Annotated in this window: 53 protein-coding genes (1 of these 53 cut by a window edge); 14 read left to right on the top strand and 39 right to left on the bottom strand. The window is 73.1% G+C overall.

The window, feature by feature from the left end:
* Positions 1–2: 2 nt before the first annotated feature.
* Both RM779_RS23545 and RM779_RS23540 read left to right on the top strand, forming a co-directional pair.
* Entirely contained in the window at positions 3–1,319 is a 1,317-nt protein-coding gene (locus RM779_RS23545; RefSeq protein ID WP_311619826.1) for an SGNH/GDSL hydrolase family protein, read from the top strand.
* A 128-nt stretch (positions 1,320–1,447) separates the two neighbouring features.
* Positions 1,448–3,877 (top strand): transglycosylase domain-containing protein, encoded by a 2,430-nt coding sequence (locus RM779_RS23540; RefSeq protein ID WP_311619735.1) that lies wholly within the window; start codon positions 1,448–1,450, stop codon positions 3,875–3,877.
* Here the strand turns inward: RM779_RS23540 and RM779_RS23535 are convergent.
* The gene (locus tag RM779_RS23535; RefSeq protein WP_077063542.1) at positions 3,868–4,170 is read right to left on the bottom strand and encodes a GroES family chaperonin; all 303 of its coding nucleotides are present in this window, start codon (positions 4,168–4,170) and stop codon (positions 3,868–3,870) included. The two genes, RM779_RS23540 and RM779_RS23535, sit on opposite strands and share 10 nt — an antisense overlap.
* 82 nt (positions 4,171–4,252) lie before the next feature.
* The gene (locus RM779_RS23530) at positions 4,253–4,576 is read right to left on the bottom strand and encodes a DUF3618 domain-containing protein (RefSeq protein WP_311619734.1); all 324 of its coding nucleotides are present in this window, start codon (positions 4,574–4,576) and stop codon (positions 4,253–4,255) included.
* A gap of 133 nt (positions 4,577–4,709) precedes the next feature.
* Between RM779_RS23530 and bcp the strand changes: the two genes are divergently transcribed.
* The 4 genes from bcp to RM779_RS23510 all read left to right on the top strand — a co-directional run bounded on the left by bcp (position 4,710) and on the right by RM779_RS23510 (position 7,462).
* Positions 4,710–5,189 carry a thioredoxin-dependent thiol peroxidase gene (gene bcp, locus RM779_RS23525; RefSeq protein WP_311619733.1) on the top strand — a complete coding sequence of 160 codons (480 nt, stop codon included), beginning with the start codon at positions 4,710–4,712 and terminating at the stop codon, positions 5,187–5,189.
* 13 nt (positions 5,190–5,202) lie between these two features.
* Positions 5,203–5,982, top strand: a complete 780-nt coding sequence (locus tag RM779_RS23520; protein ID WP_077061146.1) for an HAD-IIA family hydrolase — start codon at positions 5,203–5,205, stop codon at positions 5,980–5,982.
* Between the two features lie 122 nt (positions 5,983–6,104).
* Positions 6,105–6,740, top strand: coding sequence for a hypothetical protein (locus tag RM779_RS23515; RefSeq protein ID WP_311619732.1), 636 nt, complete (start codon positions 6,105–6,107; stop codon positions 6,738–6,740).
* The gene (locus RM779_RS23510) at positions 6,740–7,462 is read left to right on the top strand and encodes a class F sortase (protein ID WP_311619731.1); all 723 of its coding nucleotides are present in this window, start codon (positions 6,740–6,742) and stop codon (positions 7,460–7,462) included. Before RM779_RS23515 ends, RM779_RS23510 begins: the two co-directional genes overlap by 1 nt.
* Here the strand turns inward: RM779_RS23510 and rdgB are convergent.
* The 12 genes from rdgB to otnK all read right to left on the bottom strand — a co-directional run bounded on the left by rdgB (position 7,446) and on the right by otnK (position 20,005).
* Entirely contained in the window at positions 7,446–8,057 is a 612-nt protein-coding gene (rdgB, locus tag RM779_RS23505; RefSeq protein ID WP_311619730.1) for an RdgB/HAM1 family non-canonical purine NTP pyrophosphatase, read from the bottom strand. The genes RM779_RS23510 and rdgB overlap by 17 nt on opposite strands.
* A gap of 7 nt (positions 8,058–8,064) precedes the next feature.
* A complete protein-coding gene (locus RM779_RS23500; RefSeq protein WP_311619729.1) occupies positions 8,065–10,158 on the bottom strand; it encodes a beta-galactosidase in 2,094 nt (697 codons plus the stop codon).
* A gap of 43 nt (positions 10,159–10,201) precedes the next feature.
* Positions 10,202–11,113: a carbohydrate ABC transporter permease gene (locus RM779_RS23495; RefSeq protein WP_311619728.1), complete on the bottom strand. Its 912-nt coding sequence runs from the start codon at positions 11,111–11,113 to the stop codon at positions 10,202–10,204.
* Positions 11,110–12,006, bottom strand: coding sequence for a carbohydrate ABC transporter permease (locus RM779_RS23490; RefSeq protein ID WP_077061141.1), 897 nt, complete (start codon positions 12,004–12,006; stop codon positions 11,110–11,112). The genes RM779_RS23495 and RM779_RS23490 overlap by 4 nt, the downstream gene beginning before the upstream one ends.
* A 10-nt stretch (positions 12,007–12,016) precedes the next feature.
* Entirely contained in the window at positions 12,017–13,381 is a 1,365-nt protein-coding gene (locus RM779_RS23485; protein WP_311619726.1) for an ABC transporter substrate-binding protein, read from the bottom strand.
* Positions 13,378–14,433: a LacI family DNA-binding transcriptional regulator gene (locus RM779_RS23480; RefSeq protein ID WP_311619725.1), complete on the bottom strand. Its 1,056-nt coding sequence runs from the start codon at positions 14,431–14,433 to the stop codon at positions 13,378–13,380. Before RM779_RS23480 ends, RM779_RS23485 begins: the two co-directional genes overlap by 4 nt.
* Before the next feature lie 146 nt (positions 14,434–14,579).
* Positions 14,580–14,957, bottom strand: coding sequence for a hypothetical protein (locus tag RM779_RS23475; protein WP_311619724.1), 378 nt, complete (start codon positions 14,955–14,957; stop codon positions 14,580–14,582).
* A gap of 31 nt (positions 14,958–14,988) precedes the next feature.
* Positions 14,989–15,717, bottom strand: a complete 729-nt coding sequence (gene rph / locus RM779_RS23470) for a ribonuclease PH (protein WP_311619723.1) — start codon at positions 15,715–15,717, stop codon at positions 14,989–14,991.
* Positions 15,718–15,800: 83 nt separating this feature from the next.
* Positions 15,801–16,556 (bottom strand): MBL fold metallo-hydrolase, encoded by a 756-nt coding sequence (locus RM779_RS23465; protein ID WP_311619722.1) that lies wholly within the window; start codon positions 16,554–16,556, stop codon positions 15,801–15,803.
* A gap of 161 nt (positions 16,557–16,717) precedes the next feature.
* Positions 16,718–17,914: a rod shape-determining protein RodA gene (gene rodA, locus RM779_RS23460; protein ID WP_311619721.1), complete on the bottom strand. Its 1,197-nt coding sequence runs from the start codon at positions 17,912–17,914 to the stop codon at positions 16,718–16,720.
* Positions 17,915–17,945: 31 nt separating this feature from the next.
* Entirely contained in the window at positions 17,946–18,599 is a 654-nt protein-coding gene (locus RM779_RS23455) for a class II aldolase/adducin family protein (RefSeq protein ID WP_311619825.1), read from the bottom strand.
* Positions 18,600–18,682: 83 nt separating this feature from the next.
* Positions 18,683–20,005, bottom strand: coding sequence for a 3-oxo-tetronate kinase (gene otnK, locus RM779_RS23450; RefSeq protein WP_311619720.1), 1,323 nt, complete (start codon positions 20,003–20,005; stop codon positions 18,683–18,685).
* 101 nt (positions 20,006–20,106) lie between these two features.
* Between otnK and RM779_RS23445 the strand changes: the two genes are divergently transcribed.
* Genes RM779_RS23445 through RM779_RS23435 form a run of 3 tightly spaced genes read left to right on the top strand, consistent with a single transcriptional unit; the run spans position 20,107 to position 23,760 of the window.
* A complete protein-coding gene (locus RM779_RS23445; RefSeq protein ID WP_311619719.1) occupies positions 20,107–21,525 on the top strand; it encodes a homoserine dehydrogenase in 1,419 nt (472 codons plus the stop codon).
* Between the two features lie 10 nt (positions 21,526–21,535).
* Positions 21,536–22,945 (top strand): GntP family permease, encoded by a 1,410-nt coding sequence (locus RM779_RS23440; protein ID WP_311619718.1) that lies wholly within the window; start codon positions 21,536–21,538, stop codon positions 22,943–22,945.
* Positions 22,945–23,760 carry a DeoR/GlpR family DNA-binding transcription regulator gene (locus RM779_RS23435; protein ID WP_311619717.1) on the top strand — a complete coding sequence of 272 codons (816 nt, stop codon included), beginning with the start codon at positions 22,945–22,947 and terminating at the stop codon, positions 23,758–23,760. Before RM779_RS23440 ends, RM779_RS23435 begins: the two co-directional genes overlap by 1 nt.
* A 22-nt stretch (positions 23,761–23,782) precedes the next feature.
* On the opposite strand, the gene RM779_RS23430 is transcribed toward RM779_RS23435, so the two are convergent.
* From RM779_RS23430 to clpS, 7 genes are all read right to left on the bottom strand, one after another.
* Complete coding sequence (locus RM779_RS23430; RefSeq protein ID WP_311619716.1) at positions 23,783–24,733, bottom strand: PLP-dependent cysteine synthase family protein; 951 nt, start codon at positions 24,731–24,733, stop codon at positions 23,783–23,785.
* Positions 24,733–25,011, bottom strand: a complete 279-nt coding sequence (locus tag RM779_RS23425) for a MoaD/ThiS family protein (RefSeq protein ID WP_077061130.1) — start codon at positions 25,009–25,011, stop codon at positions 24,733–24,735. The genes RM779_RS23430 and RM779_RS23425 overlap by 1 nt, the downstream gene beginning before the upstream one ends.
* A 53-nt stretch (positions 25,012–25,064) precedes the next feature.
* On the bottom strand, positions 25,065–25,181 hold the full coding sequence (locus RM779_RS23420; protein WP_311619824.1) for a putative leader peptide: 117 nt from the start codon (positions 25,179–25,181) through the stop codon (positions 25,065–25,067).
* 64 nt (positions 25,182–25,245) lie between these two features.
* Entirely contained in the window at positions 25,246–25,662 is a 417-nt protein-coding gene (locus RM779_RS23415; protein ID WP_311619715.1) for a M67 family metallopeptidase, read from the bottom strand.
* Positions 25,663–25,692: 30 nt separating this feature from the next.
* Entirely contained in the window at positions 25,693–27,267 is a 1,575-nt protein-coding gene (locus tag RM779_RS23410) for an alanine/glycine:cation symporter family protein (RefSeq protein ID WP_311619714.1), read from the bottom strand.
* A gap of 57 nt (positions 27,268–27,324) precedes the next feature.
* Positions 27,325–27,924 (bottom strand): DUF2017 domain-containing protein, encoded by a 600-nt coding sequence (locus RM779_RS23405; protein WP_311619713.1) that lies wholly within the window; start codon positions 27,922–27,924, stop codon positions 27,325–27,327.
* A complete protein-coding gene (gene clpS / locus RM779_RS23400) occupies positions 27,924–28,211 on the bottom strand; it encodes an ATP-dependent Clp protease adapter ClpS (protein ID WP_216356040.1) in 288 nt (95 codons plus the stop codon). The genes RM779_RS23405 and clpS overlap by 1 nt, the downstream gene beginning before the upstream one ends.
* A gap of 132 nt (positions 28,212–28,343) precedes the next feature.
* Between clpS and RM779_RS23395 the strand changes: the two genes are divergently transcribed.
* Both RM779_RS23395 and RM779_RS23390 read left to right on the top strand, forming a co-directional pair.
* Positions 28,344–29,693 (top strand): nicotinate phosphoribosyltransferase, encoded by a 1,350-nt coding sequence (locus tag RM779_RS23395; RefSeq protein WP_311619712.1) that lies wholly within the window; start codon positions 28,344–28,346, stop codon positions 29,691–29,693.
* A gap of 52 nt (positions 29,694–29,745) precedes the next feature.
* A complete protein-coding gene (locus RM779_RS23390) occupies positions 29,746–30,336 on the top strand; it encodes an isochorismatase family protein (protein ID WP_311619711.1) in 591 nt (196 codons plus the stop codon).
* A 224-nt stretch (positions 30,337–30,560) separates the two neighbouring features.
* Here the strand turns inward: RM779_RS23390 and RM779_RS23385 are convergent, their stop codons facing one another.
* Entirely contained in the window at positions 30,561–30,878 is a 318-nt protein-coding gene (locus RM779_RS23385; RefSeq protein WP_311619710.1) for a hypothetical protein, read from the bottom strand.
* 165 nt (positions 30,879–31,043) lie between these two features.
* The gene (locus tag RM779_RS23380) at positions 31,044–33,407 is read right to left on the bottom strand and encodes an immune inhibitor A domain-containing protein (RefSeq protein ID WP_449657304.1); all 2,364 of its coding nucleotides are present in this window, start codon (positions 33,405–33,407) and stop codon (positions 31,044–31,046) included.
* 290 nt (positions 33,408–33,697) lie between these two features.
* On the opposite strand from RM779_RS23380, the gene RM779_RS23375 reads away from it, so the two are divergent.
* The gene (locus RM779_RS23375; protein WP_311619708.1) at positions 33,698–33,988 is read left to right on the top strand and encodes a hypothetical protein; all 291 of its coding nucleotides are present in this window, start codon (positions 33,698–33,700) and stop codon (positions 33,986–33,988) included.
* A gap of 51 nt (positions 33,989–34,039) precedes the next feature.
* Here RM779_RS23375 and RM779_RS23370 read toward each other — a convergent pair whose 3' ends face one another.
* Both RM779_RS23370 and RM779_RS23365 read right to left on the bottom strand, forming a co-directional pair.
* Positions 34,040–34,633 carry an RDD family protein gene (locus RM779_RS23370; protein WP_311619707.1) on the bottom strand — a complete coding sequence of 198 codons (594 nt, stop codon included), beginning with the start codon at positions 34,631–34,633 and terminating at the stop codon, positions 34,040–34,042.
* 78 nt (positions 34,634–34,711) lie between these two features.
* Positions 34,712–36,397: an RDD family protein gene (locus RM779_RS23365; RefSeq protein ID WP_311619706.1), complete on the bottom strand. Its 1,686-nt coding sequence runs from the start codon at positions 36,395–36,397 to the stop codon at positions 34,712–34,714.
* 374 nt (positions 36,398–36,771) lie between these two features.
* On the opposite strand from RM779_RS23365, the gene RM779_RS23360 reads away from it, so the two are divergent.
* Positions 36,772–37,212, top strand: a complete 441-nt coding sequence (locus RM779_RS23360; RefSeq protein ID WP_311619705.1) for an SsgA family sporulation/cell division regulator — start codon at positions 36,772–36,774, stop codon at positions 37,210–37,212.
* Here RM779_RS23360 and RM779_RS23355 read toward each other — a convergent pair.
* The 10 genes from RM779_RS23355 to RM779_RS23310 all read right to left on the bottom strand — a co-directional run bounded on the left by RM779_RS23355 (position 37,175) and on the right by RM779_RS23310 (position 49,219).
* Entirely contained in the window at positions 37,175–37,750 is a 576-nt protein-coding gene (locus RM779_RS23355) for an Lrp/AsnC family transcriptional regulator (RefSeq protein ID WP_311619704.1), read from the bottom strand. The two genes, RM779_RS23360 and RM779_RS23355, sit on opposite strands and share 38 nt — an antisense overlap.
* A 395-nt stretch (positions 37,751–38,145) precedes the next feature.
* A complete protein-coding gene (locus RM779_RS23350; protein ID WP_311619703.1) occupies positions 38,146–38,976 on the bottom strand; it encodes a S16 family serine protease in 831 nt (276 codons plus the stop codon).
* A gap of 9 nt (positions 38,977–38,985) precedes the next feature.
* Positions 38,986–39,630 (bottom strand): IclR family transcriptional regulator, encoded by a 645-nt coding sequence (locus tag RM779_RS23345; RefSeq protein ID WP_311619702.1) that lies wholly within the window; start codon positions 39,628–39,630, stop codon positions 38,986–38,988.
* A 406-nt stretch (positions 39,631–40,036) separates the two neighbouring features.
* The gene (locus RM779_RS23340; protein ID WP_311619823.1) at positions 40,037–41,836 is read right to left on the bottom strand and encodes a DEAD/DEAH box helicase; all 1,800 of its coding nucleotides are present in this window, start codon (positions 41,834–41,836) and stop codon (positions 40,037–40,039) included.
* A gap of 174 nt (positions 41,837–42,010) precedes the next feature.
* Complete coding sequence (locus tag RM779_RS23335; protein WP_311619701.1) at positions 42,011–43,537, bottom strand: MFS transporter; 1,527 nt, start codon at positions 43,535–43,537, stop codon at positions 42,011–42,013.
* A gap of 83 nt (positions 43,538–43,620) precedes the next feature.
* A complete protein-coding gene (locus RM779_RS23330; protein WP_394813371.1) occupies positions 43,621–45,951 on the bottom strand; it encodes a xanthine dehydrogenase family protein molybdopterin-binding subunit in 2,331 nt (776 codons plus the stop codon).
* Complete coding sequence (locus RM779_RS23325; protein ID WP_311619700.1) at positions 45,951–47,204, bottom strand: (2Fe-2S)-binding protein; 1,254 nt, start codon at positions 47,202–47,204, stop codon at positions 45,951–45,953. Before RM779_RS23325 ends, RM779_RS23330 begins: the two co-directional genes overlap by 1 nt.
* The gene (locus RM779_RS23320) at positions 47,201–48,106 is read right to left on the bottom strand and encodes an FAD binding domain-containing protein (protein ID WP_077061111.1); all 906 of its coding nucleotides are present in this window, start codon (positions 48,104–48,106) and stop codon (positions 47,201–47,203) included. The genes RM779_RS23325 and RM779_RS23320 overlap by 4 nt, the downstream gene beginning before the upstream one ends.
* 250 nt (positions 48,107–48,356) lie before the next feature.
* Entirely contained in the window at positions 48,357–48,650 is a 294-nt protein-coding gene (locus tag RM779_RS23315) for a DUF3039 domain-containing protein (protein ID WP_077061110.1), read from the bottom strand.
* Positions 48,651–48,661: 11 nt separating this feature from the next.
* Positions 48,662–49,219 (bottom strand): YqgE/AlgH family protein, encoded by a 558-nt coding sequence (locus RM779_RS23310; protein ID WP_077061109.1) that lies wholly within the window; start codon positions 49,217–49,219, stop codon positions 48,662–48,664.
* A 128-nt stretch (positions 49,220–49,347) separates the two neighbouring features.
* Here RM779_RS23310 and murA point away from each other — a divergent pair, with 128 nt between their 5' ends.
* On the top strand, positions 49,348–50,667 hold the full coding sequence (gene murA / locus RM779_RS23305) for a UDP-N-acetylglucosamine 1-carboxyvinyltransferase (protein WP_311619699.1): 1,320 nt from the start codon (positions 49,348–49,350) through the stop codon (positions 50,665–50,667).
* 98 nt (positions 50,668–50,765) lie between these two features.
* Here the strand turns inward: murA and RM779_RS23300 are convergent, their stop codons facing one another.
* From RM779_RS23300 to RM779_RS23285, 4 genes are all read right to left on the bottom strand, one after another.
* Positions 50,766–51,047 (bottom strand): HU family DNA-binding protein, encoded by a 282-nt coding sequence (locus RM779_RS23300; RefSeq protein ID WP_077061107.1) that lies wholly within the window; start codon positions 51,045–51,047, stop codon positions 50,766–50,768.
* A gap of 434 nt (positions 51,048–51,481) precedes the next feature.
* Positions 51,482–52,882 (bottom strand): NAD-dependent malic enzyme, encoded by a 1,401-nt coding sequence (locus tag RM779_RS23295; protein ID WP_311619698.1) that lies wholly within the window; start codon positions 52,880–52,882, stop codon positions 51,482–51,484.
* A gap of 281 nt (positions 52,883–53,163) precedes the next feature.
* On the bottom strand, positions 53,164–55,509 hold the full coding sequence (locus tag RM779_RS23290; RefSeq protein WP_311619697.1) for a HelD family protein: 2,346 nt from the start codon (positions 55,507–55,509) through the stop codon (positions 53,164–53,166).
* Between the two features lie 81 nt (positions 55,510–55,590).
* Positions 55,591–55,998, bottom strand: the 3' end of a protein-coding gene (locus RM779_RS23285; RefSeq protein WP_311619696.1) for a uroporphyrinogen-III synthase. Its footprint extends 840 nt past the window's final position; 408 of the gene's 1,248 nt are visible here — the last part of the coding sequence; its start codon lies beyond the right edge, outside the window — the gene reads right to left on this strand; it ends in the stop codon at positions 55,591–55,593.

Genomic DNA, 55,998 nt, shown 5'->3' with positions numbered 1-55,998 from the left:
CGGTGAGTGGGCGGCGGGCTTTCGCCCTGCTGACGGGGTTGATGGCCGTAGTCATCGGGGTGGCGCTGGCCATCGGTACGGGACAGAACGCGCGGAGCGACGTGGCCGCGCCTCCGCAGGCGCACGGGCCCGCGCCGGCGGAAGGCGTCGTGCCCGCCGCCGAGGGCGAGTGGGTGGGCACCTGGTCCGCCGCGCCGACGGGCGCCGAGCCGGGCACGCGCGACGGCATGGCCAACCGGTCGGTGCGCAATGTGCTGCGGGCGACCGTGGGCGGCACCGGCGTGCGCGTCGAGCTGTCGAACCGCTACGGCAGCCAGCCGGTCACGTTCACCGACGTCACGGTGGCCCTGTCCGCCGCGGGCGGCCCGGCGGCCGTGCCGGACAGCATGCGGCGGCTCACGTTCGACGAGCGCGGCTCGGTGACCATCCCGTCCCGCGGCTCGGTCCTGAGCGACCCGGTGGCGCTTGAGGTGCCCCCGGCCGCCGACCTGCTGGTCACGGTGCACGCGCCAGGCCCCTCCGGGCCCGTCACGTACCACCGCATGGCGCAGCAGCCCAACTACGTGGCGCGCGGGGACCGGGCCGACGACGTCACGGGCGCGCCGTTCACGGAGGTGAGCGAGTCGTGGCGCTACGTGACCGCGGTGCAGGTGCTGGCGACGTCCGTGGAGGGCGCCGTCGTCGTGCTCGGTGACTCGCTGACGGACGGGATCTCCTCGACGCCAGGCGCGAACCGCCGCTGGACGGACGTGCTGTTCGAGCGGCTGCGCGAGGAGCCGCGGGCCCCGGCCATGTCCGTGCTGAACCAGGGCATCAGCGGCAACCGGCTGCTGCGTGACGGCGCCCCGGACCGGCTGTACAACGGGCCGAGCGGGCTGCGCCGGCTGCACACGGACGTGCTGCCGCGGGCCGGGGCGCGCACGGCGGTGATCCAGCTCGGCATCAACGACCTCATCCTCCAGCCCCGGCAGGCCGACCCGGCGGTGCTGGTGGCCGGTCTGCGGCGGGCGGCGCAGGACGCGCGCGACGCGGGCCTGCACGTGCTGGGGACGACGCTGGCGCCGTTCGGCGGGCACGGCGCGTACACGCCCGGTCTTGATCAGGTGCGGCAGCAGGTGAACGCCCAGATCAGGAACGGCGGGATCTTCGACGCCGTGATCGACTTCGACGCGGCGCTGCGCGATCCGGTGGCGCCGCACCTGCTGGCCCCCGGGTTCGACTCGGGCGACGGCCTGCACCCGAACGACGCGGGCTACCGGGCCATGGCCGAGGCCGTGGACCTCAGCACCCTGCTGCCCGGCGGCGAACGCGCGCTCTGAGCCCTGACGGGTGAGCCGCGGGGCCCGTCCGGGGGACAGCCCGCGGGCCGCGGGTGTGGCCGCGCGGCGCGGTTCGTTACGCACGGTGCGACAGTGTCTCAAACGGACAGATGGGACAACACCGCACCGTGAGCGACGAGAGCGAGCCCCCACGCGCCGCCGGCCGCTGGCCCGGGTGGCCGTCCAAGAGCGCCGGTGCGCCGCCGCGCCCGCCGCGCCGGCGGCGCACCGGCTGGCGCCGGCTGATCCCGACCTGGCGGGTGGTGCTGGCCGGGTCGCTGGTGGGGGTGCTCGCCGTGTTCGCCGCGCTGATCACCGGCTACCTGCTGGTGGACATTCCAGAGCCGAAGTCGGCCGCCGCCGCCCAGGGCAACGTCTACCTGTACGCGGACGGCTCGCAGCTGGCGCGGGTCGGCGAGGTCAACCGGGAGAACGTGCCGCTCTCCCAGGTGCCTGAGTCGGTGCGGCGGGCGGTGCTCGCGGCGGAGGACCGGGACTTCTACCACGATCCCGCGGTGGACGTGACCGCGATGGTCCGCGCCGGGTGGAACATGCTGCGCGGCGGCGGGAGGCAGTCGGGGTCGACGATCACGCAGCAGTACGTGAAGAACTATTACCTCGACCAGCGGCAGACCGTGACCAGAAAGGTCAAGGAGCTGTTCATCTCGGTCAAGCTCGGCCGTGAGGTGAGCAAGGACGAAATCCTGGAGGGGTACCTCAACACCAGCTACTTCGGCCGCAACGCGTACGGCATCCAGTCCGCGGCGCAGGCGTACTACGGCAAGGACGCGGCGGACCTGACCACCGCCGAGGGCGCCTACCTGGCCGCGCTGCTGAACGCGCCGAACTCCTACGACGTCCGCGCCAACCCGCAGAACGCCGAACGGGCCGTCGCCCGCTGGGAGTACGTGCTGGACGGCATGGTGTCGGAGGACTGGCTCGCCGAGCGGAGACGGGCGCGCATGCGCTTCCCCGAGCCGCGCGAGATCACGGGCGCCTCGGGGCTCGCGGGCGAACGCGGGTACCTCGTCGAGGCCGTCAACACCCACCTCGCCGAACGGGGCATCGCCGACGAGGAGCAGCTCGCCCAGGGGGGCTACCGCATCACCACCACGATCGAACCGGAACGCCAGCGCGCCATCACCGACGCGGTCGAGACCCAGCTGGAGAGCGCGCTCAGCGAGGACCGCGAGCAGGACGCGTGGGTCAGGGCCGGGGCCACCTCGGTCGAGGGGGACACCGGCCGGGTGGTGGCGATGTACGGCGGGCGCGACTTCACACAGCAGTACGTCAACAACGCGACCCGCCGCGACTACCAGGCGGCCTCGACGTTCAAGCCGTTCGTCTACGCCGCGGCGCTTGAGCACGACGCCGAGACGCACGACGGGGAACGGATCGGCCCCGACACCGAGTACGACGGCGACAGCGGGCGCGAGGTGGTCGGCCGGGACGGCCGCGGCACAGGCTGGTCCCCGCACAACGAAGGCCAGGAGGACTACGGCGAGATCAGCGTGACCGAGGGGATGGACAAGTCGGTGAACGCGGTGTTCGCGCAGCTGGGCGCCGATGTCGGACCCGGACGGGTGCGGGACATCGCGGTGGCGCTCGGCATCCCCGAGTCCACGCCGGGGCTCGACACGGCCGAGGGCTCGATCTCGCTCGGCACCGCGACGCCGAGCACGCTGGACCTGGCGCAGGCGTACGCGACGCTGGCCGCGCACGGGGAGCACCGGCCGGTGACGCTGGTCGACGAGGTGCGGCGGAGCGGGCAGCGGGTGCGGCTGCCGCGGGCGCGCCCGGAACGGGTGCTGTCCCGCGAGGCGGCGGACGGCACCGCCGCGGTCCTGCGCAGCGTGGTGAGCGGGGGCACGGGCACGGCGGCGCGCAGCGCGGGCCGTCCCGCGGCGGGGAAGACGGGCACGGCGGAGGAGGACAAGGCCGCGTGGTTCGCCGGGTTCACGCCGGAACTGACCACGGTCGTCGCGGTGTTCGGGCAGGACCCGGTCACCGGGGAGCAGCGCCCGCTGTACGGCGCGGCGGGTCAGGAACGCATCAGCGGCGGCGGGTTCCCGGCCAGGATCTGGGGCCAGTACACGGCGGAGGCGCTGCGGGACGAGCCGGTGCGGGACTTCGACCTGGACGGCGGGGAGCCGGTGCCCGAGGTGACGCCGGGCGGCCCGCCGGGCGAGGACGGGACGGACGTGCCGGGGCAGGGCGGGACGGCGCCGCCCGGCGGCCGGGAGGAACGCGAGGACCCGCGGGAACGCGACGGGGGCGCGGAGCCCTCGGGGCCGCCCTCCCCGGAGCCGGCCGAGCCGACGGCCTCGGCCCCTGAGCCGGTCCCGGAGCCGGAGTCGTCCGCCGCGCCCGCGGCGTCGGCGGGGCCGCCACCCGACGGCAGCGGCGGCGACCGGGCTCCAGGACTCGCGACCGCGGAGACGCCGACGGCATCAGCGCCCCAGGAAACCCAGGAGACCCAGCAGACTCAGGCGGTTCAGGAAAACCAGGAGGCTCAAGAGACCCAGGCGGTTCAGGAGACCCAGGCGGTTCAGAGGTAGAGGCCGGTGGAGTCCTCGGAGCCCTGGAGGCGTTCGGCGGCCACGGCGTGCAGGTCCCGTTCGCGCATGAGGAGGTAGGAGACGCCCCGGACCTCGACCTCGGCGCGGTCCTCGGGGTCGTAGAGCACACGGTCGCCTGGCTCGACGGTGCGCACATTCTGCCCGACGGCGACCACCTCGGCCCAGTCAAGCCGGCGGCCGACCTGGGCGGTTGCCGGGATGACGATGCCGCCGGAGGAACGGCGCTCGCCCTCGGCGGTGTCGGCCCTGACCAGCAGCCGGTCGTGCAGCATCCGGATGGGCAGCTTGTCGTGGGTGGGGTGCGAACTCACGTGATGACCGTATCTCAGGATTTCGGGTGCCGGGGCCGCGGGTTCAGCGGCGGCGGCGCCGGGTGGAGGCCACCAGCAGCCCGGCGATGGCGACCGTCAGCACGGCGGCGGGGATCACCCGGTCGAGACGCGGGGCGCCGTCGGCGGAGATCAGCTGGGCGCGGGCGGTGCTGACGCCCCGGTTCACCGCGACGAACGCGCGGCCCGCGGTCTGGTCCACGGTGGCCGCCACGCGCGCCTTGGCGTCGCCCACGAGGGTGTCGGGGTGGACGCGGACGCCGATCTCCTCAAGCGTGACCTTGAGGTCCTGGCGGCGCTTCACGATCCGCGCCTGGATCTCCGCGGGGGTCTCGGCTGCTTCCGGCACGCTCACGCCTCCATGAATCGTCGGGTTACGGCACAGTGTGTCAGCTCACCGGGCGGGCCGCCCGCCGGATGCCCCGTTTAGGCTGGGCGGCGGCACGCAGAGCCGAACGACGAGGGAACGAAGAGGAGCCGCCATGAGCGCGCGTTTGCAGCCGGGGGACCCGGCGCCGGCCTTCACCCTGCCCGACGCGGAGGGGAAGCCGGTGTCGCTGGCTGACCACGCGGGCCGCAAGGTCATCGTGTACTTCTACCCGGCCGCGCTCACCCCGGGCTGCACCAAGCAGGCGTGCGACTTCACCGACAACCTCGGCCTGCTCGCGACGGCCGGGTACGACGTGATCGGCGTCTCCCCCGACGCGCCGGAGAAGCTCGCGAAGTTCCGCGACAAGGAGGATCTGAAGGTCACGCTCGTCAGCGACCCGGAGAAGTCGGTGCTCCAGGCGTACGGCGCGTTCGGCGAGAAGACGATGTACGGCAGGACCGTCACGGGCGTGATCCGTTCCACGTTCGTCGTCGACGAGGACGGAACGGTGGCGCACGCGCTGTACAACGTCAGGGCCACCGGGCACGTGGCGAAGCTCATCAAGGACCTGAAGCTTCACGGAGCCAAGTAAGGAGCCGAGTAACGTGGCGGAGCGCAAACCCATCGAGTCATGGCTGACCGACATGGACGGCGTCCTCATTCACGAGGGGGTGCCGGTTCCTGGCGCGGAGCGTTTCCTGAAGCGGCTCCAGGAGTCGGGCCGGCCGTTCCTCGTCCTGACGAACAACTCGATCTACACGCGCCGCGATCTGAAGGCGCGGCTGTCCCGGATGGGCCTTGAGGTCCCGGTGGAGAGCATCTGGACCTCGGCCCTGGCGACCGCGCAGTTCCTCGACATCCAGCGGCCGGGCGGCACGGCGTACGTGATCGGCGAGGCGGGTCTGACCACCGCGCTGCACGACGTGGGCTACGTGCTCAGTGACGTGGCGCCGGACTACGTGGTGCTCGGCGAGACGAGGACGTACAGCTTCGAGGCGTTGACGAAGGCGATCCGGCTGATCAACGACGGGGCACGGTTCATCGCGACGAACCCGGACCACACCGGCCCCTCGACGGAGGGCGCGCTGCCCGCCACCGGCTCGGTGGCGGCGCTGATCACCAAGGCGACCGGCCGGGACCCGTACTTCGTGGGCAAGCCGAACCCGCTGATGATGCGCACCGGGCTCAATATGATCGGGGCGCACTCCGAGAGCAGCGCGATGGTGGGCGACCGCATGGACACCGACGTGCTCGCGGGTCTTGAGGCCGGGATGGAGACGTTCCTGGTGCTGACCGGTCTTACCGGTCCTGACGACGTGGACCGGTTCCCGTTCCGGCCCTCGGCGGTGGTGGACTCGATCGCCGACCTGGTGGACAAGATCTGACGCCGACCGGGCGGCGCGGCGCCCCGTCCGGACCAACCGGGCGCCGCAGCGGATGCGCCGGGGCGTGAACGGAGGGACGTTCGACGGGAGAACAGCAGGTTCCGACCCGGCGGAGGTTCCCCATGGGCATCGCCTGTTCCCCCCGTTCCCGGCTGGGGCTTTCGCTGTGCGCGGCGGCGATGTGCGCGGGCGCGGCCCTGGCGGGCCCCGCGCAGGCCGCGTCGCCCGCGGCGCCCGCTGCGCCCGCGGCGGAGGAGCGGCCGGACGGCGGCGGCGGGGTGCGGGTGACGCCGGTCAGCCCGCGCCCAGGCGACGAGGTCGAGCTGCGGGTGCACGGCTGCGCCGGCGCCTACGGAACGGCCCGTTCCGAGGCGTTCGTTGCGCAGGTGCGGCTGGCGCCCGCGCCGGGCGGCGGGCTGTTCGGCGAGGCGAAGGTGCGGTCGGGCGCCGAGCCCGGCGTGTACCCGATCGACGTGGCGTGCGAGGCGAAGCACGGCAAGGTGACCGGGCGGCTGATCATCACGGGGCGCGACGGCGGCCGGGACCCGGGACACCACGAACGGCCGGGGCCCGGCGGGCATCCCGGCGCCGGGGAGCCGACCGGTCCCGTGCGGGCGGGCGGCGGGGGGACGGCCGCGGGCGGCGGGGCGGAGACGGGTCCGGCGGCGGCCGAAACAACCGGGCTGACCCTGCTGTCCTGCGCGCTGGTCAGCGGCGCGCTGCTGGCCGTCTGGCGGCTGCACGCGCGGGAGAGTTGATGGCGGCGGGCGGGCCCCGCTCGTCGCCGTCCGGCCGGCTGGTCTCCGCCACGGCCTGGGCGCTGCTCCTGCTCGTTCTGTGGCTGTGGGGCCGCGCGTTGACCGAAGGCGGCCAGCCCGCGGCCCCCGGCTCCGCCGAGTCCGCCGCGTCCACCGAGTCCGCCGCGGCGGAGGGGCTGCCGCCGCCGGCCGCGCCGCTGCCGGGGGCCGCCGAGCCGCGGACCGTGGAGATCGACGGCATCGGCGTGCGCGCCGAGGTGGTGCCGCGCGGCGTGGACGACGGCGGCGGGGTGGCGCCGCCGCCGCTGGCACGGCCGGACCTGGTGGGCTGGTACGCGGGCGGGCCGACGCCGGGCGCGGCGGGCGCGGCGGTGCTGGTGGGGCACGTGGACACCGAACGGCGGCCCGCGGTCTTCCACGCGCTGGCCGCGGCGGAGCCCGGCAGTCCGGTGCGCGTGACGCGGGCGGACGGCCGGGTCGCGGAGTTCACGGTGAGCGGCGTGGAACTGGTGGAGCGCGGCGCGTTCGACGCGGACCGCGTGTACGGTCCGCGCCGCGGCGGGGCGGCCGAGCTGCGGCTGATCACGTGCGGCGGCACGTTCGACGCGGCCACCCGCAGCTATTCGGCGAACGTGGTCGTCTCCGCGTACCTCACCGGCTCCCGGGACCTCACCGACTCCCGTTACCTCACCGACTCCCGTTACCTCACCGACTCCCGTTGACCAGTTCGCCGACGAGGGGGGCCAGGGCGCGGAAGGCCAGGCCGCGGTGGCTGATGGCGTTCTTCTCCGCCGGGCTCAGCTCCGCGCAGGTGCGGGTCTCGCCCTCGGGCTGAAGGACGGGGTCGTAGCCGAAGCCGCCGGTGCCGGCCGGCTCGTACCTGAGGGTGCCGCGCAGCCGCCCCTCGGTGACGCGTTCCGTGCCGTCCGGCAGCGCCAGCGCGGCGGCGCACGCGAAGTGCGCGCCGCGGTGGCGTGCCGGGACGTCGGCGAGCTGGGCCAGCAGCAGCGCCAGGTTGGCCACGTCGTCGCCGTGGCGGCCCGCCCAGCGGGCGGAGAAGATGCCGGGCGCGCCGCCGAGCACGTCCACACACAGCCCTGAGTCGTCAGCGACCGCGGGCAGCCCGGTGGCGCGCGCCAGGGCATGCGCCTTGAGCAGGGCGTTCTCCGCGAACGTGACGCCGGTCTCCTTGACGTCGGGCACCTCGGGGAAGGCGTCGGCGCCGACGAGCCCGATGGTCAGCCCCGCGGCGGCGAGGATGGCGCGCAGCTCGGTGACCTTGTGGGCGTTGCGGGTGGCGAGTACGAGACGTGACATGCGGCGATTATGGCGTTTCCGCGAGGACGGCCACGTCCCAGGGTCCGAGGGCGAGCCGGGCGCCCGCGGCCAGCCGTTCGCCGGAGAGCACGTCGCGGGCCGCGGCGGGCAGGGTGAACGTGCCGGGCTCCCAGGCCCAGTTGTGGACGAACCGCAGCCGGGTGCCGTCCTGGGCGGTGGCACCGGTGACGGTCTGGCTGTCGGACTCGGGGCGCCAGCCGCCGCCGTCCGCGGGGGCGCACCAGCGCAGCACGGCGGCGGCCATGGCGGGTCCGGGGACGGTGCCGACGTAGGTGACGCGCCCGGCGTGGTGGGCGCGGCTGGTCACGGCGGGCCAGCGGCCGAAGTGCGGGTGTTCGTAGGCGGCGAGGACTTCCGCGCCGTCGGGCAGCAGCCCGTCGGCCCAGCGGGTGGCGACCGCGTCGCCGGGCAGGTCGAGGGGCGAGCCCGCGGGGGCGGTGACGGGCAGCGGCTGCCTGAGCGTGGAGAACTCGTCGTAGGTCAGGCCCGCGGCCTCCGTGAGGAACGCGGGTTTGGTTTCCAGGCGGGCCCGCAGTTCCTCGTCGCCGTAGCCGGTGCGGATGCCGAGCAGCAGGTGGCCGCCGGCGGCGGCGTAGGCGTCGAGCCAGCGCAGCTGGTCGTCGTCGGCGACGAGGAGGCCCGCGGCGACCAGCAGGGGGTGGCGTTCGGCGAAGGCGGCGGGGTCCTCGGCGAAGATCTGCGAGGGGTGCACGATGCGGCTCTGGAGCCCGGCGTCGAAGGCACCGCGGTAGAACGCGTCGAACACGGCCCGGTAGGAGCGGCGGTCGGGGCCGCCGTCGGCATCGTGCAGCATCGGGGCGCCTTCCAGGGCCCACTTGCTGTCGGCCGACCAGATCAGCGTCACGTCCGCGTCGGGGGTGAGGCCGGCGACCAGGTCCCCGGCTCGGTCGAACTCGGCGCCGAGCCTGGCGACTTCGCGGTAGACCCGGCCGGGTTCCAGGCTGTGCGGCAGGACGCCGCCCCAGTAGGTCTCCGTGCCGTAGTGCAGCGTGTGCCAGTGCCAGTACTCGATCATGGTGGCGCCGCGGGAGACGAGGGCCCAGGCCGCCTGGCGCCACTGGCCGTCGTAGGCGGGCTCGTTGACCCAGGGGCCGCCGATGGCCTGCGCGTTGGTCTCGGTGACGAGGAACGGCTCCTGGCGCGAGGAGTACATGCGGTCGGCGCTCGCGTACAGGGACCAGGTGCCGGTGGTGGTCCAGCTCTGCTGGGCGGTCTGGGTGTCGGGCAGGGCCAGGCCGTCCTGCATGCGGTAGTACGGGTTGCCCGCGGTGATGTCGAGGCGGCGGGTGAGGTCGTCGTCCTTGACGGTGGGGCGTTCGTAGGCGATGCAGGTGGTGACGAACTGGTCGTCGCGCGCGTACTCGCGGACGAGGTCGGCCTGCCAGCCGATGAAGTCGGTGGTGAGCCCGGCCTGGAAGCGGCGCCAGGCCAGGTCGTACTGGGGCTGGCCGTTGGCGTCGGGCGTCCACAGGTCGGCCCAGGTGGACAGGCGGTGCGACCAGTAGGTGAGGCCCCAGCGTTCGTTGATCTCCTCGACGGAGCCGTAGGTGCGGCGCAGGTGGTCGGCGAAGCGCTGGAAGACGCCGCGGTTGAAGAAGATCTCGTTGCCGGGCTCGTTGTCGACCTGGTAGCCGATCACGGCGGGGTGGTCGGCGTAGCGGGCGACGATCTTGCGGATGACGCGTTCGGCGTGGAAGAGGAACGCGGGGTGGGTGTAGTCGATCTCCTGCCGGATGCCCCAGCCCATGGGGCGGCCGGTGCCGCGTTCGGCGTTGATCTCGGGGTGCAGGCGGGCGAGCCACGGCGGCACGGCGTAGGTGGGGGTGCCGAGCACGACGCCGATGCCGCGCCGGTGGGCGCCGTCGAGGACGGGCTGAAGCCAGTCGAGGTCGAAGACGCCGTCCTCGGGTTCCCACGTGGACCAGACGGATTCGCCGACGCGGATGACGCTGAAGCCGGCCTCGGCCATCAGGTCGAGGTCCTGCTCAAGCCGGGGAACGGGCTGGTATTCGTGGTAGTAGGCCGCACCGAAGAGGACCCGGCCGGGGAGCTTGGGCATGAATGCGCTCTTTCTGTTCCTTCTGTTCCTTGCGGACGGCCGGTCAGCCCTTGACGGCGCCGGCGGAAAGCCCTTCGAGGAGCTGCTTGCGCAGCAGCAGGAAGACGAGGATGGTCGGGACCGAGGCGAGCACAGCACCGGGCAGCACCAGGTCGAACGAACGGTTCTCTGCCTTGAAAAGGATGTTGAGGCCGAGGGGGATCGTGTAGCGGTCGGTATCGGAGATGAGGACGAGCGGCCACAGGAAGCTGTTGTAGCTCTGGAGGAACTGCCAGACTGCGAGGGCGCCGAGCGGGGGCCGCAGCAGCGGGAGCACGACGCGCCAGAAGATGCCGAATTCGGAGGCGCCGTCAATTCTGGCGGCCTCAAGGATCTCGTCGGGTATCGACTGGATGATGTACTGCTGCATCATGAAGATACCGAACGCGGGCGCCACCCACGGCACGATGAGCGCGAACCATGGATTCGACAGACCGGATTTGACGATCAGCACGAACAGCGGGACGAGAATCACGGCGAACGGCACGGACAGCGAGCTGAACATGACGGAGAACAGCAGCCGCTTTCCGGCGAACCGGTATTTGGCGAACGCGAATCCGGCGAGCGCGCAGACGAAGACGGCGATGGCGGTGGCGAGCAGCGCGGTGACCACGCTGATGGCGAACCAGTTCCAGAACGGCTGCCCCGACAGCAGGTTGCGGAAGTTCTCGAGAGTGGCGGGGCTGGGGATGAGGCTCGGGGGGTATTCGAAGATGTCGCCGCGCGGTTTGAAGGAGCCGCTGACGGCCCACACCATCGGGGCGACGAAGACCAGCAGCAGCGCGGTCAGCGTGACGTACAGCGCCACGCGGCCGGTGCGGCTGCCGCGCCGCCTGGGGCGGTTCTCCACGGGGGCGGGGGTGCGGGGCGCTTGCCCCGGCCGCGCGGCGGCGGGGGTCGGGGTCGCGGCGCTCATGAGGTCCTCCCGATGGAGAGCAGCCGGTTGAGGATCTGGCTGATACCGAAGACGATGACGAACAGCACGAGTCCCGCGGCGGCGGCGTAGCCGAACTGCTGGCGGTCGAAGGCCGCGCGGTAGACGAACATGGCGACGGTGAGCGTTTCCTCGCCCGGTCCGCCGCCGGTGATGAGGAACGGTTCGTCGAACAGCTGCGCGGAGCCGATGAACGAGGTGACGACGACGAAAGCGGTCACCGGCCGGATGCCGGGCAGCGTCACCGCGGTGAACGTGCGCCAGGGCCCGGCGCCGTCGAGTTCGGCCGCCTCGTACCGTTCCCTGGGCACCGCCTGGAGGGCGGCGAGGAAGAAGATGGTGAGGTAGCCGACCCAGCGCCACAGCAGCACGAAGCCGACGGAGACCTTGGCGAGGGTGGGGTCGCCGAGCCAGTCGGTGGTGCCCGCGCCGAAGAGGGCCCGCAGCACGGAGTTGACCAGGCCGTAGTCGCGGTCGAGCAGCAGGCTGTAGACGAGGGCGATGACGATGGGCGACAGCACCATGGGGATGAAGAAGGTGACGCGGAACAGGTCCCTGGCCCGCAGTCCCCTGGTGTTGAGCGCCTGCGCGATGAGCAGCGAGGCGGGCACCACGATGAGGACGCTGATCAGCACGAAGATCATCGAGTTGCCGAGGGCCTTGTGGAAGCTCGTGTCCCTGGCGAGGTTGGCGAAGTTGTCGAGACCGACGAACTCGGGTGTGCCGAGGCCCACCCACTCGGTCATGGACAGGTACACGCCCGCCCCGATGGGGACGATCATGAACAGTCCGTAGAGGACGTAGAACGGGGCGATGAAGGCGTAGGGCGCGAGTTGTCGGCGCTTGCCGTCCGGCCGGGTCGAAAGGGAGGTCATCGGTGGTCCTTCACGAGCGGGACGAGCGGGTCTGGCCGTGGAAGTCCTCGGTCGCGCGGCGCAGTGCCTCGCGAGGGGACTGGTCGCCGCGGTAGGCACGGAGCAGGTGGCCGCTGAGCACGGTGTCGAGGACCGGCTTGTCGGCGCTGAGGCTGAAGACGGGCGCCTCGTCGATGATGCCGCGGTAGATCTCGAACATGCGCTGCCCGCCGCAGTACTCGTCCTCGGTGCGCAGCAGTTCCTCGTTGTCGTAGACGGAGCGACGGGTCGGCAGGTAGCCGAGGTCGAGGAAGCGGCGCACCTGCTCCTCTGGGGTGAGGTAGCCGGCCTTGATCAGCTCGACGGCGGCCAGCGTGTTCTCCTTGCCGCGGAACGCGGCGAAGCCGGTGCCGCCGGTGAACGAGGTGCGGGAGCCGCCGTCGCGGAAGGCGGGCAGCGGCCTGATCCGCCACTGGCCCGACTGCTCGGGCACGTTGGGGACCAGACCGTAGATCTTGTACCAGGTGGCCATCCACAGGCCGATGACCTGGCCGGACTTCAGGGCGGCCTGCATGGAGGGGCCCATCGGGTCGGCGACGGTGGCGATCCAGCCCTCCTGGACGCCGCGGGCCATGAAGGTCAGCGCGGCCTCGCCCTCGGCGGAGTCGATCGTCAGGTTGCCGTCCTCGTCGAAGAGGGCGCCGCCGCGCTGCATCAGCAGCATGTCGAAGCTCTGGACGACCTGGCCCAGTTCGCTGCCGACGGTCACCGCGCCGATGCACACGTCGTGCCGCCGGTGCGCCTCGGCGCCCGCCTCGGCCAGCTCCTCCCAGGTGCCGAGGTCGTCTGGCAGCCCGGCCTCGCCGAAGGAGGGCTCGCGGTAGTAGTAGACGACCAGCGGCGCGTCGGAGTCCAGCGCGTAGAGGGTGCCGTCCTTGCTGAACGGGGCGGTCCGCACCGTCAGCAGGTCGTCGCGGACGTCGGCGACCGCGTCGTTCAGCGGCTGGAGCAGCTCGGTGGCGAGGTCGCCGCGCAGCATGCGCGGGAACGCGCCGATCTCAAGTCCCGCCACGTCCGGGGTGCCGCCGCCGGCGATGGCCTGGGCGATGGCCTTGGTGACGATGTCGGTGGCACCGGCCCTGGTGGGGTCGAGCCGCCAGCGGAACGGTGCGTCGCCGGCGGCCATGGCGTTCTCGGCCGCGGTGCGGAAGTACTCGACGTACGCGTCGTCGTGCGTCCAGAACGACAGGTCGACGCTGCCCGAGGTGACCGGTTCCGCGTCCGCCGCGGTGGTGCATCCGCTCAGCGCGCCGCCGAGCAGCCCGGCCGCGCCGAGCCCGCCGCCGAGGCCGAGTAGCCTGCGGCGGCTGAGGCCGGAGGGTGGAGGTGGGGTCATCGTCGTGCCTCACTTGCTGTGCGGGGGCGGCCGGGGGGAGCGGTGCTGTCGCGCAGGACCAGGGCGGCGGGGACGCGCACGCCGGGGGTGGCGGGGCGGGTGCCGTCCGCGGCGCCGATGGCCGGGATGAGCAGCCGCATGCCCCGCCTGGCGATCTCGCCGAAGTCCTGCCTGACGGTGGTCAGCGGCACGGAGAGGTAGGCGGCCTCGGGGATGTCGTCGAAGCCGACGACGCTGATGTCGTCGGGGACGCGCCGCCCGGAACGTTCGATGGCGTGGATCGCCCCGATCGCCATGCTGTCGTTGGCGACGAACAGCGCGGTCAGCCGGACGGCGCCGAGCAGCGCGCGGGCGGCGGCCCAGCCGGAGGCGGCGCTCCAGTCGCCGTGCCGCGCGGCGGGCACGGCGACGCCCGCGGCGCGCAGCGCCGCGGCCCAGCCGGCCGCCCGGTGGCGGGTGACGGCCCAGCCGCGCGGGCCCGCGATGTGGTGGACGGTGCGGTGGCCGAGGGCGAGGAGGTGGGCGGTGGCGGCGCGGGCGCCGCCCACGTCGTCGTTGCCGACGACGACCGCGCCGGGCGGCGCGGGCGCCCGGGGCGCGTCGGGGTAGCGCAGGAGCAGCAGGGGCAGGCCCGCGGGCACGTGGGCGGCCGGGTCGACCGGCACGTGGGGCGCGGAGACGGCGATGGCGTCGAGGCCCTGGCCGACGAGGTGGCGGACGGCGCGGGCGGCTTCCGCGTCGTCCTCGTCGTCGGTGTGGACGATGCTGACGAAGTAGCCGGCGGCCCGCGCCGCGTGCGCCAGGCCCTGGAGCGTGGCGGCCGGGCCGAACCAGGAGGTGCGGCCGGCGACGATGCCGATGCGCCGGGACCTGCGCGTCACCAGGGCGCGGGCCGTCTCGTCCGGGTGGTAGCCGAGCCGGGCTATCTCGTGCAGCACGCGCTCGCGCAGAGCCTGGCTGACGTGCGGTTCGCCGTTGACGACGCGGGAGACGGTCTTCTGCGAGACCCCCGCGCTCCTGGCGACATCCGCCATCGAGACCCGACCCGTCACCACCAGCTCCCTTGCCTGGCACGGCCGGTTGACTACGCAGTCAACCGAAGTGCGGACACGCTAAGGACGCGCTCCGTGCACAGTCAAGAGGTGCGTTCGACATTCTGGTGGGCGTTCGGGATGGCGAACGCCGCGGGTTCGGCCGGTTACGGCGTGCAGACCTCCGTCAGCGAGGACGTGGCGTCACCGAGGGGTGACAGATCGATCGGGCTGCCGTCCGTCACGCCGGCGTGCACGCTGTCGACCGCCTCTTCGACGGAGTCCACGGCGTCCCTGACATCCGAGTCGTCCACGCTGTCCCGCAGCTCCTCTATGTCGTTGCCCACCGCGTCCACGGCGTCCACGACCACATCCGGGTTCTCCCCCTCGGCCGCCTGCTCCAACTCCTCGACGCTCTGCGAGACTTCGAGCGCGAGCCGCGCGCAGTCCGCGGCGCGCTGAAGATCGCACCCGGCGAGCGCGACCGTCGCGAACACCGCGAGTGCCGCGGACACCGCCCCCGTCGCGGCCTTCTTCCCTGTCATCGCCCTCTCCTCCCCTGGCTTTGCCCCATCTTTACCCGTCGGCGAGGGCGGCACGCTGCGCCCCGTCCAGCTGGGCACAGCCGGCCAGCGCGAGGTCGAGCAGCGCGTCCAGCTCCGCACGCGCGAACGGCTCGCCCTCGGCGGTGCCCTGCACCTCCACGAAGCGGCCGTCGCCCGTGCACACCACATTCATGTCGGTCTCGGCGCGCACGTCCTCCTCGTAGGCCAGGTCGAGCAGGGGCACCCCGGCCACGATGCCGACGCTGACCGCGGAGACCGTGCCGGTCAGGGGCTGCGCCTTGGACTTGACGAGCTTGTGCCGCTGCCCCCAGGCGACGGCGTCGGCCAGCGCCACGAAGGCGCCGGTGATGGCGGCGGTCCTGGTGCCGCCGTCGGCCTGGAGCACATCGCAGTCGAGCACGACGGTGTTCTCGCCGAGGGCCTTGAAGTCGACGACGGCCCGCAGCGAGCGCCCGATCAGCCGGGAGATCTCGTGCGTCCTGCCGCCGATCTTGCCGCGCACGGACTCGCGGTCGCCGCGGGTGTTGGTGGCGCGCGGCAGCATCGCGTACTCGCCGGTCACCCACCCCTCGCCGCCGCCGCGCCGCCAGCGCGGCACCCCCTCGGTCAGGCTCGCGGTGCACAGCACCCTGGTGTCCCCGAAGGACACCAGGACGGAGCCTTCCGCGTGCTTGCTCCAGCCGCGTTCGATGGTGACAGGACGGAGCTGGTCGGCCGTACGGCCGTCGATGCGAGACATGAGGGCGAGCCTAACCCGTGCACCGGAAGGCCCCCCTCCGCAGCCCCTGCCTCGCCCTGCCTCGCCCTGCCTCGCCCTGCCCGCTAGATCTCGTAGACCGCGCCGGGGCGGGCAAGCTCCACCGGGCCGCCGAAGACTGACTTGGCGTCGGTCAGGTTGACCTGGGCGTCCGTCCAGGGCGGGATGTGCGTCAGCACCAGCCGCCCGGCCTTCGCCGCCTGGGCGCACTCCCCCGCCTCCCGGCCGGTGAGGTGCACGTCGGGGGCGTCCTCCTTGCCGTGGGTGAACGACGCCTCGCACAGGAAGAGGTCCGCGCCGCTCGCGAGCCCGGCGAGCGCCTCGCACCTGCCGCTGTCCCCCGAGTAGCAGAACGCGCGCCCCTCGTGCTCCACGCGGAAGGCGAACGTCTCCACCGGGTGCGTCACCCGCTGCGTGCGGACGGTCAGCGGGCCGACACGGAAGACGCCGCCGGGGGTGAGCGTGCGGAAGTCGAAGACCTCGCTCATCGACTTCTCGGTGGGGGTGTCGGCGTACGCGGTGGTCAGCCGCCGCTCGGTGCCCGGCGGCCCGTAAACGGGCACCGGATCGCACCGGCCGCCCTCGTGGCGGTAGTAACGGGCGACGAAGTACCCGCACATGTCGATGCAGTGGTCCGGATGCAGATGGCTGATCGCGATGGCGTCGATGTCGTACAGCCCGCAGTACTTCTGTAGCTCGCCGAGGGCGCCATTGCCCATATCAAGGAGCAGCCGGTAGCCCTCGGCCTCGATGAGGTAGCTGGAGCAGGCCGAGTCCGCGGACGGGAAGGACCCCGAGCAGCCGACGACGGTGAGCTTCATGAAAGGGGGAACCTCCGTAGTGGGGTTCGAACGACTGTAAGTCGCAACGGGCCGCGCCGCCCCTGGTCGGGGGCGGGGTGTGGGCGGAATCACCAGGGCGGCGGACCGGCCGCGCCGCGGCACCGCGAAAGCGGTCGATCATGCCGCGACCGCATTCGCGGTCACATTCTGCTGCGGGAACGAATACGAATGGCCAGCAGCAGACCCACGGCGATCCAGATGGCGAACATGGACGAGCCCCCGTAGGACAGGAACGGCAGCGGCAGGCCCGTGACGGGCATGATCCCCAGCGCCATGCCCATGTTCTGAAAGCTCTGGAACGCGATCCACGCCACGATGCCGACGGCCAGGATCGTGCCGTACAGATCGGGGGCCTGCGCCGCGATCCGGCAGCCGCGCCACAGCACGACGCCGATCAGCACCACCACGAGCCCCGCGCCCAGGAAACCCAGCTCCTCGCCCGCCACGGTGAAGATGAAGTCCGTGTGCTGCTCGGGCACGAACTGCCCGGTCGTCTGGCTCCCGTGGAACAGGCCCTGCCCGGTCAGCCCGCCCGAACCGATCGCGATACGCGCCTGGTTGGTGTTGTACCCGACGCCCGAGGGGTCGAGGGCCGGATTGGCGAAGGCCGCGAACCGGTTGATCTGGTACTCGTCGAGGAGGCCGAGCTGCCAGACCGCCAGGGCCCCGGCCACGCCGAGCCCGAGCAGGCCGAGCACCCACCGGCGACCCGCGCCCGAGGCGAGGAGCACGCCCAGCGCGATCGAGGCGACCACCATCGTCTGGCCGACGTCGGGCGAGAGCATGATCAGCACGGCCGGCAGCGCGGCGATGAGCAGCGCCTGGAGCACCGCCCTGGTGTCCGGGCGCAGCCGCCCGTCACTCTCCAGCGGCGCGGCGAGCAGCGTCGACATGGCCAGCACGACGCCGACCTTGACCAGCTCCGAGGGCTGGAAGGCGAAACCGCCGCCCAGCTGAATCCAGCTGCGCGAGCCGTTGACCGTGGAGCCCACCGGGCTGAGCACGAGCAGGGACAGCAGCACGGACAGCACGTACAGCGCGGGCACGGCCGTGCGCAGCCGGATGTGGCCGAGCCAGACCGTGACCGCGGCGAGCCCGCCGCCGATGCACACGTTGAAGAAGTGGCGGACCAGGAAGTACTCGGGCTCCCCGTTGTTCAGATCCATGCGCCCGCGGGTGGCCGAGTACACCAGCAGCGTGCCGAGCAGCGAGAGCGAGACGGCCGAGAGCAGCAGGGGCCAGTCGAGCCGTCTGACCAGGGAGTCCCTGGCGGTGATCCTGGTCCAGACGGTCTGCTCGGCCCCCAGGGGGGAACGGGAATAGCTGCGCACGGTCACGCGAACAGACTCTACGTGCCCGCACTGACACTCACCGTGACGCGCGCCCGGCCGCCTCCCCGGGGACGTCCCACGGCGATCCGTACCGCCGGGCCAGCTCGGCCGCCTCCCCGTGTGTGAGGTGCCGCGGAGCCGTCCCGTTCAGGAGCAGCAGCAGGCGGCTGACCTCCTCCAGCTCGACCACGGCGTCCACGGCGGACGCGAGCGAGGGGCCCGCGGTGATCGGGCCGTGGTTCTGGAGGAGGGCCGCGCGGAACGGGAAGTCCAGCTCCCGCAGGCGCTCCGCCTGCCCGGCGTCGCCCGGCGCGGCGTAGGGGATCAGCGGCGTCTGGCCCACCCGCATCACGAAGTACGGGGTCAGCGGCGGCACCGCGCTGCGCTCCGACCAGGGCGGCAGGCACGAGTAGGCGGCGGCGTGCGCGCTGTGCAGGTGGGCGACCGCGCCGGCCGCCGGGTCCCGCAGGTAGAACGCGAGGTGCAGCGGGAACTCCTTGGACGGCGGCGGGCCCGCCACGTGCACGGGGTCCGCGCCGAGGCCGAGCACGGCGAGCCGGTCGGGGGTCAGGTCGGCCAGGCGCGCGCCGGTCGGCGTGATGAACACCCGGTCGCCGACGCGCACGCTGAGGTTGCCCGAGGCCCCCGGGCTCAGCCCGGCGGCGGCCAGCTCGCGCCCCGCCGCCACCAGCTCCGCGAGCGGATCGCCTCCGTCGCGCGCGCCCTCCGCCGCCGTCCCCGACGGGGCAGCGGGCCCGTTCCTCCCGGCCTTGCTCACGAGATGGCCTCCCAGCCGCTGGTGAAGATGTCCTGCCGCCCGAAGTTCCCCGACTTCAGGGCGAGGTTGTAGGCACGGCCGTCCGCGGCGGCGCCGTGCGCCCACGAGACCCCGGGCGCGAGCGCGGGCCCGAGGTCGAGGCGCCGCACGCCGAGGGCCTGGACGACGCTCCCGGAGGTCTCGCCGCCGGCGACGATGAACTGCCGGGCCCCGGCCGCCGCGAACGCGACGGCGCAGGCGGCGAGCGCCTCCTCGACCAGCTCGGCGGCCGGCCGCCCGCCGGGCGGCACGGCGTCCTGGCCGTTCTGGCCGTTCTGGCCGTTCTGGCCGTTCTGGCCGACCGCGTTGTTCGGGTCGTCCGGGCCGTCCGCCTCGTCGACGGAGTGGACCAGGACGGGGGCGTCGGGCGCGGCCGACCAGCGTTCGCGGGCCCACCGGGTGAGCCGCGCGACCTCGCCCGCCGGGTCCGCCCTGAGCGCGGCCAGGTCCAGCTTGCGGGCGGCGACCGAGCCGCGGGCCGCGGCGAGCTGGCGGCGGGTGGCGGCCGAGGCGCTGCCCGCGAGCACAGCCCGGAAGCCCGGCTCCACCGGCATGGCCGCGGAGGCGTCACCGTCGCCCCGCGGCAGCCCGAGCGCGAGCCCGGAGCCGCCGGTGACCAGGACGTGATCGGCCGTGGCCCGCGCGATGCACGCCAGGTCGGCGTCGTCGACGGCGTCGACCACGGCGTAGGCGCGGCCCTCGCCGCCGGCCGCGCGCAGCGCGCCGCGCAGGGCATCCGGCCCGCCGCGCACGACGGGCAGCGGAACGGACACCACCCGGTTGACGGTCTGCGGGGTGAGCAGCCGGACCACGTCGGAATCGGTCATGGGCGTCAGCGGATGGTGGCGCATCGAGCTCTCGCCGAGCAGCCGGTCGCCCACGAACAGCTGGCGGTGGTAGACGGTGCGCCCGTTGGCCGGGAAGGACGGGACCACGACCGCCACATCCGCGTCGAGCGCGGCCATCAGCGCGTCACCGACCGGGCCGATATTGCCCCGCGGGGTGGAGTCGAACGTGGAGCAGTACTTGTCGTAGAACCGCGTGCACCCGAGCCCGCGCAGCGCGTCGAGCGCCGCGAGGCTCTGCCCGACGGCGTCGGCGACCGGCGCCGTGCGGGTCTTCAGAGCGACGACCACCGCGTCCATCGCCGCGAGACGCGGCAGCTGATCCGCCTCCGGCACGCCGAGGGAGACGCTGGTCCGCAGACCGCGTGCCACCCAGTTCGCCGCGAGATCGGTGGCACCGGTGAAGTCGTCGGCCACGCCGCCCCACCTGACCATGCCGGTCACCTTGCCTTTCCATTCGGAGCCTCCGGACCATTTCTGTGAATCGATGTTATCAAAGTTGACGCTGATGTTAATTGGCGTTACGTTCGCGCTTCATGAACGCACCTACCTCCGGTGAGCGGCCGGCCGATCGCCCCGTCACCTACGCGCTGACCGGCGCGCGCGGCGGTTTCGCCCGCACGCTGCTGGCCCAGACCCGGGTCCTGCCCGGCCTTGAGCCCGCCGTGCTGTGCGACCTCGACGCGGCCGGGGTGCTGGCGCTGTGCGCCGACCTCGGCTTCCCCCGCGAGGCGCTCGTCACCGCGGGCGACGCCGCCGAGGTGCGCGCCGCCCGCGCCCGGGGCCGCATCGCCGTCGTCACGGACGTGGCGCTGCTGGCCGACGCCGAGTACGACGTTCTCGTCGAGGCCACCGGCAGCCCGGCCGTCGGCCACCGGGCCGCTCGCGCCGCCCTCGACGGCGGGCGGCACGTGGCCATGGTGAGCAAGGAGGTCGACTCGGTCGCCGGGGTCGCCCTGGCCGATCTCGCCCGCCGCCGCGGGCTCGTCTACACCCCGGCCGCGGGGGACCAACCCGCCAACCTCATCGCCTGGTTCACGCGGACGTGCGCCCTGGGCCTCGACGTCGTGGCCATCGGCAAGTCCGGCGAGTACGACCTCGTCTTCGACCCCGCCACCGGCACCGTCACCCAACTCGGCGACACCGTGCCCGCGCCCGCGCTCGGCGAGCTGCTGACGCTCGGCGACGACGTGCGCGCCACCCTCGCCGCCCGCGCGCGGGCCGTCGCGCCGCTGAAGCGCCGCGCCGCGGCCGACTACTGCGAGATGGCCGTCGTCGCGTCGGGCACCGGCTGCACCCCCGACACCGAACGGATGCACTACCCGGTGGCCCGCCCCGCCGAGCTGGCCGACGTGTACGCGCTGCGGGAACACGGCGGCCTGCTCGCGCGCCCCGGTGCCGTCGACGTGTTCAGCATGCTGCGCCTGCCGGGCGAGGCCAGCTTCGCGGGCGGGGTGTTCGCCGTCGTCCGCACGCACGACCCGGAGACCTGGCGCACGCTCGCGCGGAAGGGCCACGTGGTCAGCCGCGACGGACGCTACGCCTGCCTCTACCTGCCCTACCACCTGATGGGCGTGGAGACCCCGCTCACCCTGCTGGACGCCGTGCGGCACGGGCGGGCCGCCGGCCCCCGCGCGCCGCGGCAGCACGCCGTGCTCGCCGGCCGGGCGGGCCGCGACCTGGCCGCGGGCACCGTGCTCGCCATGGGCGGGCACCACCACGAGGTGACGGGCGTCGACCCCGTGCTGCTGACCGCCGCCGACGCGCCCGAGGACACCGCCCCGTTCTACCTGGCCGCCCACGCCACGCTCCGGCGCGACGTTCCGGCCGGGCAGCTGCTCACGCTCGCCGACCTCGACGGCCACGACCGCGACCTGCTGGCGGCCTGGCACACCGGCCGCGCGCTGCCCGCCCCGTCCTCCACATCCCCGTCGTCCCCGACATCACTGAACTAAGAGGTCCGTCATGTCCGACGCCTACACGCTCATCGCGTTCGGCGCGGCGATCGCCGTTCTGGTGCTGATGATCGCCAAATTCAAGGTCCATCCGGTCGCCACGCTGTTCGTCATCGTCACCTCGCTCAGCCTCGTGCTCGGCATGGGCGGCGCCAGGACGGTCGAGCTGGTCACCGAGGGCTTCGGCTCGACGATGGCCAGCGTCGGACTGCTGGTCATCTTCGGCTGCGTGCTCGGCAAGATGCTGGAACTTGGCGGCGCGGCCCTGCGGATCACCGAGGAGGCGCTGCGCTGGTTCTCCGGCCGGAAGGTGCCCTGGGCCATCGCCGTGGCCTCCTCCGTCGTCGGCATCCCGCTGATCGCCGACACCGTCGTCCTCATGCTCATCCCGGTGGTCTCCGCCATCGCGTTCCAGAGCAAGATGTCGATGATGCGGCTCGGCCCGATCCTCTACATCGGCGCGTACGTGATGACCTCACTGGTGCCGCCAGGACCCGGCCCCCTGGCCGCCACGTCGCTGCTCGGCGTCGACCTCGGGCGGGCGACGCTCTTCGGCCTGCTGGTCGCCGTGCCCGGCATCGTCGTCGCGACGCTCTACCTGCTGACCATCAAGACGTACGTCGCCCCGAAGGCCGAATTCACCGACCACCTCGCCCCGTCCGCGGCGGGCACCGGGTCCGCGGCGGGCACCGGGTCCGCGGCGGGCGGCGCGCTCGGCAGCGGGGGCGGCGGCGCGGCCGGGAACGACGCGCCGCGGGCGCCGCTTTCGCTGTCCCTGATCCCCGTCTTCCTGCCGATCGTGCTGATCATGTGCGACTCGTTCGTGGTCGACATGGTGGGCGAGGAGTCCGGATTCGGCGGCGTGCTGGCCTTCCTCGGCGAGCCGGTCATCGCCCTGTTCCTCGGCTGCCTCTCGGCGCTGCCCCTCTTCGGCCGGCGCTGGAGCAGCAAGGAGACGCTGAACGACCTCTTCGAGGCGGGCCTGCGGCTCGCCGCGCTGCCCCTGGCGCTCACCGGGGTCGGCGGCGCGCTCGCCACCATCATCCGGGAGACCGAGGTGGCCGACAGCGTGGCCGACATCATCCAGGACTGGGGCCTGTCCCCGATCATCGTGCCCTTCCTGGTGGCCGCGGCCATCTGTACGATCACCGGCTCCAATATCCTCGGGGTGATGACGGCGGCGGCCATCATGGAGCCGCTCGCGGGGAGCCTGGACATCTCGGGCCTGGCGATCTATTTGGCGTGCGGTACGGGAGCGCAGATCATGAAGCATGCGAACTCGTCGGGTTTCTGGGTGACCACGACGCTGTCCAACCTGACGGTCGGGCAGGGCATCCGTTCCATCGGCGTGGCCTCCGCGCTCTCCGGGGTCACCGGCTTCGCGGTGCTCTACGTCCTCTACGGGTTCGGACTGGTGTGATGGCCGAGGAGACACCGCTGATCCCGGACCAGCGCAGGGAGTTGCTCATCAAGCTGCTGCGCGGGCACGCGGTGCTGAGCGTGCATCAGCTGACCGAGATGCTCGGCGTCTCCCACATGACGGTGCGCCGCGACATCGCCACGCTGGAACGCCAGGGCCGGGCGGTGTCCGTGCCCGGCGGCGTGCGGATCGCGGGGCAGCTGCACGAGGAGCCCAGCTTCATCGACAAGTCGACGATGGATCAGCCGGCGAAGCTGGCCATCGCCGAACGGGCCGCGGGGCTGCTCAACGACAACACCACCGTCTACCTCGACGCCGGCACCACCTGCCAGGCGCTGGTGCCGCACCTGGTCAGGCACCAGGGCATGACCGTGGTGACCAACGACTTCACCACGGCCAACGCCCTCATGGGGAACCCGGACATCGAAGTCATCCACAGCGGCGGCCGGATAGAGCACGCCAACCGCTCCGCGGTCGGCCGCCTCGCGGCCCTGACCCTCGGTCAGCTCGCGCTGGACGTGGCCTTCGTGTCGACCAGCTCCTGGGACCTGACGCACGGGGTGACCACCCCCTCGGCGGCCAAGGTCGAGGTCAAACAGGCCGCGATGCGGTCCGCGTCGCGTTCCGTCCTGCTGGCGGGGAGCGTCAAGTACGGCACGTTCGGCATGTACCGGGTGGCGGACCTGACCGGCTTCGACACCCTGATCACGGACGCGGGCCTCCCCCCGTCCGTCCGCACCGCCCTGCGCGAACGAGGCGTCGAGACGTCGTTCGCGGAAGCCGGGACCGACGAGGAGCACACCCGGAAGCCCTGACTCTCCCTGGCCGGCGGCCGTTTCAGGCCCAGAGCTGGCCGTGGAGGCGGGCGACCGCCTCCTCCGTGGAGGACGCGGTGTAGATGCCGGTGGAGAGGTACTTCCAGCCGCCGTCCGCGACGACGAAGACGACGTCCGCGGCCTGCTCCGCCTTCGCCGCGCGGCGTCCGACGCCGATCGCCGCGTGCAGTGCGGCGCCGGTGGAGACACCGGCGAAAATGCCTTCCTCGGCGAGGAGTTCGCGGGTGCGGGCGACCGCGTCGGCGGAGCCGACGGAGAAGCGCGAGGTGAGCACCGACTCGTCGTACAGCTCGGGGACGAAGCCCTCGTCCAGGTTGCGCAGCCCGTACACCAGATCGTCGTAACGCGGCTCGGCCGCGACGATCTGGACGCCGGGGCGCTGCTCGCGCAGGTACCGGCCGACGCCCATCAGCGTGCCGGTGGTGCCGAGGCCGGCCACGAAGTGGGTGAGGGAGGGCAGGTCGGCGAGGATCTCGGGTCCTGTGGTGGCGTAGTGGGCACCGGCGTTGTCCGGGTTGCCGTACTGGTAGAGCATCACCCAGTCGGGATGCTCGGCGGCCAGCTCCTTGGCCACTCTGACCGCGGTGTTGGAGCCGCCGGCCGCGGGCGAGGAGATGATCTCGGCGCCCCACATGGCCAGCAGCTCGCGGCGCTCGGACGAGGTGTTCTCCGGCATGACGCAGACGATGCGGTAGCCCTTCAGCCGGGCCGCCATCGCCAGCGAGATGCCGGTGTTGCCGGAGGTGGGCTCCAGAATCGTGCAGCCGGGCGTGAGCCGCCCGTCCTTCTCGGCCTGCTCGATCATGAACAGCGCGGGACGGTCCTTGACCGACCCGGTCGGATTCCGGTCCTCCAGCTTCGCCCAGATCCGTACGGACTCGCTGGGCGAGAGCCGCGGCAGCCGGACCAGCGGGGTGTTCCCGACTGCCGCGAGCGGGGAGTCGAAGCGCATTAGCGCATGCCTCCGGCGACGGCGGGCAGGATGGTGACCTTGTCGCCGTCCGCCAGCTTGGTCGCGATGCCGTCCAGGAAGCGGACGTCTTCGTCGTTCAGGTAGACGTTCACGAAGCGGCGCAGCGCCTCGCCCTCCACCAGCCGCTCCTTGATGCCCGGGTGGCGGGCCTCCAGGTCCGTGAACAGCTCGGCGATGGTCTCTCCGCTGCCGGAGACGGCCTTACGGCCGTCGGTGTAGGTGCGGAGGATGGTCGGAATGCTGACCTCGATGGCCATGAGGGGGCTCCTGGTTGAGGACGGGCGGTTGCGGAACGGGCAGCTGCGACGGATCAACGAGGCGCGGTACACAGGCAGCCGGCGAGGCGGCACAGGTCGACGTGCAGACGTGCCACCAGCAGCGGCGTACCGCCGCTCGGCCATTCATCGCTCACGTCGTGGACAACCATGGATTCATCGTATCGATTCCCGGCCGCGGCCCCGAGCGAACGTTCCAGCATCCGGACATCCGTCTCAGCTGAACCGGACCTCCTCCTCGGTGACCTTTCCTTCCACGATGCGGAACGAGCGGAAGGACACGGGCCCCTCCTCGTTCCCGCACTCCGCGGTGGAGACCAGCACGTAGTGGGCCAGCGGCTCGTTCGCGTACTCGATGTCGGTACGCGAGGGGTACGCCTCGGTCGCCGTGTGCGAGTGGTAGATGACCACCGGGTCCTCGTCGCGCTCGTCCAGCTCCCGGTAGAGCCGCAGCAGGTCACCGGAGTCGAACTCGTAGAACGTGGGCGAACGGGCCGCGTTCAGCATGGGGATGAACCGTTCGGGCCGGTCGCTCCCGGCCGGCCCGGCGATCACCCCGCAGGCCTCATCGGGGTGATCCGCGCGGGCGTGCGCGATGATCTTGTCGCGCAGCTCCTCCGTGATGGTCAGCATGCGGCCAGCCTAGAACGCCGCCGCGCGGCCTCACTTCGTGAGGGTGCCGACACCTCCGCCGGCGCCGCCGGCCTCGTCGGCCTCGATCTGCTCGTCCGTCTCCCCGGCGTCGCGGCGGCGGATGTATTCGAGGACTTTGTTCAGCTCCCTCTTGACCACGGGGGCCAGCAGGTAGAGACCGATGATGTTGAACACCGCGGCGGAGAAGAGGAAGGCGTCCGCCAGGTCGACCAGCGTGCCCAGCGAGAGCAGCGCACCGGCGACGACCAGGACGCAGAAGATGATCCGGTAGGTGTTCACCATGACGTTGCTCTCGCCGAACAGGTGGGTCCACGCCTTCTGGCCGTAGTAGCCCCAGGTGATGAGGGTGGAGAAGGCGAAGAGGAAGACCGCGAGCGTCAGCACCGCGGGGAACCACGGCAGGGCCGTCTCGAACGCGTCGGAGGTGATGGAGATGCCGACTGTTGTCCCGGCCACCTCGCCGCCCTCGATGGCGGTGTCCCGGGCGGCCATGTACTCGGGCCCCGCGGCCACCACGATCGTCAGGGCGGTCATCGTGCAGATGATCACCGTGTCGAGGAAGGGCTCGATCAGCGCCACGAGGCCCTCGGTGGCCGGGCGCTTGGTCTTGACCGCGGCGTGCGCGATGGGCGCCGAGCCGATGCCGGCCTCGTTGGAGAACGCGGCCCGCTGGAAGCCGATGATCAGGGCGCCGATGAGGCCGCCGGCGACGCCCTCCGGGTTGAAGGCCTCGCTCACGATGGTGCTGATCGCGTCGGGCACCTCCCCGACGTTGGTCAGGATGACGACCAGGCAGGCGGTGACGTAGATGATCGCCATGGCAGGTATCAGGCGGCTGGTGACCTCGCCGATCGCGCGGATGCCGCCGAGCAGCACCGCCGCGGCCAGCGCGGCAACGACGACACCGAACAGCAGCGCGCCACCCGAGCCGGTGAAGAAGCCAGTGTGGTCCTCGGTGACGGTGGACAGCTGCTCAAAGCTCTGGTTGACCTGGAAGAGGTTGCCGCCGAAGAAGGTGAAGAAGAGGATGCAGACCGCGGAGAGCAGCGCGAGCACCTTGCCGAGCCCCGGCATGCCGCGCTCGGCGAGCCCCTTGCGCAGATAGTGCATCGGACCGCCGGAGACCTTGCCGTTCTCGTCGATCTCGCGGTACTTCACGCCGAGGGTGCACTCGACGAACTTGGTGGCCATGCCGAGCAGGCCGCACACGACCATCCAGAACGTGGCCCCTGGGCCGCCGATGGACACGGCTATCGCGACACCCGCGATGTTGCCCAGACCAACGGTGCCGGAGACGGCCGAGGTCAGCGCCTGGAAGTGGCTGATCTCGCCGGGGGCGCCCGGCTGGTCGTACTTGCCGCGCACCACGCGCAGCGCCTTGCCGATGTGGCGGAACTGCACCACCCCGAAGTAGGTGGTGAAGACGAGCCCCGCGAGCACCAGCCAGCCGACGATCAGGGGAAAATTACTGTCGAACAGTGTGATGTCGTAGAAGACCGCGTCATACAACACGTCTCTGATGGGTTGGAAGACATCGTTGACTGCCTCGTCAACATCGTCGGTCCAGGATTCTCCGCTTGCCATGGTGCGACCTTTGGCTTGAGCTGTGACAGGAAAGGTCGATAGTCCTATCACATAAGATCACGGAAGAAGAGTCTCCACCAGAGATTCCTGGAGACCGCCCAGCCAGAAGTAGGCCATGACCATCGGCTTGTTCGGATCGTCGTCCGGCAACTCGAACAGCTCACCGGTTCCGTCGTCGTCCTTGATGTCGAGGCGCGAGGCGATGGCGAGACGCAAATCGTTCAGCCCGCCGAGCCACTGCCTGGACTCCTCCGGCTTCAGCGTCAGCACCGCGCCACCCGAGCCCGCCGCGCCGGCCTCTGGGACAACGGCGTCCAGATTGCGGACAACGGTGATCAGGTCGCCCCGCTTGCGGGCCCGCAAGTCACCCTCGGTGAAACGGCGGAACTCGGCGGCCAGCCGCCGGGTTTCCTCGTCCTGCACGCGGCCGGGCTCGCCGTAGGCGTCGGGGAAGAGGCGGGCGAGCGCGGGGTCGTCCGGCGGCCGGTCCGGCCCCTCGTGGAACAGCGCGTCCAGCGGATCGTCGCTGTCCCCCGGTCCGCCATCCGGACCGATCAGCTCCAGCAGCTGCATGGCCAGGCTCCGGAGAATCGAGATCTCGACCTCGTCGAGCGCGATCGCCGCCCCGTCGCCGGCCGGCTCGAAATACCCGGCCATCAGCGGTCCTGCTGAAGCGTCGCCCACAGCCCGTACCCGTGCATGGCCTGCACGTCCCGCTCCATTTCTTCACGACTGCCCTGCGAAACGATCGCACGGCCTTTGTGATGGACGTCCAGCATGAGCTTCTTGGCCTTGTCCTTCGAATAGCCGAAATAGGCCTGGAACACATAGGTCACATAACTCATCAGATTCACCGGATCGTTGTGCACGATCGTGACCCATGGGACGTCCGGCGCCGCCTGCTCGGCGGGCGCCTGCTCCGACTCCGTGCGCTCGATCTCCATGGGGATGGCACTCACACCCCCATGCTGCCACCTACCCCGCCCGCAAGCCCAAACGGCCCGGCCGGGCGGCACGCGCGGGGCCCGGCCACCCCCATATCGTCAGATTGACGAGATTGGAGGTAGGCTGGGGCCATGGATGTGACGAACGACGCCGGAGGGGGCCTGCCGGTGGCGGTGCCCTCGACCGCGCTCTTCACCGACCAGTACGAGCTGACCATGCTCCAGGCCGCGCTCCGCGCCGGCACGGCCCACCGGCGGTCCGTCTTCGAGGTCTTCACCCGCCGGCTCCCCGAGGGCCGCAGATACGGCGTCGTGGCCGGCACGGGGCGCGTGCTCGACGCCGTGGAGAACTTCCGCTTCGAGCCGGCCCTGCTCGGCTTCCTGCGCGAGCAGGGCGTCGTCGACGAGCCGACCGCGGACTGGCTCGCCGACTACCGGTTCGCCGGCGAGATCCACGGCTACCCGGAGGGCGAGGTCTACTTCCCGGGCTCGCCGATCATGACCGTCGAGGGCACGTTCGCCGAGTGCGTGCTGCTGGAGACGGTGATCCTGTCGATCCTCAACCACGACTCCGCCGTCGCCGCCGCCGCGTCCCGGATGGCCGTCGCGGCGCACGGCCGGCCGCTGATCGAGATGGGCGCACGGCGCACGCACGAGCTGGCCGCCGTCGCGGCCTCGCGCGCCGCGTACATCGGCGGCTTCTCGTCCACCTCCGACCTGGCCGCCGGGTTCCGCTACGGCATCCCGACCGCGGGCACCAGCGCGCACGCCTTCACGCTCCTGCACGATTCCGAGCGCGAGGCGTTCGCCGCCCAGGTGGACTCGCTCGGCGCGGGCACGACGCTGCTCGTGGACACCTACGACGTGCCCGAGGCCGTCAGGACCGCCGTGGAGGTCGCGGGGCCCGGTCTTGGCGCCGTCCGCATCGACTCGGGCGACCTGCTGGTGGTCGCCCACCGGGTGCGGCAGCAGCTGGACGAGCTGGGCGCGCACGACGCCAGGATCGTCGTCACCAGCGACCTCGACGAGTACGCCATCGCCTCGCTCGCCGCCGCCCCGGTGGACGCGTACGGCGTAGGCACGCGGCTGGTCACCGGCAGCGGGCACCCGACGTGCTCGATGGTCTACAAGCTGGTCGCCCGCGCCTCGGGCGAGGGCGAGGACGCGCCGCTGGTGCCGGTCGCCAAGAAGTCGCTCGGCGGCAAGCTGTCCGTCGGCGGGCGGAAGTGGGCCGCACGGCCCGCCGACGGGCTCGGCATCGCCGAGGCCGAGGTCGTCGGCACGGGCCCGGTGCCCGAGGAGCTGGCCGGGCGGCAGGTGGCCGTGGAGCTGATGCGGGACGGCCGCGCGGTCGCCAGGGAGACGCTGGACGCCGCGCGCGAACGCCACACGCGGGCCCGCGGCCGGCTGCCGCTCTCGGCCACTCAGCTGTCCCGCGGCGAGCCGGTCCTGCCGACGCGTTACGTGGGAGCCACTCCGTGACTACGCTGCTCATCAGCCACCCGTCCGCCGCCTTCGAAAGGGTGTGTCCGCCATGCACCGCGCATTGATCGTCGTCGACGTGCAGAACGACTTCTGCGAGGGCGGCAGTCTCGCCGTCGCGGGCGGCGCGGACGTCGCCGCCGCCATCACGGACCTGATCGGCGCGGCCACCGCCGAGTACCGGCACGTGGTGGCCACGCGCGATCACCACGTCGCGCCGGGGGACCACTTCTCCGACCACCCCGACTTCGCGCACTCCTGGCCGGCGCACTGCGTGGCCGGCACCGAGGGCGCCGGGTTCCACCCGAATTTCGCGCCCGCCGTCAGCTCGGGCGCCGTCGACGCCTGCTTCGACAAGGGCGCCTACGCGGCCGCGTACAGCGGCTTCGAGGGCAGCGACGATGCCGGGACCAAGCTGGCGGACTGGCTGCGCGCCCACGGCGTGGACGCCGTCGACGTGGTGGGCATCGCCACCGACCACTGTGTGCGGGCCACGGCGCTCGACGCCGCCGCCGAGGGCTTCGAGACCCGCGTCCTGCTCGGCCTGACGGCCGGGGTGGCCCGCGAGTCGGTGGACGCGGCGCTGCGCGAGCTGGCGGCGGGCGGCGTGGAGCTGGCCGGGAAACCGGTCGTCGCCGGCTAGCCGGACCGGCCGGGCGGACCCGGCTAGGCCCTGTCCTGCCGATCTTGCCGGGCCCGCGACGCCAGCTACGGCACCTCGCTGCGTTACCGAATCGCGCGAATACGGACAGGTATGAGCTGCGATCCGGTGCCTTGCGATGCACCGCATCTGACGCCGCGGGCTGATCCGACAAAATCGACAGGACAGGACCTAGGCCGAACGGGGCACGGTGCGGTCCCGTGGTCTCATGCCGCCGCCCGGCGGCGCCCGAGCAGGTGTGTGATCGGGTGCCAGCTCTCCGTGGCGTCCCCCGCGGCCGAGCGCCAGACGACGCCCTCGGGGTGGTACAGCACGGCCGAGATCTCGTCCGGGGTGGGCGGGGCGCCGTTCCCCCGCAGGTGGGCCGCGCGCAGGCCCAGGTTCCGCAGGCGGGTCAGGGCGCGCGAGCGGTTCGCCGCGTGCACCAGCACGCGGACGGCGCGGCCCGGGGCACCGGGGCGGGGCAGGGCGAGCGCGACGACGACGCTGCCGTCGGGCAGCCGGACGAAGCCTCCTTCGGCCATGGGGTCACCTTCTCATCGACTCCGGACGCGGTAAAACGGACCCCGACATCCTTACGCCATCGGCCGCCGCCCGTCGAGGGCGGCGGCCGAAATGCGCTCTGACCTGCACCTTTGCGTCAGATGAGATCAACACCCGTCAGATATCGACGGAGAGTGACCGTTCTCTCACCTTCCGCTCGGGCTCACCCGCACCATGATCGGCCGCTCCGCGTTCCGCGGCTCATGAACCAGAGTGATCTTGGTGTTGGTGTCCGGGACCACAACGCTGTTCTGCGGGTTCGCCTCGTCCCAGTACGTGCCCCTGCGGTCGTCGAAGACCGGCGCCCCGCGCTGCGCGGGCAGCACCGTCGCCTCGCCTTCCTGATGCAGCGTCAGCTCCGGCGTGCGGTCCCTGCTGAACGACGCGTCCCTGGTCTGGATGCGGTTGCGCATCAGGCTGCCGTCCGACCAGTGGTCGGCCTCCGGGTGCGCGTCGACCGGCAGCACGAGCCCTTCGCCCGGGTGCTGGCTGGTGTTGTTGTCCGACTGCGAGGTGTCCCACAGCCACACCAACATCCCGTCCTGGTAGGAGAAATGCTCCACCCAGTCGGGCCGGTCCGTCACCCAGCCGAAGTTGTACGGGCCGGTGCGCAGCGTGTCGTCGTAGCCGACGTACTGACGGTTCTCCACGAGGTAGTACTGCGGGTACTCGCCCGTGACGGAGGCCCCGACGACGCTGAAGCCGTCGACGGCCCAATCGCCCTCGCCATCCTCCGCGTTGTCCGAGAAGACCGGCTCGCCGTCGGCGGTCACCGTGATCTCGTCCGCCGTGAAGCCGGTCTGCGTCGCCGAACCGTCCGTCTGGTAGCGGAACCGGATGTCCACCGTCCCGCCCGCGTAGGCGTCCAGCGGGTAGGACAGCGCCACGTCGCCGCCCGACTCCCCGGTCAGCGTCGGGCGGTCCGCGCCGTCGCGCGGCAGCGGCTCGCCGTCCGCCGTGCCGTCCAGCGGGGTCCACGTGCTGCCGCCGTCCGAGGACGCCTCGGCGTACAGGAAGTCGTAGCCCTCCTCGATGCTCCACCAGCCGCTCAGGTCGAGCGAGGCCGTGGAGGCCGAGGACAGATCGACCGTGCGCGCCAGGGTGTTGTTCAGGTCGTCGCCCGAGCCGCTCCACCACTGCGCCTCGCCCTCCGCGGGCGGGTGGATGTCGGTGGTGACGGTCTTCTCCGGCAGTTCGACCACCAGGGCCTGCGATTCGCGGCGGTCCTCGCCCTCGGGGTAGGTGAGGGCGGACGGGCCGAGCCGGTGCGTCGAACGGGTCGCGGCCTGCGCGACGTCGTAGTCGAGCCAGCCCAGTTGCAGCTTCTCCCACGGGCCCATGTCGTTCGGCAGCTCGCCGATCGTGCCGTCGCCGGGGCCGAGCCAGGAGCCCGAGGACATCGCCGACCAGAAGCCGGTGCCGTTCTCGCCGCCCTGCGTGTCGTACAGGTCGGGCAGCCCCAGGTCGTGCGCGAACTCGTGCGCGAACACGCCGACTCCGCCGTTCTCCGGCTGGATCGTGTAGTCGCCGACCCACAGGCCGGTGTCGGCGATCTGCGTGCCGCCGGCCAGGTTGTTCTCGGGACCGGTGTGGCCGATCTGGTCGTTGAACGCGTACCAGCGGTGCGCCCAGATGGCGTCCTCGCCCTGCGCGCCGCCGCCCGCCGACTCGTCCTCGCCCGCGTGCACGACCTGGAAGTGGTCCAGGTAGCCGTCGGGCTCGTTGAAGTCGCCGTCGCCGTCGTAGTCGTAGCGGTCCTGCACGTCGTACTCGGCGAGCGTGGCGGCCAGTTCCTCGGGCGTCGCGCCCGCCGCGAGCTGCCCCTCGTACCAGGCGTTGACGCCGTCGGTGACGACGTCCCACACCGAGGCGCAGACGTTGGAGCCGCAGGCGTTGTTGCCGTACCTGGCCTCGTTGTAGTCGACCAGCACCCAGTCGGTGACATGACCGTCCACCGAGTAGCGGCCGGAGGACTGGCTCTCGAAGTACTGCTTCACCGACGGGACGTCGGGGTCCTCCGAGTAGTAGACGTCCTCGTAGTACTGGCGGTCGAAGTCCTCTTGCCAGATGGTGGTGTTGTCGTGCTCGCGGTCCGGCTCCGCGATCTCGTTGACCCGCGGGCCCGGGTCGCCCCCGAACTCGGGGTCGATCTCGTCGCCGAACTCCACCAGCACGGTGAAGATCTTGTCGGTGCCGGTGGTGGCGGTCTCCACGAACTCGCCGTCGCTCAGCTCCACCACCTCGGAGCCGCCCAGGGTACGGGCGTCCGCGCTCCCGGAGATCAGCTCCTGTGCCGCCTGCTGCCGCTGTACCTCGCGCTTCTCACCCAGCGGGTTGTCGAGCTCGGGGGACGCGGCGAACGCCCGGGCGTCCCGCGGGCCTTCGTCCACGTCCGCGGGCGGCTGCGCCTGCGCAGCACCCGCCGGCACCAGGACGGCCGCTCCCATGGCCGCAACGGCTGTTGCCACGGCGGCGGTTCTCGATCTTATGGATCGCTTTCCCTCGTTCACGTGTTGCCTGTCCTCCCCTGCGCACGCAGTGATGTGACGGGACGCATTTGACATGAGTGAGACAGAAAAAGACAGACCTTGATTCGGTTTTCCGGGCCAACTACGGTCTTTGACCGGTCTGCTCCGGCCCGAGCCCGTGCGCCCCTGTGCTCCCCCGTGCTCCCGAGCCGTGTCAGGAGCAGGCTTACCGTGGCCCCGGCACGGGCACTCAGGCCCGTAGAACCGTTCGAGAGAGCTGCCCCCCTCCCTCCCGGACGGCCGCCAGCACCCCTTGCGAGGACGGAAACGACATGCCGCACCCGACCCCCGTGCAGATCGCCTACGGTTCGGCCACGGTCATCTCCATCACCTTCTTCTCCCTCTTCCTTGCCCCGGCCGCCTCGGGCCCCGTGGTGGTCCTCATCGCGGTGCTCGCGCTGCTCCTCGGCGCGGCCGTCGCGGTGGCGGCCACCAGGCACACGGCCAGGCACCCGGCCAGGCACCCGGGCGGACGCCGCCGGGACACACCCGGCGGCACGCCGGAGCCGGCGCGCGGCCAGTCGTCGTTCACCGCGCCGGAGCGGCCGGGCGTCCGGGTCTGAACACCCGGCACCGGCCGGGCGACGGCGCCCGGGAACGGCACCCCGCACCGATCAGGCGGCGGAGACCACCACGGTCTTCGCCGCCTTGTCGTGCAGACACTGCCGGTAGGGCCGGTCCCACGTACAGAACAGGACGTTCACCAGCCAGAAGAGGAAGCCGATGCACGGCAGCAGCTGCGGCAGCGAGTAGACCGCGGCGCGCGCCCAGGCGGGATTCCCGCGCGGCACCGCGCCGTCGTCCAGCATCGCCACCCGCACGCGCATCAGCATCTTCCCGAGCGTCTGGCCGCGGGCGCTGAGCATCAGGGCGTCGTAAACGAAGTAGACCAGCAGCACGACCGACTGCTGCACGTAGTTCCCGCTGCCGCCGTTGTCGAAGTCGTAGCCGTCCATGGTCGGCAGCAGGACGAGCGAAACGGGAATGCCGACGATCAGCGCGTCGACGATACGGGCCACCAGACGGCGGCCGAGGGAGGCGAGGGGCGGCATCCCGGCCAGCGGGTCGACGGCGCCACTCGGCCCGCCATACGGATTGGTGCCGTAGGAATCGGTCGGGGGAGGGGCCTTGGGCAGCCCCGCCTCATGCGGGGCGGGGCCGCCCTCCGGCTCGTCGCCGGGGCCGGGTCGCGGCTGCTCGGTGCTCATGAGCGCCAGTCAAACCCGGCCCCCGCGGGCCCGCATCCCGGCGGGGACGATCGGGCCAACCGGCCTGGGCCGACCGGGTCAGTCCTGGCTGCCCGGTGCCTTCATCGTGGCGACGAACGTATCCGCCGCCTTGTCGTGCCAGCACTGGCGCCACGGCCGGTCGCGCAGTGCCCACAGCACGTTCACGATGCCGACCACCAATACACCCAGCAGGCTGTACACCAGCCAGCGCAGCAGCGCCGCCCCGAAGCCCGGCTTCTCCTGCTGCTGGAGGTCGAGCACCCGCAGGCCGAACAGCGCCTTGCCCGGCGTGCGGGCCCACAGCGCGGTCGGCAGCGCCTCGAAGAGCAGCCCGACGCCGAGGAACACCCCGATGACCATGGCGAGGTAGCCGCCCGTGGTCCCGTCGATCAGCCAGATCGTCTCGGTGACACCGGCCCGCTCCGCCGCGTCCACCTGCTCGTCGATGTGGTCGCGGGCGTCGCCGAGCAGCGGCCAGCCGACGGCCACGGCGGCGCCGACGGAGAACAGCGAATCGACGAGCCGGGCCATCAGCCGCCGGCCAAGACTCGCCGGGTACGCCTGCGTGGTCTGGAACCGCCTGACCATCGTCAGGGCCTCGCCCTGATGCGACTGGAGGAACGGCGACTGCTGGGCCTGCGGCGGCTGTTGCTGCTGGGGGTGCGGCTGCTGCTGCGGGTAGCCGTACCCGCCCGGCGCACCGGGGCCACCGGGGCCCGGCTGCTGCTGCGGCGGATAGCCGTACCCGGGCCGCGGGCCCTGCGGCGGCTGTTGCTGCTGGGGGTGCGGCTGCTGCTGCGGGAACCCCTGCGGCTGGGCCTGCTGCGCCGGCGGCACGGGGCCCGCCTGCGGCGGCACGCCGCCCGGGGCCTGCCCCGGGGCCGGCTGGGCCGGCGGGGCGGCAGGCGCGGGACCACCGGTTTGCGCGGGGGTCGCGCGCGGCGGCGCACCCTGGGGCGCACCGGGCGGCGCCTGCTGCGCGAGGTCGCGGACCTGGCGCTCCCACGAGCCGCCCGCGGCGGCGATGTCGGAACGCCGCAGCGTCGTCGTCTCTTCCTTCGCGTCCGGCTCGGGCGCCTTGGGCTCGGGCGCCTTGGGCTCGGGCGCCTTGGGCGCGGGCGCGGCCTGCGGCTCCGGCCGCCGCGCGGGCGGCTGGGAGCCCTCGGCCGAGGGCTGCCGGAACTGCCCGCGGGGGTCGACCCGGCCCGCCGCGGCGACGGGCGAGGTGCTGACGTCCTCGTCCGAGCCCCAGGTGACCCGCCGGTCACCGCTGTCCTGCGACGGCGTGCCGGGCCCTGCCGCCGCCGGCGGTGCCGCGGCACCGCCCGCCGCGGGCCAGGCCGGGGCGGAGCCGGCGCCCGGCTCCTGCCCACCGCCGACCGGGGCCACGTCGCCGCGCCTGCGCACCTCGGGCAGCGCGTCGCCGCCGCCGGAACGTGCCGGGGCGGAGCCGGCGCCCGGCTCGGCGGCGGGCGGCGGGTCCTCGTCGAAGAAGAAGGGCTGCGTCTCGCCGGCACGGGCGGCGGGCACCGCGGGTGCGGCGGCCGGGGCGCTCGCCGCCCCGGACGGCGGCGTGGGCACCGGCTCGCCCTCCCGCGGCTCGGGCCGGCTGCTGCCGGGCACCCAGGCGGTGCCGTTCCAGTACCGGATGTAGCCGGGAATGGACGGGTCCGGATACCAGTTGGGCCCCGGGCCGCCGCCTGCGCTTCCTGAGGGCGGGGAGCCTGCGGGTGGGGAGCTCATCGGTACCGAATCTCCTCGTCCGTGCAGTGCGATTCTCGCTATGGGCTAAGCATGTTACGTCGCTCGCGGACCCTCGTTGCCCGAAGGTCCCGCGACAGCGACCTTAGCCAACTCCCGCGCCGGACGAGAGCCGCCTGCCGTGACCGTGACAAGGTTGGCGCGGTGGCGGACCGTTCCTCCTGGCAGCGGCTCGGAACCGGCCGCCCGTCCGCGCGGGAATCGCACCTGTGATCCCCCGGGCACCCCCGGGCCGGCCCCGGGGGCTCCTGGCAAAAAGTTTGCCCAACCCGCGTAATGATCCGCCCTCTCGCGCCTCTTTCCTTCCGCAAGCCCCGAGGACGCAGCGGAATCCAGGAGAGAAGAGGGCATATCGCATGTACACCACCATCGAGCGGGAGCTCGACCTGAAGCTGGTGCTCTCGCCGGAGCGCGGCATTCCGGTGCCGGCGCGGCTGCTCTACCGGACCGACGACCCCTACGCCGTGCACATCACCTTCCACATCGGCTCCGACGTCCCGGTGTACTGGACGTTCGCCCGCGAGCTGCTGGTCGAGGGCGTCTGCCGGCCCGCCGGGCAGGGCGACGTGCGGGTGTGGCCGACCAAGACGCAGGGCCACGGCGTGCTCTGCCTGGCGCTCAGGTCGCCGGACGGCGAGGCGCTGCTGCACGCCCCGGCCCCCGCGGTCGCGGCGTGGCTGGAGCGCACGTTGCGGCTGGTGCCGCCCGGCACGGAGCCGACGCTGATGAACGTGTCGGACGGCGAGCTGTACGCCCTGTTCACGCTCTCCGACGAGCCGGGGGAGCCGGCCGGTTGAGCCCGCCCCCGCCCGGACCGCGCCCGGAGTCCGCGGGCCCGGCCGGCTTCCCTTCCATGCCCGCCGTGCCCGCCGTGCCCGCCGCATGCCTGACCAGTGGCATGACGCGCAGCGGCACCGGGTTCTCCATGACGATGGCGGTGGCGGACCTGAGGATGCCGTCGAAGCCGACAACCCGGTCGATGACGCGCTGGAGGTCCGCGTTGGAGCGGGCGACCAGGCGGCAGAGCATGTCGCCCTCGCCGGTGATGGTGTGCAGTTCGAGCACTTCGGGCACGCCGCTGAGGTGCCGGCGGACCTCCTCGCCCTGCCCCTGCTTGATCTCCAGGGTCGCGAAGGCGGTCACGGGGAAGCCGAGGGCCGCGGGGTCCACGTCAGGGCCGAAGCCGCGGATCACCCCGCCGGTGCGCAGCTTCTCCAGCCGCGCCTGCGCGGTCCCGCGCGCCACACCCAGGCGCCTCGACGCCTCCAGCACCCCGATGCGGGGCTCCTGCGCGAGAAGCTCAAGCAGCCTGGCGTCCAGTTCGTCGATGGCCATGGCGGGCCTCCTAGCGGGGCGGACTTGCGGGGCGGACTTGCGGGGCGGACTTGCGGCCGGAAAGGAACGCGCGGCGCGGCGCGCGGCGCGTTGGACACCATGCTCAGTCAGCGTGCGCAGAATTGGCCAGCGGGGTCGGCCCGTTCGGCCCGGTGGGCCTGCGCCTGCCTCATCGGATCTTCACCGGGTCCGCGCAGGAAGGGCGACGCGCACACCGGGAGACCCCGTGCCTGCGGGATTTCCCCCCGGGAACTTCCATGCTCCTCCTCGGCGGAAACGAGCGTGAACACGCGAGTCGGGGGAATCAGTAAGAACACCACCCCCCACAGCCGCCCCCGCGACCTGCACTCGCGGGGGCGGCCCACGTTCCGGGCGCGCCGCCGGGTCAGGAGGGCTCAGCAGGAGGGCACGGACTCCCCCGCGGCCAGCGCCCGCAGGTCGGCCACCGCGCCTTCGAGGGTGGCCACGGGCAGCACCCGCAGCCCGTCCGGCGCCTCGGCTGTCGCGTCCGCGCACTCCTCGCTCGGCACGAGGAAGACGGTCGCGCCGTCGCGCCGCGCGGCCTGCGTCTTCAGCGGAACGCCGCCCACCGAGCCGACCGTTCCGTCCGGCTCGATGGTGCCGGTGCCCGCGATGACGCGCCCGTCGGTCAGGTCGCCGCCCGAGCCGTCGCCGCGCAGCAGGTCCACGATGCCGAGCGAGAGCAGCAGGCCCGCGCTCGGGCCGCCGACGTCCGCCAGGTTCAGCTCGATGCTCACCTCGTCCTCGTCGAGGCCCAGGTAGGTGACGGCCGCGGCGACCGCCGCGTGCTGGGAGTCGCGCATCTGGCCCGCGTTGTGCTCCTGGATCTCCTCGCGGCTGTCGCCCACCGGGTAGACCGCCTCGCGCGGCATGACCGCCCGTTCGCCGGAGAAGTAGCCGGTGACGACGTCGGTCAGCCGCACCGTCGCGTCCGGCGACGTCGCGGTGATCGTCGTCATCCGCAGCTCGCCCGCCGGCTCGCGCACCGGGGCGCCGGTGATGGTGATCACCGGCTCGCCGTCGTGCTCGCCGAGCACGTCCGCGGTCGGCCCGGGGCGGGTGACCGAGTACGGCAGCGGGGCCAGCGCCGCGACCGCGAGCAGGGCCGCGACGAGCGCGACGCAGGCGGCGAGCAGCAGCGGGCGGCGCGCGGCTCCGGCGGGCGGTGCGGCGGCGGCCTTCGAGGCGGTCGGAGCGGCGGGCATGGAGGGAATCTAACGCAGCACCGCGGCCACCTCGGACGCGGCCCTGACCACGCGGGGGCCGACCTCGGGCGGCACGGACTCGTTCAGCATGACCACCCCGACGCTGCCCTCGATGCCGCAGTCGGCGGGCAGCGGCGCCGCGGCCCCGCTGGCCCCGGCCTCCAACTCGCCCTGGGTCAGCACGAAGCCGTCCTCCTCCTCGATGTCCTTGCAGCGGCCGGTGAGGATGGCGCGGCCCGCGGCGCCCCGGTCGAGGGCGTGCCGGAAGCCGGTGCGGTAGGCGACGTGGTAGTCGGTCCAGCTGGGTTCGACCACGGCGACGGCGAGCGCGTCGTTGCCGTCCACGACGGTGAGGTGGGCGGTGGCGCCGACGTCCTCGGCCAGCGCCCGCAGCGCGGGCAGGGCGGCCTCCCTGACCAGCGGGTGTACCTGCCGGCCGAGGCCGAGCACGCCCACCCCGACGCGCGCCCTGCCGCCGGCGTCGCGCCGGACCAGGGAGTGCTGTTCCAGGGTGGCGAGCAGCCGGTAGACGACGGTGCGGTTGACGCCGAGCTGTTTGGACAGCTCGGTCACGGTCAGGCCGTGGTCGGTCTCGGCGAGCAGTTTGAGGACACGCAGCCCCCGGTCGAGCGTCTGGGAGGTTTCCGCGGTCACGCACCCTCCTCGTTCGCTTCCCCGGCGGCTCGCTGCCGGGCAGGGATGAAACTGGTCCGCGGCCCGGAGGCCGGGCGTGCGTCACTCACGGCGCCCCCATTCTCTTCTCGGTAGTCCAGGAAGGAATCCCGACGAGTCGGCGGCTGTCGCGGAGGGGCCGGTGCCGCCGGTCCCGTCGGCAGCACGCGGAGCGGGCCGCCGGTTGCGGTAGCAGGTCACACAGTCCGGTTGCGCACCGGGGCGGCTCTGCCACCGGGCGTACGCATGACCGGAAATTTAGCCAGCGGCACCGCTGAGCGGAAGAGGCTGTCCAGAATCCGAGCAGGAAGCGGCGGTTTTCGAACGATATGCGACGAACATCCCTGCGGCCGATGGCTCACCGGCCGATGGCTCACCGGCCGATGGCTCACCGCATGCGCGTGGCCCACTCCTTGACCTTCGCCACGCGCTGCCGCAGCTGCCCCGCCGTCGCCTCGGCGGTGGGCGGGCCGCCGCAGGCGCGGCGCAGCTCGGTGTGGATCACCCCGTGCGGCTTGCCCGACTGGTGGGCGTACGCGCCGACCAGCGAGTTCAGCTCGCGGCGCAGTTCGAGCATCTCCTTGTGGCTCATGACCGGCCGCCGCTCCGCGGGCAGTTCGAGCAGGTCCGCCTCCTCGTCCGGCTTGCGGCGGCTGTGCGCGATCTGCCGCGCCTGCCGCTTGCGCAGCAGCAGACTGACCTGGTCGGGCTCGAGCAGCCCGGGAATGCCGAGGTAGTCCTGCTCCTCGTCGCTGCCCGGGTGCGCCTGCATGCCGAACTCAGCGCCGTCGTACATCACCCGGTCGAAGACGGCCTCCGACTCCAGTGCCTCGAACGGCAGTTGGTCCTGCTCGCCGTCGGGCTCGTCCTGCTGCCGCTCCGCCTCCTCCAGCAAATCGGCCTCGGGCCCGTACGGGTCCTCCTCGCCGTCCCGCTTCGGCTTGTCCAGCACGTGGTCGCGTTCCAGTTCGAGCTCGTGGGCGAAGCCGAGCAGCGACGGGATGGTGGGCAGGAAGACGGACGCGGTCTCGCCGCGCCGCCGGGAGCGCACGAACCGGCCGACCGCCTGCGCGAAGAACAGCGGCGTGGAGATGGTCGTCGCGTAGACCCCGACCGCGAGCCGCGGCACGTCCACACCCTCCGACACCATGCGGACCGCGACCAGCCAGCGGTCCCGCGACTCCCGGAAGTCCTCGATGCGCCGCGAGGCCCCGCCGTCGTCCGACAGCACCAGGGTCGCGGCGTCGCCGGTGATCTCGCGGATCAGCCGGGCGTAGGCGCGGGCCGACTCCTGGTCGCTCGCGATGACCAGGCCGCCCGCGTCCGGCACGGCTCTGCGGACCTCGGTCAGCCGCCGGTCGGCGGCACCGAGCACCGCGGGCATCCACTCGCCCTTCGGGTCGAGCGCGGTCCGCCACGCCTGGGAGGTGGCGTCCTTCGTCATCGGCTCGCCGAGCCGCGCGGCCACCTCGTCCCCCGCCTTGGTGCGCCAGCGCATGCTGCCGCTGTAGGACAGGAAGATCACCGGCCGCACGACGCCGTCCGCCAGCGCGTTGCCGTAGCCGTACGTGTAGTCGGCGACCGAACGGCGGATGCCGTCGTTGCCCTCCGCGTAGGCGACGAACGGGATCGGGTTGGTGTCGGAACGGAACGGCGTCCCGGTCAGCGCGAGCCGCCGCGTCGCGGGCTCGAACGCCTCAAGGCACGCCTCGCCCCAGGACCTGGAGTCCCCGGCGTGGTGGATCTCGTCCAGGATGACCAGAGTCTTGCGCTGCTCGCAGCGGTTGCGGTGCAGCATCGGCCGGACGCCGACGCCCGCATAGGTCACCGCGACCCCGTGGTACTCGCGCCCCACAGGACCCGCGCTGTAGTCCGGGTCCAGCTTGATCCCTATGCGCGCCGCCGCGTCCGCCCACTGCGTCTTCAGGTGCTCGGTCGGCGCCACCACCGTCACCTGCTGCACGACGCGGTGGTGCAGCAGCCAGGAGGCCAGCGTCAGCGCGAACGTCGTCTTGCCCGCGCCCGGGGTGGCGACGGCGAGGAAGTCCCGCGGCTGGGCCTGGAGATACTCCTCCATCGCCGCCTGCTGCCAGGCACGCAGCTTGCTCGCGGTGCCCCAGGGCGCGCGGCCGGGGAAGGCGGGAGAGAGGTGGGAGGAATGCGGGGAGGGCGAGGCGGTGGTGGTCACGGTCTCCGGGTGGGGTGGACGGTGCACGACCGCGCCAGCCTACCGCCGCACCACCGCCCCTCCGCTGCGGTCCATCTCACACCGGGGAGCCGACGGGAGGGGCCGGGAAGCCGACGGGACGCCGACGGGACGCCACCGCAGCGGCGCCGGAACGGGGCGCGGCGCGGGGCTCGTTCACGCCCCCGGCGTGCGCAGGCGCCCGCCGACGACCGTGCCGAGCAGGGCCGCGCTCGCGGTCACCGCGTACACCGCGACGAACGCCCCCGGGCCCACGGCCGTGTCCCCGGCCACCGCGGCGGCGTCGTGCGCGGCGGCCGAGGCGTCCCCGCCGAGCGCGGCGAACAGCGTGCCCACGGTCGTCAGCATCACCACGTTCCCCAGGCTGTCGCACACCTGGAGGGACGCCACGTTCCCGCCGGCCGCCTCGGGCGCGGACAGGCGCAGCACCAGCACGCCCACCGAGGCGGTGACCAGGCCCATGCCGAAGCAGCCGAGCGCCAGCGTCAGCGCGGGCGTCCACACGGGCACCGCGTCGATCAGCACCAGCGGGGTGAGCACCACGCCGCCGGTGATCAGCACGGTGCCGACGCGCACCAGCCGGAACCGGTGCGGCTCCGCCCACGGCCTGGACTGCGTGTACGAGCCGCAGGCCCACAGCCCGCCCGAGGCGGCGAGCGCGAGCCCCGCCTCTGTGTACGACAGGCCGCGCTGGGTCACCAGCATCAGCGGCACGAAGCTCTGCGACGACAGGTACGCCGCCGATATCAGCCCGCGCAGGGCGATCACCGACGGCAGGCCGCGCGCGGCGCGGAACGTGCCGCGCGGCAGCAGCCGCACCGCCGAGGGCGCGAGCAGCGCGAGCCCGAGGGCCACGGGCACCAGCGAGAGCCAGCGCAGCTCCTGCCCGCCGAACTGGAGCAGCCCGGCGCCCACGGACACCGCCCCGGCCAGCCGCAGCCGCCGCCCGTCGAACCGGCCGGCCGGCCGTTCGCCGCCGCCCTCGCCGTTCCGCTCGCCGTTCCGCTCGCCCAGCTTGCGCAGTTGGGGCAGCATCACCATCACCGGCAGGATGACCAGCACGGTGATGCCGAGGAACACCCAGCGCCAGCCGAACTGTTCCGTCACCGTTCCGGCGATCACGGGCCCCACCATGGACGGCACCACCCAGGCCGCGGAGAACGCCGCGAGCGCCGCGGGCCGCAGGTGCTCCGGGTAGGCGCGGCGGACCGTCACGTACAGCGCGACGATGACCAGCCCGCCGCCCACGCCCTGGGCGGCGCGCCCCAGCACGAACGCCCACATCGCCTGCGCGGTGCCGGAGACCAGCAGCCCGGCCGAGAAGGCCGTCACCCCGGCGAGCACGGGGCCGGTCGGGCCCGCCCGGTCGCACCACTGCCCGGAGACGACCATGCCGAGCAGGCTCGTGGTGAAGAACGCGGAGAACGCGAACGCGTAGAGCGAGACCCCGTCGAGTGCCTCCGCCGCGGCGGGCATGGCCGTCCCGATGGCCATGGCCTCGAACGCGATCAGCAATATCGTGCTGACGCAGCCCAGGGTGAGCGCGCGGTACGGGGCGCCGAGCACGCCTCCCGGCACGGCCGCCGCGGCCGCCGCGGATGCCGCGGACGACACGGCGGCGGACGGGGGGCGGGCGGGCGGCGCCCCGGGCCCGGCGTCGGCGCCGGCGTCGGTCTCGTTCATGAGGCTACGGTAAGGAGCAAAACCCGCCCATGCCTATGGTCCGACGGTCGGTGGCCGCCCGGTCGCCGGCCCTGGTCCCGCCGTCAGACCGCGCCGCGCGTCACACCCACCGCGGCCTGCGGACGGATCGGCAGCCGGTTCACCGGGCGGCCGGTCGCCGCCCTGACCGCCGCGGCCACCGCGGCCGGGGAGACGACCACCGGGACGGCGCTCACCGCCTTGGCGCCGAACGGAGCCACCACGTCCCGCTCCTCCACCAGCTTCACGATCCGCACATCCGGCGCGTCCAGCGCGGTGGGCAGCGCGTACCCCGCCAGATCCGCCCGGCGCACCACCCCGCGCACGACGCGCAGATGCTCGGTGAGAGCGGCGCCCACGCCCTGCGTCACGCCCGCCTCGATACGGGCCTCAAGCTGCCTCGGGTTCAGCACGCGGCCGACGTCCTGCGCGATGGCCATCTCCACCACACGCACCGCGCCCAGCTCCACGTCCACGTCCACCACCGCGCGCACCGCGGCGAAGGAGAGACCGACGAACGCGTCGCCGCGGCCCGACTCGTTCAGCGGCTCGGTGGGGTGCGGGCGGCACTGCGCGGTCGCCCACAGCTCCTTGCCCTCCAGGGCCTCGAGAACGGTCGTGCTGAGCACCCCGTCGTAGGAGGTGATCTTGCCGTCGGCGATCGTCAGCAGCTCGGCCGACATCCCGAACTTCGCGGCCAGCGGCTGGAGCAGCTGCGTGCGGACCATCTTCGCGGCCCGCTCCACCGCCCCGCCGGACACCCACGTGTGGCGGCCCCTGCCGCCGGGCCCCGCGACCGGCAGGTCGGTGTCCACCGGCGCCACGTGCACCTCGTCCACGCCCAGCACGTCCTGCACGATCTGGCGCGCCAGCGTCGCGAAGCCCTGGCCGGTCTCCACCGCGGCGCACAGCACCGTGGCCACCGTTCCCTCGACCTTCACCGTGGCCGTCGACACCTCGTCGGCGCCCTCCGCGCCGAGCATGTGCACCATGCCGAGCGCATAGCCCACGCCCCGGCGCACCGCGCCCGGGTCCGCCGCGCCCTCGGGGCCGCCAGGCAGCAGCCAGTCCTCGACCGGGCCGTCCTTGGGCAGCGCCGGCATCGGCGCCTCGCGCACGGCGGCCAGCAGCTCGGCGACCGGGGCGGGGCAGGTGACCGTCTGCCCGGTGGGCAGCGGATCGCCGGTGCCCAGCACGTTCCGCGCGCGCAGCTCGGCCGGGTCGATGCCCAGCTGGGCCGCCAGCTTGTCCATCTGGCCCTCGTACGCGGCGCAGACCTGCATCGCGCCCTCGCCGCGCACGTAGCCCGCGGGCGGATTGTTGGTGCGCACCGCCCAGCCGTCGACCACCGCGTTCGGCACGAGGTAGGGCCCGGCGGCGAACGACACCGCGGCGGCCAGCACCTCGGCCGAGTCGTCCGCGTAGGCGCCCGCGTCCATCAGCACCTGCGCCTCGACCTTCACGAGCTTCCCCTCGCGGTCGGCATGGTGCCAGTAGCGCAGCAGCGTCGGGTGGCGGTGGGCGTGGCCGAGGAACGACTCCTCGCGGGTCGCGGCCAGCTTCACCGGGCAGCCGGTGCGGATCGCCAGCAGCGAGAGCGGCAGCTGGAAACCCAGGTCCTCCCGGTCGCCGAGCGCCCCTGGCACCCCCGTCACGTAGATCTTGACCTGCTCCTGCGCCAGCCCGAGGCAGGCGGCCAGCCGGTCGCGGTCGCCGTGCGGGTCGGTGCTCGCCGTGTAGATCTCCACGCCGCCGTCCGGCCGCGGCACCGCGAGGCCCGATTCGGCGCCGATCGGCGCCGGGTCCTGGCGGCCGATGCGGTACAGGCCCTCCACCACGACGTCGCCGGTGGCCCCCGGGTCGCCGTGCCGCAGCGGAATGTGCCGGACCAGATTGCCGTCCGGGTGCAACGGGGCCGCTTCGAAGGACTTCTCCGGATCGGTCACCGCGTCGAGCACCTCGTACTCGACGACGATGGCCGCGGCGGCGAGCCGCGCGGTCTCCGGGTGGTCGGCCGCCACGGCGGCCACGGGCTCGCCGTGGTACCTGACCAGGTCGGAGGCGAGCGGCGGCCGGTCGGTCACCGTGCGGCCGAGCCCCGCGTCCCCGGCCACCTCCGCGTGCGTGACGACCGTGCGGACCCCCGGCATCCCGGCGGCCTCCGCGGTCTCGATGCCTTTGATGCGCGCGTGCGGGTGCGGGGAGCGCAGCACCGCGGCCCACAGCAGGCCCTCGGCCCACAGGTCCGCGGTGTACGGGTGCGTGCCCGTCACCTTGGCGTCCGCCTCGGCCGGCGCCAGGGAGGTGCCGAGGCCGTGCGGCTCCTGCCGGTCCTGGCCGGGCGCCGCCTGCGCGGCGGGCACCATGGTCACGGCGGCGTCGGCCTGGTCGTTCATCACATGCCTCCTGCCGGGGGCCCGGGCTGATGCGGGATGCGGGGTGCGGCGTCCGCGTCCGCCGGGGCGGTCCGCGGCCCGGCGCCGCCCGCCCCGAACGCGTCCCCGAAGCTCTCGCTCCCGCCGTCCTCCCGCTCGCCGCGGGCGGTGCCGCCCGCGGCGGCGGCACGCTCCTCCACCACCGTGCGCACCGCGTCGAGCACGCCGCGGTAGCCGGAGCAGCGGCACAGGTTGCCGCACAGCGCCTGGCGTGTCTCCACCTCGGTCGGGGCGTGGTTGCCTTCGAGCAGGTCGTGCACGGTCATGGCCATGCCCGGCAGGCAGAAGCCGCACTGCACGGCCGTGGCGGCCAGCGCGCGCTGCACGTCCGAGGGCGCGCCCGCCGCGCCCAGGCCCTCGACGGTGCGGATCTCGGAACCGGCCGCGGTGGCCGCCGGGACCAGGCAGGCGGCGACGAGCCGCCCGTCGACCTGCACGGAACAGGCGCCGCACTCGCCCTGCGCGCAGCCGTCCTTCGCCCCGGCCAGACCGAGGCGCTCGCGCAGCACGTACAGCAGCGATTCGCCGATCCACGCGCCGGACACCGGCCGGTCCACACCGTTGACGCGCAGCACGTACGAGACCTCGGGATGCTCGCTGCGGCTGCCGCCGACGGCGACCTCGACCGGCGGCACGGCCGCCGGGTCCTGCGCGGGCGCCGCTGGCCCTGCGGGCTCGGCGGTCACCGCGGACTCGGCGGGCACCGCGGGCTCGGCGGGGCCGTCCGGATGCGGCTCGCCCGCGCCCGGCGCCGGCCACGGCGCGGGAACGGGCGGCTCGGGGCGGCTCGGGGCGCTCTCGTCCCAGGGCGCCGTGTCGTGACCCGCGGGGGGCACGCCCCGCGGCTCCGCGCCGTCGGCCGGGCGGCGCGCGCCCGCCAGCGCGGCGGCGGCGCCCTGCCCCATCGCGGCGGCACGCGCGGCGGGCGGCCCGGCGGGGGTGTCAGCCGCGCCGGGCGAGGTGAACGGCATGGTCCACTGCCCGGTGGCCCCCGGGTCGACGGTGGCCTCCGCGGTGGCCGGCGGGGCGGCGGCGCGGCCGATCTCGGGGGGCTGGTACCCGTGCCCCGGCGCGGCCAGCGGCTCGCTGCCCGACTCCTGCGGGTACCCGCCCGGCAGCTCTATGAAGGCCGTGGCTTCCGCGTCGTACTCGCCGCCCCAGCCCGGTTGCGGGCCCAGGGCGGCGTGCGGCTCTGGCTGCTGATCGTTGCTCATGCGAGAGCCCTTCCGAGTCCACGGCGGGCGAGAGTTGCCACGGTACGCCTCAAGTGCAGCACGGCGGGGGGTAGTTGCGTGGGCTCGCCACCGTCCCCCGGCACCTCGGGGTCGGGGATGCAGGCCATGCCGACGTACTCACCGAACGCGGCGAGCGCCTCGGGTGCCAGGCCGCGCCGCCCGTCCCAGTCGACCAGCGAGGCCACCCAGCGCTCGGCGTCGAGCGGGCGCAGCGGCATCGGCGCGACCGCGCCGACCGCGCAGCGGACCTCGCGGTGCACCGGATCGAGCACCACGGCCACCGAGGCGACGGAACGGGCCGGGCCGGTGCGGGTGGTGGCCTTCAGGAACGTCTGGGTGGCGTGCAGCAGCGGCACCCGCACGTGGGCCAGCAGCTCCCCGGGCCGCAGCCGGTCCCGTCCGGCCAGCAGGTGGCTGACGGGAACCTGCCTGCCCTCGCCGTCAGGACCGGCGATCAGGAGCGTCGCCTCCAGGGCGGCGAGCACGGGCAGCGTGTCACCGGACGCGGCGGCGGAGATGATGTTGCCGCCCAGCGTTCCCGCGTTGCGCACCTGAGGCGGCCCCGCGGACCTGGCGGCGGCGGCGAGTGCGGGGATGAGCGCGGCGAAGTCGGGGCGGCTCATCCGCGAGTGGGTCAGACACGCGCCGAGCAGCGCGTGCCCGTCCTGATAGGCCCAGCCGCGCAGCTCGGCGAGCCGTCCCAGCCCGACCAGGGCCGCCGGGCGCAGCAGCCCGGCGTTGACGCCGGCCATCAGGTCGGTGCCGCCGGCGACCGGCACGGCCGCGGGCACCGCGGCCAGCGCGGCCACCGCGTCGTCCAGCGTGGCCGGGAGCGCGACGAGCCGGGCCGTCTGCGGTGCATGCGGTGCGTGCGTGCTCAATCCAGCTGCCCCTTTCCGGTCGTCCCGGCCGTGGAGCCGTACGGTACGTGCTCCGGGCCGCGACGTGGCAACTCTGGCATAGATTCCCGCCCCGCCGACGCGGGGGTGGCGAGGGCGTCCACCGGGGGTGGGAGGGCCCGGACGGGCGCCCGAGGCATCTCACACGATCAGGGCATACGGGAATGCCCCGGGCCACCCTCGCGGCCGGCCCGCGGGCCCGGGGCCCGGGACGGGCCGGAACGGGCGGCGGCTACTTCTTGCCGCCGTCCTTGCCGCCGTCCTTGCCACCGCCGAACGAGCCCATCGACTCGTAGATCTCCTTGCAGGTGGGGCACACCGGGTACTTCTTCGGGTCCCGGCCGGGCACCCAGACCTTGCCGCAGAGCGCGACGACGGGGGTGCCGTCCAGCGCGCTCGCCATGATCTTGTCCTTCTGGACATAGTGGGCGAAGCGCTCATGGTCGCCATCGCCGTGCGTCGTCTGCGGAGTGGGCTCGACGAGCGTGCCGGTGCCCGCTCCGCGCTCGGGCTCAAGAGTGCTCATGAGTACCTAGCCTAGTTGAGCGACGGGTCGTCCGGGTATGTTGCGAGCAGCGCCAGAGTCCCGTGCTGGCGGCGCAGGACGGCCCGCCACAGCCGCTCGGGCTCGGGCACGGAGACGTCCCCCGGCTCGGAGTCCACGACGTACCACGCACCGTCGTCCAGCTCGCGTTCCAGCTGGTCGGGACCCCACCCGGCATACCCGGCGAAGATCCGCAGGCTGCCGACCTCGGCGGCCAGCACCTCGGGCGGCGCCTCCAGGTCCACCAGACCGATGGAGCCGTGCACGCGCCGCCAGCCGAGCGGGCCGCTGCCGGGGACGACGGCGAGCGCGAGGGCGGCGTCCAGGGCGACCGGGCCGCCCTGGAAGACGACGCCCGGCTCGCCGGCCAGCGCCGCCCACGGCTGAAGCACCTCGGAGACCCCGACGGGAGTCGGGCGGTTGAGAACGACGCCGAGTGCCCCCTCGCGGTCGTGGTCGAGCATCAGCACCACGGAACGGTCGAAGTTGGGATCGGACAGCGCCGGAGTGGCCACGAGCAGCCGCCCGGTGAGCGAGGACGCCTCGGTCATGCAGGCCATGATTCCCCATCCGTGGGGTACTGGGGAGTGCCGTCCCCGGCCCGCGCCGGGGGCGCGCCCGCCCGGCGCATTACCATTCCGGTTGGTCGCGCATTCCTTCGTTTCAGATCGTGAGTCCCATGACCGACGACGTACTCCTTGTCCACGGCGGCACCCCGATCGAGGGCGAGATCCGGGTCCGAGGGGCGAAGAACCTGGTTCCAAAGGCCATGGTCGCGGCCCTGCTCGGCAGCGCCCCGAGCCGGCTGCGGAACGTGCCGGACATCCGCGATGTGCGGGTGGTGCGCGGCCTGTTGCAGTTGCACGGGGTGACCGTGCGCAGCGGTGAGGAACGGGGCGAGTTGGTGCTCGACCCGTCGCGCGTCGAGAGCGCGAACGTCGCGGACATCGACGCGCACGCCGGCTCGTCCCGCATCCCGATCCTGTTCTGCGGGCCGCTGCTGCACCGGCTCGGGCACGCGTTCATCCCGGGGCTCGGCGGCTGCGACATCGGCGGCCGGCCGGTCGACTTCCACTTCGACGTGCTGCGGCAGTTCGGCGCGGTGATCGAGAAGCGGGCGGACGGCCAGTATCTGGAGGCGCCGCGCGGGCTGCGCGGCTGCCGGATCAAACTGCCCTACCCGTCCGTGGGGTCCACCGAGCAGGTGCTGCTGACGGCGGTGCTCGCGGAGGGCGTCACGGAGTTGTCGAACGCGGCGGTGGAGCCGGAGGTCGAGGACCTGATCTGCGTGCTCCAGAAGATGGGCGCGATCATCTCCATGGACACCGACAGGACCATCCGCATCACCGGCGTGGAGCGTCTCGGCGGGTACACGCACCGCGCCCTCCCCGACCGCCTCGAAGCCGCCTCGTGGGCGAGCGCGGCGCTGGCGACCAAGGGCAGCGTGTACGTCCACGGCGCGAGCCAGCGGGAGATGATGACGTTCCTCAACGTGTTCCGGAAGGTGGGCGGCGAGTTCGAGGTTGACGACGCCGGCATCCGCTTCTGGCACCCGGGCGGCCCGCTGAACGCGATCGCCCTGGAGACGGACGTGCACCCCGGCTTCCAGACCGACTGGCAGCAGCCGCTCGTGGTCGCGCTGACGCAGGCGTCGGGTCTGTCGATCGTGCACGAGACGGTGTACGAGTCGCGGCTGGGCTTCACCAGCGCGCTGAACCAGATGGGCGCGCGGATTCAGCTGTACCGCGAGTGCCTGGGCGGGACGCCCTGCCGCTTCGGGCAGCGCAACTTCCTGCACTCGGCCGTGGTCTCGGGCCCGACGCCGCTCCAGGGCGCCGACCTGGTCATTCCTGACCTGCGCGGCGGCTTTTCCTACCTGATCGCGGCGCTCGCGGCGGAGGGCACCTCGCGGGTGCACGGCATCGGCCTGATCAACCGCGGCTACGAGAACTTCGCGGAGAAACTCGAAGGGCTCGGCGCCAAGGTCGAACGTCCGTAGGCCGGGTACTTCTCGGGCGGGAACGTTTCCGGCCCGGGCAGCGCCAAGGGGTGGCCCTCCGGGACGGAGGGCCACCCCTTGGCGGCTTGTGCCATGGGTCAGTTGCCCTTGGCGGCTTCCTTCAGCTTGGAGCCCGCGGACACCTTGACGCTGTACCCGGCGGGGATCTGGATGGGCTCACCCGTCTGCGGGTTGCGGGCGGTGCGAGCGGCGCGGTGGGTCCGCTCGAAGGTCAGGAAACCCGGAATGGTGACCTTCTCGTCCCCCTTGGCAACGACCTCGCCGACCGTCTCGGCAAAGGCCGCCAGCACAGCGTCCGCGTCCTTCCGAGTCACCTCGGCGCGCTCGGAGAGAGCGGCCACCAGCTCACTGCGGTTCATAATTTCGTACTCCCGTGTTCATCTTGCCAATGAGGCGTGAGATCGAAGCCGATGCTGCCAGGGCCCACTGACAGTCCCCGGACCCGGGTCTGCCTTCCGCAAAACCCCTCGCCCGGGTACGCATCCTGCCCCCACCAGTGGCGGGAAGGCCAATCAGGCACCAGCGGGGTCACACGAAGAGTGCTCGTCTCCTCGCCGGTGACGTTCCCGAGGCTTTGCCTCCCGGTCACCCTAAGGGGCAGCCGCACGGCACCGGCAACCGACTCGCCTAGGCCGTGCCGTTCGGATCTTCGCGGGGCCGCGCCGCCGGCTACGGCACCTCGCTGCGTTGTCGCATCGCGCGAGTACGGCCAAGTACGAGCTGCGATCCTCCGCCTTGCGATCCACCGCATCCAACGACGCGGCCTGATCCACGAAGATCCAAACGACACGACCTAGGACTGGGCTGCTTCCCGGACGGCCCCCGCCACCGCGCCGGAAACCTTTTCGTTGAAGACGCTGGGCACGATGTAGTTGGCGTTCAGCTCCTCGTGTCCCACGACGTCCGCGAGGGCGCGGGCGGCGGCCAGCATCATCGCGCTGCTCACGGTCCTCGACTGGGCGTCCAGCAGGCCGCGGAAGACGCCGGGGAACACCAGCACGTTGTTGATCTGGTTGGGGAAGTCGGAACGCCCGGTGGCCACCACGGCGGCGGTCTGGCGGGCGATCGCGGGGTCGATCTCCGGGTCCGGGTTAGCGAGCGCGAAGACGATGGCCCGGTCCGCCATGGCCGCGACATCCTCGGCCGCGAGCACGTCGGGTGCGGAGACGCCGATGAACACGTCCGCGCCCGCCACCGCCTCCTTCAGGGTGCCGGTGACGCCCTCGGGGTTGGTGTTCTCCGCGATCCAGCGCAGTGGCGAATCGCCGTCCGCGCCGAGCAGATCACCGCGCCCGGCGTGCACCACCCCGTGGATGTCCGCGACCACCGCGTGCTTGACGCCCGCGTCGATCAGCAGCTTGAGGATGGCCGTGCCGGCCGCGCCCGCGCCGGACATGACCACGCGCACCGCGCCCAGTTGCTTGCCGACCACCCGCAACGCGTTGTGCAGGGCGGCGAGCACGACGATCGCCGTGCCGTGCTGGTCGTCGTGGAAGACCGGGATGTCCAGCGCCTCGCGCAGCCTGGCCTCGATCTCGAAGCAGCGCGGCGCGGAGATGTCCTCCAGGTTGATCCCCGCGAAGCCGGGGGCGATGGCCTTCACGATCTCGACGATCGCGTCGGTGTCCTGGGTGTCCAGACAGAGCGGCCAGGCGTCGATACCGGCGAAACGTTTGAACAGCGCCGCCTTGCCCTCCATCACGGGCAGCGCGGCGTGCGGGCCGATGTTGCCCAGGCCGAGGACCGCGGAGCCGTCGGTGACGACGGCAACGCTGTTGCGCTTGATGGTCAGCCGCCTGGCGTCCTCGGGATGCGCCGCGATCTGCGTGCACACGCGGGCGACCCCCGGTGTGTAAATCATCGACAGGTCATCGCGATTGCGAATCGGGTGCTTGGACGTCATCTCGATCTTTCCACCGAGATGCATGAGGAACGTCCGGTCGGAGACCTTGCCGAGTGCAACGCCGTCGATCCCGCGCAACTTGGTGACGATCTCGTCCGCGTGCGCGGTGGAACTGGCCGCGATCGTCACGTCGATGCGCAGCTTCTCGTGCCCCGAGGCGGTGACGTCGAGACCCGTCACGGACCCGCCGGAGGACTCCACGACGGTGGTGAGCTGGCTCACGGCCGTGCCACTGGCCGGGACCTCAAGCCGGACGGTCATCGAATACGAGACACTGGGCGCCGTTGCCATGAGTCGACTTCCTTCACTTTCCCGATATCGCCCCCCAAGTCGGTGTCACCTTACGAGAGGCACCCGGTACGACGAAAGCCAGGGCGGGTGGTCGATCAGACCATAGGAGGAGGCGCGGGAGAGCGGCCCGAAGAGGAGGTAGGAGCGCCGGCCCGCCAGCTCGCCTCGCGGCAAGGGGTCGCTCGAAGCGACTATGGTTGGGCCCGGGGGCATGAAACGGGCCGACGCCAATTCCAGGCTACCGCACTCACGCCCGGGGTCAACCGGCCACAAGGCGCAGGTCAGGGGCGTCCCCCCGCCGCGGCCCCCGCGGCGGCCTCCGCCGTTGCCCCCGCGGCGGGCCGGACGGCGAGCAGCTCGGGCACCCCGTCCTGACCCGGCCGGTCGGTGGGGCCGGAGAGCACCGAGAGGCGCTGGGTGGCGCGGGTGAGCGCCACGTACAGCACCCGCAGCCCGGCCGGTGACTCCTCGGCGATCTCGGCCGGTGCGACCACGAGCGTGGCGTCGTACTCCAGGCCCTTCGCCTCCAGGCTGCCGAGCACCACGAGCCGCCCGTCCCGCCCCGCCAGCCACTGCGCCGCCGCCGCGCGCCGCCGCATCGGCACCACGACGCCGACCGTGCCCGGCACCTCGGCCAGCAGCCGGTCCGCCTCCTCGCCCACCGCGCCTGGCAGCGCGTCGGCCGTGGCCGCCGCGGTGAACCGGGGCGCGACGCCGGTCTCGCGCACCGCGCGCGGCGGCTGCGCGCCGGGCATCGCGCGCCGGAGCACGCCGTCGGCGACGCGCGCGATCTCGGCCGGATTGCGGTAGTTGACGGTCAGCTCGAACGTGCGGCGCGTACGCCCGCGCAGCGCGGCCGCCTTCTCCTCCGCCGCCTCCTCGGGGGCGGGCCACGAACTCTGCGCCGGATCGCCGACGACCGTCCACGTCGCCTGCCGCCCGCGGCGCCCGACCATGCGCCACTGCATGGGCGTCAGGTCCTGCGCCTCGTCCACGATGATGTGCGCGTAGTCCGTGCGCTCCTCCTCGCGCTCCGGTGCCTCCCGGCGCGCGGCGGTCCGGTCCGCGTACGTGGTCACCTCCGCGAGTCCCGTCAGCTGGTCCAGCGGATCGGCCTCGCGGGGACGCGCGGGCCTGGCGGGCGCGCCGAGGAGCACGCGCAGCTCGTCGAGCAGCGCCACGTCGTGCGCGGAGAGCCCGGCGCCCTCCGGGGTGACGCGCCGCAGGGCGCGTGCCAGTTGCCGCACCTCGCGGGGCCGCAGCAGCCGCCGCGCCCAGCGCCCGAGGCGCTGCTCGTCCGCCATCGCCGCCAGCACGCCGAGCGGGGTGATCTCGGGCCACCAGGCGTCGAGGAAGTCCTGGAAGACCTCCTCGGTGCCGATGTCCTCGTTGAACGCCTCGCGCGCCTCCGCGGCGAGCGCCTGGGCCTCGTAGCGCGTGGCCGCGCCCGCCGCGTCCCACAGCGCGTCGAGCAGCAGCCGCCTGGCGCGCGGCCGCAGCAGGTTGACCGGCGCCGTTCCGCTCAGGGCCTGGCGCCGGACGCGGCCGAGCGCCTCGGCGTCCAGCTCGACGCGGCGGCCGAACGCCACGACCCGCAGCCGTTCCGGCGCGCCCGGCGCATCGAGCACGCCGCGTGCCGCCCGGTGCAGCACGCGCGCCATGACGGCCGAACCCTTGACGCGGGCCGTGGCCTGGTCGTCGTAGGAGTCGGCCTCCGCGCCCTCCACCAGCGAACCCAGCGCGCGGATCGCGACCTGCCCCTCCTCGCCGAGCGCGGGCAGCACGCCCTCGGTGTACGACACGAGCAGCGGGGTGGGGCTGACCACGAGGATGCCGCCCGCGTAACGGCGCCGGTCCCGGTACAGCAGGTAGGCGGCGCGGTGCAGCGCGACGGCGGTCTTGCCGGTGCCGGGGCCGCCGGTGACCTCGGTGACGGAGCCGGCGGGCGCCCGGATCACCTCGTCCTGCTCGGCCTGGATGGAGGCCACGATGTCGCTCATGCGGTGCCCGCGGGCCCGGCCGAGCGCCGCCATCAGCGCGCCGTCGCCCACCACGGGCAGCTCCTCGCCGCCGTGCAGGGCACGCAGCTCGGGGCGCAGCAGGTCGTCCTCGACGCCCAGGACCTGTCGCCCCCTGCTGCGGATGACCCGTCGGCGGACCACCCGGCCGGGGGCCACCGGAGTGGCCCGGTAGAACGGCGCGGCGGCCGGCGCGCGCCAGTCGATGACGAGCGGCACGTAGTCGGCGTCGAGCACGCCGAGCCGCCCGATGTGCAGCGTCTCCGCGATATCGGCGACGCGGACGCCGCCCTCCTCGCGCACCGCGTCGTCGGCGGGCTCCACGGAGGTCTGCGCCCCGTCGGGGCCGCGGGTGCCGTCCTTGCCCGCGAGCAGGTCGATGCGGCCGAAGAGGAAGTCCTCGAACTCGTTGTTCAGGCGCGCGAGATGGCGCCCGGCGCTGAAGACCTGCGCGTCGCGCTCCGCGAGCGCGCCCGGCGTGCCCACCTGGACACGGCGTGCCGCGTCCGCCATCAGGTACTCGGCCTCGTGGATCTTCTCCGCGAGCCGCCGGTACACGGTGTCCAGATGCCGCTGCTCGTCGCGGATCTCCCGGTCCCGCACGTCCAACGCTTCGGCCCCCTTCTGACGGTCGGCTCTGGCAGCGGTCCACCGTACGCCAGACCCGGGCCGTTCGCGCCGGTCGGACGGCTACTCGCCGTATTTCTGCCCGCCGGGCGCCGGGTCGAGGGCGAGCCGGTAGCCGCGCTTGACCACCGTGTGGATCAGCGCAGGCGCGCCCAGCGCGCCGCGCAGCCTGGCCATCGCGGTCTCCACGGCGTGTTCGTCGCGTCCGGCACCGGGCAGGGCGCGCAGCAGCTCCGCGCGCGGCACGACCCAGCCCGGGCGCCGGGCCAGCAGCCGCAGCAGCGCCATGCCCGCGGGCGGAACGGGCCGCAGCCGGCCGTCCACGACCACCGCGTGCCCGCGGATCTCCAGCCGCCGCCCGGCCACCGGAAGCGGCTGCGCGCGGCCGGGCAGCTCGCTGCACAGCAGCTGCACCAGCGGGCCGAGCCGGAACCGTTCCGGCCTGCGGATGGGCACGTCCCTCGCCTGGAG

The sequence above is a fragment of the Streptomyces johnsoniae genome, assembly GCF_031845565.1.
GTDB lineage: Bacteria > Actinomycetota > Actinomycetes > Streptomycetales > Streptomycetaceae > Streptomyces > Streptomyces johnsoniae.
This window is presented reverse-complemented; position numbering and strand designations above follow the sequence as displayed.

Excerpts from the sequence above, each read along its gene's own strand:
- RM779_RS23465 (WP_311619722.1), bottom strand. The coding sequence starts at position 16,556 with ATGAAGCTCACCGTCGTCGGCTGCTCGGGGTCCTTCCCGTCCGCGGAC.
- clpS (WP_216356040.1), bottom strand. The coding sequence starts at position 28,211 with ATGGAGATCGAGCGCACGGAGTCGGAGCAGGCGCCCGCCGAGCAGGCG.
- RM779_RS23360 (WP_311619705.1), top strand. The coding sequence starts at position 36,772 with ATGTACACCACCATCGAGCGGGAGCTCGACCTGAAGCTGGTGCTCTCG.
- RM779_RS23500 (WP_311619729.1), bottom strand. The coding sequence starts at position 10,158 with ATGCCCAAGCTCCCCGGCCGGGTCCTCTTCGGTGCGGCCTACTACCAC.
- RM779_RS23295 (WP_311619698.1), bottom strand. The coding sequence starts at position 52,882 with ATGGCAACGGCGCCCAGTGTCTCGTATTCGATGACCGTCCGGCTTGAG.
- RM779_RS23315 (WP_077061110.1), bottom strand. The coding sequence starts at position 48,650 with ATGAGCACTCTTGAGCCCGAGCGCGGAGCGGGCACCGGCACGCTCGTC.
- RM779_RS23300 (WP_077061107.1), bottom strand. The coding sequence starts at position 51,047 with ATGAACCGCAGTGAGCTGGTGGCCGCTCTCTCCGAGCGCGCCGAGGTG.
- murA (WP_311619699.1), top strand. The coding sequence starts at position 49,348 with ATGACCGACGACGTACTCCTTGTCCACGGCGGCACCCCGATCGAGGGC.
- RM779_RS23410 (WP_311619714.1), bottom strand. The coding sequence starts at position 27,267 with ATGGCAAGCGGAGAATCCTGGACCGACGATGTTGACGAGGCAGTCAAC.
- RM779_RS23510 (WP_311619731.1), top strand. The coding sequence starts at position 6,740 with ATGGCGGCGGGCGGGCCCCGCTCGTCGCCGTCCGGCCGGCTGGTCTCC.
- RM779_RS23420 (WP_311619824.1), bottom strand. The coding sequence starts at position 25,181 with ATGGTTGTCCACGACGTGAGCGATGAATGGCCGAGCGGCGGTACGCCG.
- RM779_RS23535 (WP_077063542.1), bottom strand. The coding sequence starts at position 4,170 with ATGCTGCACGACCGGCTGCTGGTCAGGGCCGACACCGCCGAGGGCGAG.
- RM779_RS23330 (WP_394813371.1), bottom strand. The coding sequence starts at position 45,951 with ATGAACGACCAGGCCGACGCCGCCGTGACCATGGTGCCCGCCGCGCAG.
- RM779_RS23495 (WP_311619728.1), bottom strand. The coding sequence starts at position 11,113 with ATGAGCGCCGCGACCCCGACCCCCGCCGCCGCGCGGCCGGGGCAAGCG.
- RM779_RS23355 (WP_311619704.1), bottom strand. The coding sequence starts at position 37,750 with ATGGCCATCGACGAACTGGACGCCAGGCTGCTTGAGCTTCTCGCGCAG.
- RM779_RS23310 (WP_077061109.1), bottom strand. The coding sequence starts at position 49,219 with ATGACCGAGGCGTCCTCGCTCACCGGGCGGCTGCTCGTGGCCACTCCG.
- RM779_RS23405 (WP_311619713.1), bottom strand. The coding sequence starts at position 27,924 with ATGGCCGGGTATTTCGAGCCGGCCGGCGACGGGGCGGCGATCGCGCTC.
- RM779_RS23365 (WP_311619706.1), bottom strand. The coding sequence starts at position 36,397 with ATGAGCTCCCCACCCGCAGGCTCCCCGCCCTCAGGAAGCGCAGGCGGC.
- RM779_RS23515 (WP_311619732.1), top strand. The coding sequence starts at position 6,105 with ATGGGCATCGCCTGTTCCCCCCGTTCCCGGCTGGGGCTTTCGCTGTGC.
- otnK (WP_311619720.1), bottom strand. The coding sequence starts at position 20,005 with ATGGTCAGGTGGGGCGGCGTGGCCGACGACTTCACCGGTGCCACCGAT.
- bcp (WP_311619733.1), top strand. The coding sequence starts at position 4,710 with ATGAGCGCGCGTTTGCAGCCGGGGGACCCGGCGCCGGCCTTCACCCTG.
- RM779_RS23485 (WP_311619726.1), bottom strand. The coding sequence starts at position 13,381 with ATGACCCCACCTCCACCCTCCGGCCTCAGCCGCCGCAGGCTACTCGGC.
- RM779_RS23425 (WP_077061130.1), bottom strand. The coding sequence starts at position 25,011 with ATGGCCATCGAGGTCAGCATTCCGACCATCCTCCGCACCTACACCGAC.
- RM779_RS23325 (WP_311619700.1), bottom strand. The coding sequence starts at position 47,204 with ATGAGCAACGATCAGCAGCCAGAGCCGCACGCCGCCCTGGGCCCGCAA.
- RM779_RS23385 (WP_311619710.1), bottom strand. The coding sequence starts at position 30,878 with ATGGCCGAAGGAGGCTTCGTCCGGCTGCCCGACGGCAGCGTCGTCGTC.
- RM779_RS23445 (WP_311619719.1), top strand. The coding sequence starts at position 20,107 with ATGAACGCACCTACCTCCGGTGAGCGGCCGGCCGATCGCCCCGTCACC.
- RM779_RS23375 (WP_311619708.1), top strand. The coding sequence starts at position 33,698 with ATGCCGCACCCGACCCCCGTGCAGATCGCCTACGGTTCGGCCACGGTC.
- RM779_RS23490 (WP_077061141.1), bottom strand. The coding sequence starts at position 12,006 with ATGACCTCCCTTTCGACCCGGCCGGACGGCAAGCGCCGACAACTCGCG.
- RM779_RS23350 (WP_311619703.1), bottom strand. The coding sequence starts at position 38,976 with ATGCCCGCCGCTCCGACCGCCTCGAAGGCCGCCGCCGCACCGCCCGCC.
- RM779_RS23335 (WP_311619701.1), bottom strand. The coding sequence starts at position 43,537 with ATGAACGAGACCGACGCCGGCGCCGACGCCGGGCCCGGGGCGCCGCCC.
- RM779_RS23415 (WP_311619715.1), bottom strand. The coding sequence starts at position 25,662 with ATGCTGACCATCACGGAGGAGCTGCGCGACAAGATCATCGCGCACGCC.
- rdgB (WP_311619730.1), bottom strand. The coding sequence starts at position 8,057 with ATGTCACGTCTCGTACTCGCCACCCGCAACGCCCACAAGGTCACCGAG.
- RM779_RS23475 (WP_311619724.1), bottom strand. The coding sequence starts at position 14,957 with ATGACAGGGAAGAAGGCCGCGACGGGGGCGGTGTCCGCGGCACTCGCG.
- RM779_RS23370 (WP_311619707.1), bottom strand. The coding sequence starts at position 34,633 with ATGAGCACCGAGCAGCCGCGACCCGGCCCCGGCGACGAGCCGGAGGGC.
- RM779_RS23435 (WP_311619717.1), top strand. The coding sequence starts at position 22,945 with ATGGCCGAGGAGACACCGCTGATCCCGGACCAGCGCAGGGAGTTGCTC.
- RM779_RS23395 (WP_311619712.1), top strand. The coding sequence starts at position 28,344 with ATGGATGTGACGAACGACGCCGGAGGGGGCCTGCCGGTGGCGGTGCCC.
- RM779_RS23430 (WP_311619716.1), bottom strand. The coding sequence starts at position 24,733 with ATGCGCTTCGACTCCCCGCTCGCGGCAGTCGGGAACACCCCGCTGGTC.
- RM779_RS23440 (WP_311619718.1), top strand. The coding sequence starts at position 21,536 with ATGTCCGACGCCTACACGCTCATCGCGTTCGGCGCGGCGATCGCCGTT.
- rph (WP_311619723.1), bottom strand. The coding sequence starts at position 15,717 with ATGTCTCGCATCGACGGCCGTACGGCCGACCAGCTCCGTCCTGTCACC.
- RM779_RS23390 (WP_311619711.1), top strand. The coding sequence starts at position 29,746 with ATGCACCGCGCATTGATCGTCGTCGACGTGCAGAACGACTTCTGCGAG.